General features: G+C 65.6%; 56 protein-coding genes and 1 pseudogene (1 of these 57 only partly in view). 30 read left to right on the top strand and 27 right to left on the bottom strand.

Going from position 1 to position 55989, the window contains the following annotated elements; translation table 11 throughout:
- Positions 1 to 225, bottom strand: partial view of a mandelate racemase/muconate lactonizing enzyme family protein gene (locus EPO41_RS28510; RefSeq protein WP_296332718.1) — the 5' end (the start) only. It extends 894 nt beyond the left edge of the window; 225 of the gene's 1119 nt are visible here — the first part of the coding sequence; its start codon is at positions 223 to 225; its stop codon lies beyond the left edge, outside the window.
- A 330-nt stretch (positions 226 to 555) separates the two neighbouring features.
- Between EPO41_RS28510 and cimA the strand changes: the two genes are divergently transcribed.
- From cimA to EPO41_RS28440, 14 genes are all read left to right on the top strand, one after another.
- A complete protein-coding gene (gene cimA / locus EPO41_RS28505) occupies positions 556 to 2163 on the top strand; it encodes a citramalate synthase (protein ID WP_296332716.1) in 1608 nt (535 codons plus the stop codon).
- Positions 2164 to 2245: 82 nt separating this feature from the next.
- Positions 2246 to 3388: an HlyD family secretion protein gene (locus EPO41_RS28500; protein ID WP_296332713.1), complete on the top strand. Its 1143-nt coding sequence runs from the start codon at positions 2246 to 2248 to the stop codon at positions 3386 to 3388.
- Positions 3389 to 3392: 4 nt separating this feature from the next.
- Entirely contained in the window at positions 3393 to 4901 is a 1509-nt protein-coding gene (locus EPO41_RS28495; RefSeq protein ID WP_296332710.1) for a DHA2 family efflux MFS transporter permease subunit, read from the top strand.
- Positions 4902 to 4919: 18 nt separating this feature from the next.
- On the top strand, positions 4920 to 5684 hold the full coding sequence (locus tag EPO41_RS28490) for an RNA methyltransferase (RefSeq protein WP_296332708.1): 765 nt from the start codon (positions 4920 to 4922) through the stop codon (positions 5682 to 5684).
- A 2-nt stretch (positions 5685 to 5686) separates the two neighbouring features.
- Complete coding sequence (locus EPO41_RS28485; protein ID WP_296332706.1) at positions 5687 to 6109, top strand: OsmC family protein; 423 nt, start codon at positions 5687 to 5689, stop codon at positions 6107 to 6109.
- Between the two features lie 190 nt (positions 6110 to 6299).
- On the top strand, positions 6300 to 6914 hold the full coding sequence (rpsD, locus tag EPO41_RS28480) for a 30S ribosomal protein S4 (RefSeq protein WP_296332703.1): 615 nt from the start codon (positions 6300 to 6302) through the stop codon (positions 6912 to 6914).
- A gap of 146 nt (positions 6915 to 7060) precedes the next feature.
- Entirely contained in the window at positions 7061 to 8302 is a 1242-nt protein-coding gene (locus tag EPO41_RS28475) for an efflux RND transporter periplasmic adaptor subunit (RefSeq protein ID WP_296332700.1), read from the top strand.
- A gap of 22 nt (positions 8303 to 8324) precedes the next feature.
- The gene (locus EPO41_RS28470) at positions 8325 to 11450 is read left to right on the top strand and encodes an efflux RND transporter permease subunit (protein ID WP_296332697.1); all 3126 of its coding nucleotides are present in this window, start codon (positions 8325 to 8327) and stop codon (positions 11448 to 11450) included.
- Between the two features lie 24 nt (positions 11451 to 11474).
- A complete protein-coding gene (locus EPO41_RS28465) occupies positions 11475 to 12656 on the top strand; it encodes an amidase (RefSeq protein WP_296332692.1) in 1182 nt (393 codons plus the stop codon).
- A 22-nt stretch (positions 12657 to 12678) separates the two neighbouring features.
- Entirely contained in the window at positions 12679 to 13224 is a 546-nt protein-coding gene (locus EPO41_RS28460) for a sugar O-acetyltransferase (protein ID WP_296332690.1), read from the top strand.
- A gap of 2 nt (positions 13225 to 13226) precedes the next feature.
- Entirely contained in the window at positions 13227 to 13631 is a 405-nt protein-coding gene (locus EPO41_RS28455; protein WP_296332687.1) for an AtzH-like domain-containing protein, read from the top strand.
- Positions 13632 to 13654: 23 nt separating this feature from the next.
- Complete coding sequence (locus tag EPO41_RS28450; RefSeq protein ID WP_296332686.1) at positions 13655 to 14695, top strand: amidohydrolase family protein; 1041 nt, start codon at positions 13655 to 13657, stop codon at positions 14693 to 14695.
- A gap of 154 nt (positions 14696 to 14849) precedes the next feature.
- Positions 14850 to 16415 carry an ABC transporter substrate-binding protein gene (locus tag EPO41_RS28445; protein ID WP_296332683.1) on the top strand — a complete coding sequence of 522 codons (1566 nt, stop codon included), beginning with the start codon at positions 14850 to 14852 and terminating at the stop codon, positions 16413 to 16415.
- Positions 16416 to 16662: 247 nt separating this feature from the next.
- On the top strand, positions 16663 to 17274 hold the full coding sequence (locus tag EPO41_RS28440) for a 2OG-Fe(II) oxygenase (protein ID WP_296332681.1): 612 nt from the start codon (positions 16663 to 16665) through the stop codon (positions 17272 to 17274).
- Positions 17275 to 17277: 3 nt separating this feature from the next.
- Here the strand turns inward: EPO41_RS28440 and EPO41_RS28435 are convergent, their stop codons facing one another.
- Positions 17278 to 17700, bottom strand: coding sequence for a helix-turn-helix domain-containing protein (locus tag EPO41_RS28435; RefSeq protein WP_296332679.1), 423 nt, complete (start codon positions 17698 to 17700; stop codon positions 17278 to 17280).
- Between the two features lie 145 nt (positions 17701 to 17845).
- Here EPO41_RS28435 and EPO41_RS28430 point away from each other — a divergent pair, with 145 nt between their 5' ends.
- Complete coding sequence (locus EPO41_RS28430) at positions 17846 to 18430, top strand: flavodoxin family protein (protein WP_296332678.1); 585 nt, start codon at positions 17846 to 17848, stop codon at positions 18428 to 18430.
- Between the two features lie 89 nt (positions 18431 to 18519).
- On the opposite strand, the gene EPO41_RS28425 is transcribed toward EPO41_RS28430, so the two are convergent.
- The gene (locus EPO41_RS28425) at positions 18520 to 20103 is read right to left on the bottom strand and encodes an ABC transporter substrate-binding protein (RefSeq protein WP_296332676.1); all 1584 of its coding nucleotides are present in this window, start codon (positions 20101 to 20103) and stop codon (positions 18520 to 18522) included.
- A 177-nt stretch (positions 20104 to 20280) separates the two neighbouring features.
- Positions 20281 to 21810 carry an ABC transporter substrate-binding protein gene (locus EPO41_RS28420; protein WP_296332673.1) on the bottom strand — a complete coding sequence of 510 codons (1530 nt, stop codon included), beginning with the start codon at positions 21808 to 21810 and terminating at the stop codon, positions 20281 to 20283.
- A 131-nt stretch (positions 21811 to 21941) separates the two neighbouring features.
- Between EPO41_RS28420 and EPO41_RS28415 the strand changes: the two genes are divergently transcribed.
- On the top strand, positions 21942 to 22706 hold the full coding sequence (locus EPO41_RS28415; protein ID WP_296332671.1) for a class III extradiol ring-cleavage dioxygenase: 765 nt from the start codon (positions 21942 to 21944) through the stop codon (positions 22704 to 22706).
- 12 nt (positions 22707 to 22718) lie between these two features.
- Here the strand turns inward: EPO41_RS28415 and EPO41_RS28410 are convergent, their stop codons facing one another.
- On the bottom strand, positions 22719 to 26189 hold the full coding sequence (locus tag EPO41_RS28410) for a Calx-beta domain-containing protein (RefSeq protein ID WP_296332669.1): 3471 nt from the start codon (positions 26187 to 26189) through the stop codon (positions 22719 to 22721).
- A 274-nt stretch (positions 26190 to 26463) separates the two neighbouring features.
- Here EPO41_RS28410 and EPO41_RS28405 point away from each other — a divergent pair, with 274 nt between their 5' ends.
- From EPO41_RS28405 to EPO41_RS28390, 4 genes are all read left to right on the top strand, one after another.
- Entirely contained in the window at positions 26464 to 26997 is a 534-nt protein-coding gene (locus tag EPO41_RS28405; RefSeq protein WP_296332667.1) for a sigma-70 family RNA polymerase sigma factor, read from the top strand.
- A gap of 136 nt (positions 26998 to 27133) precedes the next feature.
- A complete protein-coding gene (locus tag EPO41_RS28400) occupies positions 27134 to 28075 on the top strand; it encodes a FecR domain-containing protein (RefSeq protein WP_296332665.1) in 942 nt (313 codons plus the stop codon).
- A 145-nt stretch (positions 28076 to 28220) separates the two neighbouring features.
- Complete coding sequence (locus EPO41_RS28395) at positions 28221 to 30686, top strand: TonB-dependent receptor (protein WP_296332663.1); 2466 nt, start codon at positions 28221 to 28223, stop codon at positions 30684 to 30686.
- Between the two features lie 9 nt (positions 30687 to 30695).
- Complete coding sequence (locus EPO41_RS28390) at positions 30696 to 31949, top strand: PepSY-associated TM helix domain-containing protein (RefSeq protein WP_296332661.1); 1254 nt, start codon at positions 30696 to 30698, stop codon at positions 31947 to 31949.
- 57 nt (positions 31950 to 32006) lie between these two features.
- On the opposite strand, the gene grxD is transcribed toward EPO41_RS28390, so the two are convergent.
- From grxD to purC, 6 genes are all read right to left on the bottom strand, one after another.
- Positions 32007 to 32348: a Grx4 family monothiol glutaredoxin gene (grxD, locus tag EPO41_RS28385; RefSeq protein ID WP_296332659.1), complete on the bottom strand. Its 342-nt coding sequence runs from the start codon at positions 32346 to 32348 to the stop codon at positions 32007 to 32009.
- Positions 32349 to 32403: 55 nt separating this feature from the next.
- On the bottom strand, positions 32404 to 32640 hold the full coding sequence (locus EPO41_RS28380) for a BolA family transcriptional regulator (RefSeq protein ID WP_296332658.1): 237 nt from the start codon (positions 32638 to 32640) through the stop codon (positions 32404 to 32406).
- A gap of 9 nt (positions 32641 to 32649) precedes the next feature.
- Complete coding sequence (purL, locus tag EPO41_RS28375) at positions 32650 to 34878, bottom strand: phosphoribosylformylglycinamidine synthase subunit PurL (protein WP_296332930.1); 2229 nt, start codon at positions 34876 to 34878, stop codon at positions 32650 to 32652.
- A 46-nt stretch (positions 34879 to 34924) separates the two neighbouring features.
- Positions 34925 to 35617 (bottom strand): phosphoribosylformylglycinamidine synthase subunit PurQ, encoded by a 693-nt coding sequence (gene purQ, locus EPO41_RS28370; protein ID WP_296332655.1) that lies wholly within the window; start codon positions 35615 to 35617, stop codon positions 34925 to 34927.
- Positions 35618 to 35726: 109 nt separating this feature from the next.
- On the bottom strand, positions 35727 to 35969 hold the full coding sequence (purS, locus tag EPO41_RS28365) for a phosphoribosylformylglycinamidine synthase subunit PurS (protein ID WP_296332653.1): 243 nt from the start codon (positions 35967 to 35969) through the stop codon (positions 35727 to 35729).
- Positions 35970 to 35978: 9 nt separating this feature from the next.
- Positions 35979 to 36743: a phosphoribosylaminoimidazolesuccinocarboxamide synthase gene (gene purC / locus EPO41_RS28360; RefSeq protein ID WP_296332650.1), complete on the bottom strand. Its 765-nt coding sequence runs from the start codon at positions 36741 to 36743 to the stop codon at positions 35979 to 35981.
- Between the two features lie 140 nt (positions 36744 to 36883).
- Here purC and EPO41_RS28355 point away from each other — a divergent pair, with 140 nt between their 5' ends.
- On the top strand, positions 36884 to 38002 hold the full coding sequence (locus tag EPO41_RS28355; protein ID WP_296332648.1) for a ferritin-like domain-containing protein: 1119 nt from the start codon (positions 36884 to 36886) through the stop codon (positions 38000 to 38002).
- 3 nt (positions 38003 to 38005) lie between these two features.
- Here EPO41_RS28355 and EPO41_RS28350 read toward each other — a convergent pair whose 3' ends face one another.
- The 6 genes and pseudogenes from EPO41_RS28350 to EPO41_RS28325 all read right to left on the bottom strand — a co-directional run.
- Positions 38006 to 38500: an endonuclease domain-containing protein gene (locus EPO41_RS28350; RefSeq protein ID WP_296332645.1), complete on the bottom strand. Its 495-nt coding sequence runs from the start codon at positions 38498 to 38500 to the stop codon at positions 38006 to 38008.
- A 43-nt stretch (positions 38501 to 38543) separates the two neighbouring features.
- Complete coding sequence (locus EPO41_RS28345) at positions 38544 to 39248, bottom strand: methyltransferase domain-containing protein (protein WP_296332642.1); 705 nt, start codon at positions 39246 to 39248, stop codon at positions 38544 to 38546.
- Between the two features lie 6 nt (positions 39249 to 39254).
- Positions 39255 to 40292, bottom strand: coding sequence for a glycosyltransferase family 2 protein (locus EPO41_RS28340; protein WP_296332640.1), 1038 nt, complete (start codon positions 40290 to 40292; stop codon positions 39255 to 39257).
- Positions 40293 to 40312: 20 nt separating this feature from the next.
- Positions 40313 to 40846 carry a carbonic anhydrase gene (locus EPO41_RS28335; RefSeq protein ID WP_296332636.1) on the bottom strand — a complete coding sequence of 178 codons (534 nt, stop codon included), beginning with the start codon at positions 40844 to 40846 and terminating at the stop codon, positions 40313 to 40315.
- The gene (locus EPO41_RS28330) at positions 40843 to 41160 is read right to left on the bottom strand and encodes a hypothetical protein (protein WP_296332943.1); all 318 of its coding nucleotides are present in this window, start codon (positions 41158 to 41160) and stop codon (positions 40843 to 40845) included. Before EPO41_RS28330 ends, EPO41_RS28335 begins: the two co-directional genes overlap by 4 nt.
- 184 nt (positions 41161 to 41344) lie before the next feature.
- Positions 41345 to 41443, bottom strand: a pseudogene (locus EPO41_RS28325) (hypothetical protein); the annotation flags it as partial.
- A 361-nt stretch (positions 41444 to 41804) separates the two neighbouring features.
- Between EPO41_RS28325 and EPO41_RS28320 the strand changes: the two are divergent.
- The 5 genes from EPO41_RS28320 to EPO41_RS28300 all read left to right on the top strand — a co-directional run bounded on the left by EPO41_RS28320 (position 41805) and on the right by EPO41_RS28300 (position 45977).
- Positions 41805 to 42131: a DUF1476 domain-containing protein gene (locus EPO41_RS28320; protein WP_296332633.1), complete on the top strand. Its 327-nt coding sequence runs from the start codon at positions 41805 to 41807 to the stop codon at positions 42129 to 42131.
- 158 nt (positions 42132 to 42289) lie between these two features.
- Positions 42290 to 43342: a TRAP transporter substrate-binding protein gene (locus tag EPO41_RS28315; protein WP_296332631.1), complete on the top strand. Its 1053-nt coding sequence runs from the start codon at positions 42290 to 42292 to the stop codon at positions 43340 to 43342.
- A 6-nt stretch (positions 43343 to 43348) separates the two neighbouring features.
- Complete coding sequence (locus EPO41_RS28310; protein ID WP_296332629.1) at positions 43349 to 43828, top strand: TRAP transporter small permease; 480 nt, start codon at positions 43349 to 43351, stop codon at positions 43826 to 43828.
- A complete protein-coding gene (locus EPO41_RS28305; protein WP_296332626.1) occupies positions 43825 to 45144 on the top strand; it encodes a TRAP transporter large permease in 1320 nt (439 codons plus the stop codon). The genes EPO41_RS28310 and EPO41_RS28305 overlap by 4 nt, the downstream gene beginning before the upstream one ends.
- Before the next feature lie 35 nt (positions 45145 to 45179).
- The gene (locus tag EPO41_RS28300; RefSeq protein WP_296332624.1) at positions 45180 to 45977 is read left to right on the top strand and encodes an HAD-IIB family hydrolase; all 798 of its coding nucleotides are present in this window, start codon (positions 45180 to 45182) and stop codon (positions 45975 to 45977) included.
- Position 45978: 1 nt separating this feature from the next.
- On the opposite strand, the gene EPO41_RS28295 is transcribed toward EPO41_RS28300, so the two are convergent.
- The gene (locus EPO41_RS28295; RefSeq protein WP_296332622.1) at positions 45979 to 46611 is read right to left on the bottom strand and encodes a family 16 glycoside hydrolase; all 633 of its coding nucleotides are present in this window, start codon (positions 46609 to 46611) and stop codon (positions 45979 to 45981) included.
- 102 nt (positions 46612 to 46713) lie between these two features.
- Between EPO41_RS28295 and EPO41_RS28290 the strand changes: the two genes are divergently transcribed.
- Positions 46714 to 47586, top strand: a complete 873-nt coding sequence (locus EPO41_RS28290; RefSeq protein WP_296332619.1) for a fumarylacetoacetate hydrolase family protein — start codon at positions 46714 to 46716, stop codon at positions 47584 to 47586.
- Positions 47587 to 47705: 119 nt separating this feature from the next.
- On the opposite strand, the gene EPO41_RS28285 is transcribed toward EPO41_RS28290, so the two are convergent.
- Positions 47706 to 48338 carry a TetR/AcrR family transcriptional regulator gene (locus EPO41_RS28285; RefSeq protein ID WP_296332617.1) on the bottom strand — a complete coding sequence of 211 codons (633 nt, stop codon included), beginning with the start codon at positions 48336 to 48338 and terminating at the stop codon, positions 47706 to 47708.
- Between the two features lie 13 nt (positions 48339 to 48351).
- Positions 48352 to 49413, bottom strand: coding sequence for an alpha/beta hydrolase (locus EPO41_RS28280; RefSeq protein WP_296332614.1), 1062 nt, complete (start codon positions 49411 to 49413; stop codon positions 48352 to 48354).
- Between the two features lie 66 nt (positions 49414 to 49479).
- Here EPO41_RS28280 and EPO41_RS28275 point away from each other — a divergent pair, with 66 nt between their 5' ends.
- Positions 49480 to 50763: an adenylate/guanylate cyclase domain-containing protein gene (locus EPO41_RS28275; RefSeq protein ID WP_296332612.1), complete on the top strand. Its 1284-nt coding sequence runs from the start codon at positions 49480 to 49482 to the stop codon at positions 50761 to 50763.
- On the top strand, positions 50748 to 51224 hold the full coding sequence (locus EPO41_RS28270) for a gamma-glutamylcyclotransferase family protein (protein ID WP_296332610.1): 477 nt from the start codon (positions 50748 to 50750) through the stop codon (positions 51222 to 51224). Before EPO41_RS28275 ends, EPO41_RS28270 begins: the two co-directional genes overlap by 16 nt.
- A 25-nt stretch (positions 51225 to 51249) precedes the next feature.
- Here EPO41_RS28270 and EPO41_RS28265 read toward each other — a convergent pair whose 3' ends face one another.
- The 5 genes from EPO41_RS28265 to EPO41_RS28245 form a co-directional block, all read right to left on the bottom strand.
- Complete coding sequence (locus EPO41_RS28265; protein WP_296332607.1) at positions 51250 to 51693, bottom strand: VOC family protein; 444 nt, start codon at positions 51691 to 51693, stop codon at positions 51250 to 51252.
- A 43-nt stretch (positions 51694 to 51736) separates the two neighbouring features.
- Complete coding sequence (locus EPO41_RS28260; protein ID WP_296332604.1) at positions 51737 to 52612, bottom strand: transglutaminase-like domain-containing protein; 876 nt, start codon at positions 52610 to 52612, stop codon at positions 51737 to 51739.
- Positions 52609 to 53040 (bottom strand): SRPBCC domain-containing protein, encoded by a 432-nt coding sequence (locus EPO41_RS28255; protein WP_296332602.1) that lies wholly within the window; start codon positions 53038 to 53040, stop codon positions 52609 to 52611. Before EPO41_RS28255 ends, EPO41_RS28260 begins: the two co-directional genes overlap by 4 nt.
- On the bottom strand, positions 52950 to 53369 hold the full coding sequence (locus EPO41_RS28250) for a metalloregulator ArsR/SmtB family transcription factor (RefSeq protein ID WP_296332598.1): 420 nt from the start codon (positions 53367 to 53369) through the stop codon (positions 52950 to 52952). Before EPO41_RS28250 ends, EPO41_RS28255 begins: the two co-directional genes overlap by 91 nt.
- A gap of 62 nt (positions 53370 to 53431) precedes the next feature.
- Positions 53432 to 54172 carry a DUF72 domain-containing protein gene (locus tag EPO41_RS28245; protein WP_296332596.1) on the bottom strand — a complete coding sequence of 247 codons (741 nt, stop codon included), beginning with the start codon at positions 54170 to 54172 and terminating at the stop codon, positions 53432 to 53434.
- A 143-nt stretch (positions 54173 to 54315) separates the two neighbouring features.
- On the opposite strand from EPO41_RS28245, the gene EPO41_RS28240 reads away from it, so the two are divergent.
- Positions 54316 to 54720: a response regulator gene (locus tag EPO41_RS28240; RefSeq protein WP_296332593.1), complete on the top strand. Its 405-nt coding sequence runs from the start codon at positions 54316 to 54318 to the stop codon at positions 54718 to 54720.
- 5 nt (positions 54721 to 54725) lie between these two features.
- Here EPO41_RS28240 and EPO41_RS28235 read toward each other — a convergent pair whose 3' ends face one another.
- Both EPO41_RS28235 and EPO41_RS28230 read right to left on the bottom strand, forming a co-directional pair.
- The gene (locus EPO41_RS28235; RefSeq protein ID WP_296332591.1) at positions 54726 to 55520 is read right to left on the bottom strand and encodes an adenylate/guanylate cyclase domain-containing protein; all 795 of its coding nucleotides are present in this window, start codon (positions 55518 to 55520) and stop codon (positions 54726 to 54728) included.
- A gap of 93 nt (positions 55521 to 55613) precedes the next feature.
- Positions 55614 to 55727 (bottom strand): JAB domain-containing protein, encoded by a 114-nt coding sequence (locus tag EPO41_RS28230; RefSeq protein WP_296332927.1) that lies wholly within the window; start codon positions 55725 to 55727, stop codon positions 55614 to 55616.
- Positions 55728 to 55989: the final 262 nt, after the last annotated feature.

The following is a 55989-nucleotide window of genomic DNA, read 5'->3' as shown; positions in this document are numbered from 1 at the left end:
CACATAGGGCGCGATCAGCTCCTTCATGCAGGCGTCCAGCGTGTGCAGCCCGCCATGCAGCGGCATCAGATAGCTCATCCCGACCAACCCGCCCTGCGTCTCGATCTCCAGCACGAAGATCTCGCGCGGCCCCGGCGCCAGGATGCCCGCGGCGGGCGGCGAGGACCGCCAAGGCACCTGCAGCAGTGTCGTGCGCAATTCGGTGATGGTGGTGGCGGTGGTCATGGCGTCGTTCCTTCCAGACTCAGTCGTCTTTTTACCGAGGTGATCATTGCGGCACATACACGTTTATATTGCCGCTCATGGTACCCGCTGCGGAAAACCGTGCGCGCATTCCATGGATTCCATTTCCGCACGTCGCTTCCAGGCGTGCCCCAACGGTGGCCCCGCAAGGCGTGGTACCGGTTGACCGAGAGCATTTCGAGAGGGCGGGAGGGCAGGAACGGCCGTCGGGCAGGAATTGGGATCATTCCCCGGAACCCTAGCTATTCCTTTGTCGGGTGTCGCGGCAGGCAAGTTAGGCGTATGGTCCCGGCCCTTCGAAAAGGCCGAGTCATGACGTCATCCAACCGAGTCTATCTCTTCGACACCACCCTGCGGGACGGGGCCCAGACGCAGGGCGTCGATTTCACCGTGGCCGACAAGGCCGCGATTGCGCGCGAGCTCGACCGGTTGGGCATCGACTATATTGAAGGCGGCTGGCCGGGAGCCAACCCGACCGACGACCGCTTCTTCGCCGATCCGCCGGAGTTCCAGAACGCCAAGTTCGTGGCCTTCGGCATGACCCGCCGCGCCGGGCGCAGTGCCGCCAACGATCCGGGTCTCGCGTCCATCCTGCAGACCAGGGCGCGCAACGTGTGCATGGTCGGCAAGACCTGGGACTTCCATGTCGACGTGGCCCTCGAGGTCGACCGCGCGGAGTATCTCGAGATGATCTCCGACTCGCTTACCTATGCGAAGACCCGCATGGACGAGACGATGTTCGACGCCGAGCATTTCTTCGACGGCTACAAGGCCAATCCCGACTACGCGATGGCCTGCCTCGCTGCCGCCGACAGAGCGGGCGCGCGCTGGATGGTGCTCTGCGACACCAATGGCGGGACCCTGCCGCACGAGATCGAGCGCATCGTGGGCGAGGTCGTGAAGAAAATCCCGGGCGACCGGCTCGGCATCCATACGCACAACGATACCGAGAACGCCGTCGCCAATACCCTCGCCGCCGTCCGCGCCGGCGTGCGCCAGGTCCAGGGCACGATCAATGGGCTGGGCGAGCGCTGCGGCAATGCCAACATGATCGCGCTGATCCCCAATCTCGTGTTGAAGATGGGCTTCGACACCGGGCTGAAGGACGGGGCGATGCAGCGGCTGACGCATCTGTCGCGCCTGCTCGACGACCGGCTCAACATGCCGACCAACCGCAGCGCGGCTTACGTCGGTACACGCGCCTTCGCCCACAAGGGCGGCCTGCATGTTTCGGCCGTCGAGAAGGATCCCAGGACCTACGAGCATGTCGATCCGGAAGTGGTCGGCAACCAACGCCTCATCGTCATCAGCGACCAGGCCGGCCGCTCCAACATCATGGCGCGCTTCCGCCAGATCGGCCTCGACGTCGATCCCAGGCATCCCGGGGTCGCGCGCCTGCTCGAGATCGTGAAGGACCGCGAATCCGAGGGCTATGCCTATGACGGCGCGGATGCGAGTTTCGAATTGCTGGCGCGGCACGAGCTGCACACGGTGCCGGATTACTTCGCACTGCACAGCTTCCGCGTCCTGGTCGAGCGTCGCGTCAATGCGCGCGGCCAGCTCGTGGCGATGTCCGAAGCCACGGTGAAGCTCGACCTCGCCGGCCGTCGCGCAATGGAGGTGGGCGAGGGCAACGGCCCGGTGAACGCGCTCGATGCTGCGCTGCGAAAGGCGCTCGTGCCGGTCTACCCGGAGCTGGAGGACATGCGGCTGGTCGACTTCAAGGTCCGCATCCTCGATTCGACAGGCGGTACGGCAGCGACCACGAGGGTCATGATCGAGAGTGCGGATGCGAAGGGCCGGCGCTGGAGCACGATCGGCGTGTCACCCAACATCGTCGACGCTTCCTACAATGCGCTCTACGACGCCATCACCTACAAGCTCTTCCGCGATGGTGCCCGCCCGGCCCAGGCTGCCTAGCAGCACCTCCGGCGCAGCCGGCGTAGCTGCCATGCCGCTACTGGCGGTTGACCTCGGGTAGAGCGGGGCAGACCATATAAACGTGCGAGACGGAGAGCATCTGGAAAATCAGGCACCGCCCATCGCGGCGGCTATCCGTCGTCCGCGGCTGGGGGGCCGCGTCCTCGCGCGTGCCTTCATGTGGGCCCTGCCGGCGATCGTGCTGGCCGCCACGCTCTTCATCTGGCTGTCCTCGGGCGGTTCGGTCACGACCGACAACGCCTATGTGAAGGGTGACCGCGCCCAGATCGCGACCCAGCTTTCCGGCCTCATCGTCGACGTGCCGGTGCAGGAGAACGAGAAGGTCTCGCGCGGTCAGCTCCTGTTCCGGCTCGACGACCAGTCGTATCGCCACGCGCTCAGCCGCATCGAAGCCGAGACCGAGACGGTGCGCGCCGAGATCCGCGGCCTGCGCGCGCAGTGGCGCACCAAGCGCGAGGAGATCAAGGCGGCGCTCAGCCAGCAGACCTTCGCGCAGGCCGAGTTCGACCGGCAGTCGGAACTGGCCGAGAAGAAGGTCGCCTCCACCGCCAAGCTCGAGGAGGCTCGCATGGGCCTCGAAGTTGCGCGCCAGCGCATCTCGGCCGCGCAGGAAGATCTGCAGCGCATCGAGGCGGCGCTGGCCGGCGATCCCAAGATACGCGCCGACGATCATCCGAGGGTGCGCCAGATGATGGCGATGCGGGAGGAGGCGTTGCTGCAGCTGCGCCGCACCACGATCGAATCACCGCTCGATGGCATCGTCACCAAGCGCCCGGTGCCGGGCAGCTACGCCACCGCGGGTGTGCCGGTGATGGTGGTGGTGGCCGACAGCGATCTCTGGATCGAGGCCAACTTCAAGGAGACGGAGCTCACGCGCGTGCGGCCGGGCCAGAAGGTGCTGATCCACGTCGACACTTATCCAGAGTCCGAGTGCTGGGGCAGGGTCTCGAGCATCGCCCAGTCGACGGGCGCGGAGTTCGCCGTGCTGCCGCCGCAGAATGCCAGCGGGAACTGGGTCAAGGTCGTGCAGCGCATCCCGGTGCGCTTGTCGGTCGCCTGTCGCGAGGGCGATCCGCCATTGCGCGTCGGCATGAGCACGACCGTAGAGGTCGAAACCGGCCATACGCGGTCGCTCGGCAGCCTGTGGGCTGGTTGGGCCAAGTCGCTTGGACTTTCCAGCGCTTCGGCGTCACCCAAGCCTTAGCGCGATGGCGCCGGCCACCGATCCGGCGGTCCTGCGCCGCCGCAAGCTGATCACCCTCTCGGTGATGGCCGCCACCATCATGCATGCGCTCGACGGCACCATCGCCAACGTGGCGCTGCCGTCGATCCAGGGCTCGCTGTCGGCGACGCAGGAGCAGGTCTCCTGGGTCGTCACTTCCTATATCGTGGCCTCGGCCATCCTGACGCCGCTCGCCGGCTTCTGCGCCATGCGCTTCGGCCTGCGCCGGACGTTGTCCACTTGCGTGATCTGCTTCACCGTCGTGTCGATGATGTGCGGCGCGGCGCAGTCGCTCGAGCAGCTCGTGCTGTTCCGTGCCCTGCAGGGCGGCTTCGGTGCCGCTCTCGTCCCCGTATCGCAGGCCATCATGATGGACACCTACCCGCGCGAAGAGCAGGGCAAGGCGATGGCCATGTGGGGTGTCGGCACCATGGTCGGACCCATCGCCGGGCCGTCGCTGGGCGGCTGGCTGACCGACGAGTTCACCTGGCGATGGGTGTTCTACGTCAACCTGCCGGTCGGCATCCTCTGCGCCGTCGGAATCCTGACCCTGGTGCGCGACAACGTGCACGGCGCGCCGCGGCGCTTCGACCTGCTGGGCTTCACCTTGCTGGCCGTCGCCATCGGCTCGTTCCAGCTCATGCTCGACCGGGGGCATCTGCTCGACTGGTTCGACTCGGTCGAGATCATCGGAGAGACGCTGGTGGCCGGCGTGGCCTTCGCCATGTTCCTGATCCACATGATGACCGACCGCCAGCCGTTCCTGTCGCGCGAGCTGTTCCGCGACCGCAATCTGAAGGTCGGTCTCTGTTTCACCGCCCTGGCCGGCCTCGTGCTGATCGTGACGGCGACCCTGATGCCGCCGTTCCTGCAGCAGCTCATGGGCTATCCGGTGTTCACCACGGGCATCGTGCTGGCGCCGCGCGGCGCGGGCATGATGGTGTCGATGATGCTGGTCGCGCGCCTGATCGGCCGCGTGGACGCGCGGATGCTGATCGGGTTGGGATTCGCGCTGGCCGCGCTCTCGCTCTACGACATGACGTTGTTCAACCTGAATGTCAGCGAGGCGCACATCGTCTGGAACGGTGTGCTGCTGGGCTTCGGGCTGGGCCTGGTCTTCCCGCCGCTCACCGTGCTCACCTTCGCCACCCTGCCGCCGCGGCTGCGCACCGAGGGCGCCGCGGTGAACGCGCTGCTGCGCAACCTGGGCGCCAGCATCGGCATCGCGGTGCTGGTCTCGATGCTGGCCAGCAACACCCAGCAGAATCGCGCCGATATGGTCGAGCGATTCACGCCGTTCCATCCCGGCTGGCCGATGAATCCAGCCGGCGTCAGTCTCGATCCGACGCAGCTTGCGATTTGGGACGGCGAGATCACGCGCCAGGCCGCACTGATCGGCTACCTGAACGACTTCCGCATCATGATGATCTGCTCGTTGGCGCTGATCCCGTTGCTCTTCCTGATGCGGCGCCCGCCCCTTATCGCCGGCCGCTGATCACGCTATTAGGGCGGCATGGGACGCGCATCGAAAGGCCGCGACGTTGCCGCCGTCACGCCGGTGGTCATCCTCGTGCGCCCGCAACTCGGCGAGAACATCGGCATGGCCGCGCGCGCCATGCTGAATTGTGGCCTGTCGACCCTGCGTCTGGTCGCACCGCGTGACGGCTGGCCCAACGAAAGGGCGCAGCGCGCCGCCTCGGGCGCCGACATCGTGCTCGAGAAGGCCGAGGTGTTCGAGACCGTCGCCGAGGCGGTCGCCGACCTCGAGCGGGTGGTCGCCACGACAGCGCGCAATCGCGAGCTGGTTCAGCGCATCCTGACTCCGCGCCAGGCCGCGTCCGAGATGCGCGGCTGGATCGGGCAGGGCGAGGGCGTCGGCATCCTGTTCGGGCCCGAGCGCACCGGCCTCGAGAACGACGACATGGTCCATGCCGACACCGCGCTCTCGATCCCGCTCAATCCGCAATTTTCCTCCCTGAACATGGCACAGGCGGTGCTGCTGGTGGCCTATGAATGGACCACCGCCGGCGACACGACGCCGCCCGTGCGCCTGGCCGACCATGCGGCGCGGCCGGCGACCAAGGAGGAATTGCAGAGTCTGTTCGATCATCTCGAACGCGCGCTCGACCAGTCGGGCTTCCTGCGGAACAAGGACATGCGCCCGTCGATGGTTCTCAATCTCAGGGCACTGCTGCAGCGTGCCGAGATGACCGAGCAGGAGGCCCGCACCTTCCACGGCGTCATCAAGTTCCTGTCGAAGAAGCAGCACGAGGAATAGCCATGTCCAACACCGCCAAGATCACCTGGGTCGACGGGATGCTGATGGTCGCCGAGGGGGGCAGCGGCCACACCATCACCATGGACGGTGCGCCCGACATCGGCGGCCGCAACCTCGCCTCCCGGCCGATGGAAGTGCTGCTGATGGGGATGGGCGGCTGCACCGCCATCGACGTTGTCTCCATGCTGAAAAAGCAGCGTCAGGACATCGAGGGGGTCGAGGTCTCGCTGGTCGCCGAGCGGGCCGAGGACCATCCCAAAGTCTACACCTCGGTGAAGCTGGTTTACACCGTGCGCGGCCGGAAGCTGAACAGGGCGCTGGTCGAGCGGGCGGTCAGCCTGTCGGACGAAAAGTACTGTTCGGCCACCGCCATGGTGAAGAAATCCGCCGCCGTGACCCACGAAATCGTGCTGGTTGAGATCTAAGTCATTGATATTCAAGGCTTAACGCCTGCTTGACTGGCCGGAAACGGCCAGTATGTTCCGCCCTTCTTCCGGAGAACGTGGTTGAGAGCCGTTCGGGCTCTCCTCCCGCCCCGACTTACGTGTCGGAACAAGGCCTATCCGGACAACACGGCGTGCCCGCGAAGCGGGGCGCACAATCACGGAGTGCAGCGTGAGCAAGCGCGCAAATTCGAAGTACAAGATCGACCGCCGCCTCAGGGTGAACCTGTGGGGCCGTCCCAAGAGCCCGCTCAACAAGCGTGAATACGGTCCCGGCCAGCACGGCCAGGGTCGCACCAAGCCGACCGACTACCGCCTCCAGCTGATGGCCAAGCAGCGCCTCAAGGGCTACTACGGTTCGGTCAGCGAGCGCCAGCTGCGCCGCTATTATGCCGAAGCCGTGCGCCGCAAGGGCGACACCGGCGAGAACCTGGTCGAGCTGCTCGAGCGCCGGCTGGACGCGGTGATCTACCGCATGAAGTTCGCCATCACCGTCTTCGCCTCGCGCCAGCTGGTCAGCCACGGCCACGTCAAGGTGAACGGCCGCCGCGTGAACATCGCCTCCTACCAGGTGAAGGACAACGACGTCATCGAGCTGACCTCCAAGGCCAGCCAGATGGAGCGGGTCCTCGAGGCGACGCAGACCGCCGAGCGCGACGTGCCGGAATACGTGACGGTCGACCACAAGGACATGAAGGGCACCTACGTGCGCGGCCCGAAGCTCGCGGACGTGCCGTATCCGGTGCAGATGGAGCCCTCGCTGGTCGTCGAGTACTACAGCCGCTGATCGGCCGACCCTGGAATTGACGAGAAACCCGCCCGATTGTGGCGGGTTTTTTGCATCAAGATTCCGATAGGGACAGTGTTTCCGGCTATCGCCGGCCGGCGGGAGGGCTATAATTCTGCCGGGGTTTGGGGACTGGAGTCTTGGGTATGGGATTCGTCCGTGCGGCGGTCTTCGTTTCGATCGTTGCGATCGGCGGAGCGGCCTACATCTACCGCGATGATGTGATTCGGGAGGTCGGCCCGCATATTGGCATGGGGACCGCCGCCAAGACGGCCGAGGCCCAGGCGAGCCCGGCCGCCGGGGCGCAGCCGCAGGGCCGTCGCGGCCGCCTCAATCCGGGCGGGGCGGTGCCGGTCGTGGTCATGCCGGTCACGCGGGAGGCCATGCCCGTGGTGGTGGATGCGGTCGGTACCGTGCAGTCGATCGCCTCCGTCCAGATCAAGCCTCGGATGGACAGCCAGATCATGAAGGTGAATGTCGAGGAGGGCGCCCTCGTGAAGGAGGGTGATATCCTTTTCGAACTCGACGCACGCACCCTGAAGGCGCAGCTCGGCCAGATCGAGGCGCAGATCCGCAAGGATCAGGCGCAGGTCATGCAGGCCCGGCGCGACCTGCAGCGCAACGAGGAACTCCTGGCGAAGAACGCCGGTACGCAGGTGCAGCGCGACAATGCCAATACCGCCCTGAAGGCCGCCGAAGCACAGCTCGATGCGGACGAGGCGACGAAGGCAAGCGTCCAGACCCTGCTCACCTACACGGAGATCCGGGCGCCGGTCTCGGGCCGCATCGGTTCGATCTCCAGCAAGGCCGGGGCGGTCGTCCGCACCGGCGACAATACGGCCACCAGCACGCTCGCCACGATCAACCAGATCGATCCCATCTATGTCAGCTTCGCCATTCCGCAGATCATCCTGCCGGACCTGCGGGCCGCGATGGCCAAGGGCCCGGTCAAGGTCACGGCCGTCATCGACGACTCAAAGAAGCAATCCGGCGAGATGGCCTTCATCGAGAACACCGTCGACCCGAACACCGGCACGGTGACCGCCAAGGCGCGCATCGGCAACGCCAACGAGCTGTTGTGGCCGGGCCAGTTCGTCAAAGTGGAGATCGTGCTCGGCATCGAATCCGATGCCCTCTCGGTCCCGGCGAGCGCTGTCCAGCTCGGCTCGCAGGGACCGTTCGTGTTCGTCATCAAGGACGGTGTGGCCGAACTCAGGCAGGTCGTCGTCAAGCGCACGCAGGACGGCAGGGCCGTGATCGGCAAGGGCGTCGAGAACGGTGAGCAGGTGGCGGTCGACGGACAGCTCCGGTTGGTCCAGGGAGCATCGGTGACCATCCGGCCGCCGACGGTGGATCCGAACCGGCCTGCGTCGGCACCCCGCGGATAGCCGATCCCAGCGGAGGCAGGACGTGAACATCTCTGAACTTTGCATCCGCCGTCCGGTGATGACCATCCTGCTGATGGCATCGTTCGTCCTCGGCGGAATATTCGCCTACAAGCAGCTTCCGGTCGCCGCTGTCCCGCGCGTCGAGTTCCCGACCATCCAGGTCACGGCGCAGCTGCCCGGCGCCAGCCCCGAAACGATGGCCGCCTCGGTCGCCTCGATCCTCGAGCGCCAGTTCTCGACGATCGCCGGCGTGACCACGATGACCTCGACGTCGTCGCTCGGGAACACCTCGATCGTCCTCCAGTTCGACCTCAACCGGAACATCGACGGCGCCGCCCTCGACGTTCAATCGGCGATCTCCTCGGCCATGCGCAGGCTGCCACCGGAGATGACGACCCCACCCAGCTTCCGCAAGGTCAATCCGGCGGACTGGGCGGTGATGTTCCTCGCGCTCAAGTCGAACCAGGCCCGGCTCTCGGACGTCGACGCCTTCGTCAACCGGGCGATCATGCCGCGCGTGTCGACCCTTCCGGGCGTGGCGCAGGTCCTGATCTTCGGCTCGCAGAAATTCGCCGTCCGCGTCCGCGCCGACCTCGACCAGCTTGCGGTTCGAGGCCTGACCCTGCAGGAGCTGCAGAACGCCGTCGTCAACGCCAACTCGAGCAAGCCGGTCGGATCCATCGCGGACCAGAAGCAGAACGCCATTCTCGAAGCCACGGGTCCGATCAGCAAGGCCGCCGACTACATGCCGGTGATCGTCACCTGGCAGAACGGCGCGCCGGTGCGCATTTCCGACGTGGCGACGGCCATCGACAGCGTCGAGAACGACAAGGTCGCGAGCTGGCTCGACGGCACGCGTGCCATCGTGATGGGCGTCTATCGCCAGCCCGATGCCAACACGGTCGAGGTGGTCGATCGGGTGAAGGCGATCATCCCGCAGATCCAGGCCGAGCTGCCGGCGGGGGTCGAGATCCACCTGCTCGCCGACCGGTCGAAGCCGATCCGCGAGGCCATTGACGACGTCGAGTTCACCCTGGCGCTTGCCGCGATCCTGGTCATCATCGCGATCTATTTCTTCCTGCGCAGTTTCCGCGCGACCATGATCCCGGCGGTCGCGCTGCCGATTTCGGTCATCGGCACCTTCGCCGGCATGTATCTCTGCGGCCACTCGATCGACAACATATCCCTGCTGGCGCTGACCCTGGCCGTCGGCTTCGTGGTCGACGACGCGATCGTCATGCTGGAGAACATCGTCCGTCACATCGAGGCGGGCGAGAAGCCGATGGAGGCCGCGCTCAAGGGCTCCAGGGAGGTCGGCTTCACGATCATCTCCATGACCCTGTCGCTGGTCGCGGTGTTCATCCCCGTGCTGTTCATGGGTGGCGTCGTTGGCCGCATGTTCAACGAGTTCGGCCTTGTCATCGCCTTCGCCATCCTGATCTCGGGCGTCGTGTCGCTGACCCTGACGCCGATGCTCTGCTCGCGCTGGCTGAAGCCGATCGACCATCATGAGAAGCACAATGCGCTCCTGCGCAGTTTCGAGTGGGGCTTCACGAAGCTCACCAGTGGTTATGGCTGGGCGCTGCGACGCACGGTCCGCTATCCGCGGCTGGTGCTCGTGATCACTCTCGGCACCTTCGTTGTGACGGCGATGCTCTTCCAGGCGATCCCGAAGGGCTTCTTCCCATCGGAGGATATCGGCCAGATCCAGGGCTCCACGATCGGGCCGGACGACGCCTCCTTCGACGCGATGGTCGCACGCCAGTCGGCCTTGGCCGAAGTCATCCGACGGGATCCAGACGTGGCCTCGGTCATGTCGACCGTCGGCGGCGGCAATGCGGCAGCCACGGTGAACTCCGGACGCATCTTCATCATGCTGCGGGACAAGCCGGAGCGCACGGACACCGCTCAGCAGGTCATCGCGCGACTTCGTCGGGCGACGGCCGCCGTGCCGGGCATCAACGTGTATTTCCAGGCCGCCCAGTCGATCAACATTTCCACGACGCAGAGCCGCGCCCAATACCAGTTCGGCATGCGTTCGAGCGATCTCAACCTGCTGCGCGAGTACGGCCCCCTGATGGAAGCGAGGATGCGCCGCATTCCCTCGATCCTCGACGTGAACTCCGATCTGCAGGTGCGGGCTCGTTCGGCAATGATCGACATCGACCGCGACATCGCCTCAAGGCTCGGCGTGTCGGTCGACCAGATCCGGCTTCTCCTCTACTCGGCTTTCGGCACGCGACAGGTGTCGACCATCTACGCATCGGACGACACCTACCAGGTGATCCTCGAAGCCGATCCGAAGTATGGCGATGCCGGCGACATCCTGCGGCGGCTACAGGTGCGCACGCCGAACGGCGGCCTCGTGCCGCTGGATACGTTGGCCAAGCGCATCGACAAGCCGACGTCGCTGACCGTGAACCACATCGCCCAGCTACCGTCCGTCATGATCTCCTTCAACCTCGCGCCGGGGGTGGCGCTGGGCGACGCGGTGCGCGACATCCAGGCGGCGGCGACGGAGATCGGCCTGCCGGCCACCATCACGACCAGCTTCGAGGGTAGCGCCCAGGTCTTCCAGCAGGCGGTCGCAAATCAGGGCCTGCTGCTGTTTGCGGCGGTGCTGGTGATCTACATCATCCTGGGAATCCTCTACGAGAGCTTCATCCATCCGCTGACGATCCTGTCGGGTCTGCCGTCGGCCGGCATCGGCGCGCTGGCCACTCTGATGCTGTTCGGCATGGACCTGTCGGTCATCGCCCTGATCGGCGTGGTGATGCTGATCGGCATCGTGAAGAAGAACGCCATCATGATGGTCGACTTCGCGATCGAGCGGCGCGGGCAGGGGGCCAATGCGGAGACGGCGATCGTCGAGGCCGCGTTGCTGCGCTTCCGTCCGATCATGATGACCACCGTCTGCGCTCTGCTCGGCGCCTTGCCCATCGCCGTGGGCCACGGCGCCGGCGCCGAACTGCGCCAGCCATTGGGCATTACCGTGGTCGGAGGCCTGATGGTGTCGCAGCTCCTGACCCTGTTCATCACGCCCGTCGTCTACATGTGGTTCGACAAGCTCACCGGGATGAAGTTTAGCCCCGGCTGGGCTAGACGTTGGCGGACCAAAGGTCAGCTCCCGGCCGCGCCGGCTGAATAGGCTTCCGATGGCGAGTAGCGTTCCATGACTGACGAGATCGGTGCCTTCGTTCCCGGCCCGCGCGTTCATATCGAGGGCCGTGCCGGCGGTCCGCTGTCGGGCCTCACCTTCGCGGCCAAGGACCTGTTCGCGGTGGCGGGCGTGCCGACCGGTGGCGGCAATCATGACTGGCCCACGGGGCGTCCCATTCCGGACAAGCATGCCTGGGCGGTGCAGACCCTGCTCGATGCCGGCGCCACCCTGATCGGCAAGACCATCACCGACGAGGTCTCGCTCGGCATCCTGGGCGAGAACGCGTTCGACGGCACACCGAAGAATGTGCGCGCGCCCGGTCGCGTGCCGGGCGGCTCGTCCTCAGGCTCGGCGGCTGCGGTTGCTGCGGGTATTTGCGACACGGCGCTGGGTACCGACACCGGCGGCTCGGTGCGCGTGCCGTCGAGCTTCTGCGGCCTCTATGGCATCCGTCCGACCCACGGCAGGATCGACGTTACGGGCATGCTGCCGCAGGCGCCGACTTCAGACACGACCGGCTGGTTCGCACGCGACGCTGAGACCTTCGCGAAAGTCTGCGCCGTGATGCTGGGCGAGGAAATCCCTGCCAAGCTGCCCTCGAAACTCATCGTCGCCGTCGATGCCTTCGGCTTCGCCGATGCGGACACCTCCGAGGCGCTGCAGCCCATGGTGAAGATGCTCGCGGCGCTGATCGGTTCGAGTCGCGAGGAGATCATGGCGCCGCAGGGCCTGTCGGTGTGGGCGCGCGCGCAGCGCAGCCTGCAGCCGGTCGAGGCCTACGCGACCTTCAAAAGCTGGCTCGACGAGCGCAATCCGCGATTTTCTTTTTCGGTTGCCAAGGCGCTGGTCACCGGCTCGATGATCCCGGAGAGCGACCGGGTCTGGGCCAACCTGATGCGCCAGGAAGTGCGCGGGCGCATGAAGTATTTACTGCCCGAAGGCACGATCCTCTGCCTGCCGACCACACCGTTTCCGGCGCCGAAGGTCGGCCTGCCGCTGTCGGTCCTCGACCAGCTGCGCGACCGCATCACCTGCCTCTGCGCCCAGGGCGGCCTGGCGGGCTTTCCGCAGGTCAATCTTCCCGGTGCCATGACGGTTGACGGTCTGCCCGTCGGCCTGTCCATCATCGGTCCGCGCGGCAGCGATGCGACCCTCGTGGCCGTGGCGCGCGCGATGGAGAAGGCGGCGGCCTGATCAATTCGCCGCGGAGGGTTTCGTGGCGAGCGAAAAGCAGAAGATGCTGGCGGGCGAACTCTACAGGGCGACCGGCGAGGAGCTTGCCGCCGACGCGCGGCGCGTCGCGGAGTGGATGGACCGCTACAACGGCTCTATTGCCGCCACGCAGCAGAACTATCCCGCCCTGCTGCGCGAGATCATGGCGTCGGTGGGTGAGGGTACCTACATTCGGCCGCCCTTCCACTGCGACTATGGCTACAACATCAGCCTCGGCGCGGGCGTGTTCCTCAATTTCAACTGCGTGATCCTCGACGTGGTGAAGGTCGCGATCGGCGACCGCACGCAGATCGGGCCGGGCGTGCAGATCCTGACGGCCGACCATCCGCGAGATCCCGCGCAGCGCCGCGCAGGCCTCGAGTTCGGCCGGCCCATCGTCATCGGTGCCGATGTCTGGATCGGCGGCGGCGCGATCATTCTGCCTGGCGTCAGCATCGGCGACGGGGCGATCGTCGGCGCGGGCGCGGTCGTCACTCGCGATGTGCCGGCGGGCGTTACTATCGTGGGAAATCCAGCAAAAGTGAGGTGAGCGTGACGGATCTGACGCCGAACATTCCCGAGGTCGTGGCCGAGGTGCGCGAGCTGTTCGAACGCTACGAACAGGCGCTGATCGACAAGAACGTGGAGGTGCTCGACGCCACCTTCTGGAACAGCCCGCACACGATCCGTCTCGCCAACCACGAACACGGCTACGGGTTCGATCGCATCCACGCCTTTCGCGTCGCCCGTCCGCCGGGGGCGGGCACGAAGGAGAAGCGGCTGCGGCTCGACATCGTCACGCTGGGCCGCGACATCGCGACGGTTTCGCTGGTCTACAAGGTGCGCGGCAGGGAGATGACCGGCCGGCAGACGCAGACCTGGGTGCGCTTTCCCGACGTCGGCTGGAAGGTCGTCCATGCCCACGTCTCGATGATCGCCGAAGAGCCGATCCACTAACAAGATCGACAATGGAGGAAACGATGGCCCAACCCGCCGAAAGCCTTGGCAACGTGATGAATCCCGACCCCGCCTGGGTCGCCAAGGTGAGCGAACCCGCGCTCGAGCCCGACCTGCCTATCGTCGATCCGCATCATCATCTCTGGCAGCGTGCCGACAACGACTACCTGTTCCACGATCTGCTGGCCGATACCAGGACCGGTCACAACATCGTCGGCACCGTGTTTGTCGATTGCCACTCCATGTATCGCAAGGACGGACCCGCCGAGCTGCGCTGCATCGGCGAAACCGAATTCGCCAACGGCGTGGCGGCGATGAGTGCGTCGGGCCTCTATGGGAACCTGCGCGCCTGCGCCGGCATCGTCGGCCATGTCGACCTGCGCCTCGGCGAGAAGGCGGGCGACGTGTTCGACGCCCAGATCGCCGCCGGCAACGGCCGTTTCAAGGGCATCCGCCACCAGACCGGCTGGGACGCCGATCCGGGCATCCGCAACTCGCGCAACGATCCGGCGCCCGAGCAGACCCGCGATCTCACCTGGCGCGAGGGCTTCCGCGAGCTGGCGAAGCGCGACCTGACCTTTGATGCCTGGCTGTACCATCCGCAGCTTTCCGAGATCGCCGAATTGGCCGATGCCTTCCCGGGCACGCATATCGTCCTCGACCATGTCGGTGGACCGCTCGGCTATGCCGGTTATGCCGGTCGTCACGACGAGGTGCGGGCGACCTGGAAGAGGTCGATGGCCGAGCTGGCGAAGCGCCCGAACATCGTGGTGAAGCTGGGCGGCCTCGGCATGGCGATGGGCTTCTTCGATTTCTACCGCCGCCCGATGCCGCCGGGATCGCCGGAGCTCGCCGAGGCGTTCAGGCCCTGGATCGAAACCTGCATCGAACTGTTCGGCGTCGGCCGCTGCATGTACGAGAGCAACTTCCCGGTCGACAAGATCACTTCGGGCTACGGCGTGCTGTGGAATGCCTTCAAGCGGATCTCGACGGGGGCGTCGGCGGCAGAAAAGCAGGCCTTGTTCTCCGGCACGGCCACACGGGTCTACAGGCTCGCGCTCTGACTTTCGCGGCGCTCTTGCAAGAACCGTGTCAGGAATCATCCGGCGCGTTCCGCCGGCTGATGATTCTTTTTCCTCCAGCGGGCCTTATCGCACTGACATAGGCTGTGAACTCGCCCTAGAATTTTCGCCCTCGCGTTGTTCATGGGGCCTCTTCATGCGTCGTTTCCTACTATCTGCCGTCGCGGCACTTGCCACCGTGGCTGCCATGCCGATCGCGTCGGCACAAACCCTGAAAGTGGTGATGCACTCCGACGTGAAGGTGCTCGATCCGATCTGGAGCGGCGCCTATATCACGCGCAATCACGGCTACATGCTCTACGACGTGCTCTTCGCCATGGACGAGAAGTTCCAGGTGAAGCCGCAGATGGTCGACACATGGACCACGACCGACGATGGGCTCGTCTGGACCTTCAAGCTGCGCGACGGGCTGGAATGGCATGACGGCCAACCGGTGACGGCCGAGGATTGCGTCGCCTCCCTCAAGCGTTGGTCGGCGCGCGACGCGATGGGCCAGAAGATGGCTCAGGCGCTGAAGGAATATAAGGTCGTCGATCCCAAGACCTTCCAGATCGTGCTGAAGGAGAAGTTCGGGGCGGTGATCGAGTCACTGGGCAAGCCCTCGGTGGTCGTGCCGTTCATGATGCCCAAGCGCATCGCCGAGACCGATCCGTTCAAGCAGATCGAGGAGTACATCGGCTCCGGCCCCTTCGTGTTCAAGAAGGACGAGTGGAAGCCCGGCGAGAAGCTCGTCTATACCAAGTTCGCCAAGTACAAGCCGCGCTCCGAGCCGATGTCGGGACTGTCCGGCGGCAAGGTCGTGAGCGTCGACCGGGTCGAGTGGGTCTGGATTCCCGATGCCGAGACCCAGGTCAATGCGCTGCTGACCGGCGAGATCGACATGCTCGAAGGCGTCTCCGCCGACCATCTGCCGCTGGTCGAGAAGGACAAGGGCATCCGCGTCATCAAGGGACGCGTCTCCAACCAGTATGCCTTCCGGCCCAACTGGCTGCTGCCGCCCTTCAACAATGAGAAGATCCGCCAGGCCGCCGCGCTGGCCCTCAACCAGGAGGACTTCCTGCAGGCCAATATCGGCGACAAGCGCTTCTACCAGACCTGCAAGGCGATGTTCACCTGTGGCTCGCCGCTGGCGACCGACGCGGGCATGGCTGGACTGATCGAGGGCAATGCCGCCAAGGCGAAGGCGCTGTTGGCGGAGGCCGGCTACGACGGCACGCCCGTCACCCTGCTGGCGCCGAGCGACCTCGGCGTCATCAAGCAACTGGGCCCCGTCGCCAAGTCGCTGCTGGAGAAGGCGGGCTTCAAGGTCGACATGGTGTCGCTGGACTGGCAGAGCGTGATCGTGCGACTGGCCAAGAAGGTGCCGGTCTCGGAGGGCGGCTGGAATGCCTTCTCCACGAGCTGGTCCCAGGTCGACATCCTCGATCCGCTGATGACGCCTTTCCTGATCGCGAGCTGCGACAAGGCCCGCTCGGGCTGGCCCTGTGACGAGGAATTGGAGAAGCTGCGTGACAAGTACGTGCAGGCGACCACGGAAGCCGAAAAGAAAGCCGCCGCCACGGCCGTGCAGGAGCGCGCCATCAAGGTGGTGACCCACGTGCCGCTCGGCGAATGGTTCGGCGTCGGCGCCGTGCGCTCGAACATCGGCACGCTCAACCCGCCGCCGCCGGTGACCGTCTTCTGGGGCGTGACGAAGAAGTAGGGGCGATACCCTCGATTCGTGGGCATCGGACCGGCTCCGGTTGATATCTTGGATGAACTCTGGGCGGGGCCAATCTGCTCGGGTTTCACATTAATGACGGGGACTAGTGGCTCATCCACTACTCCCTGCTTAACGCCCTTTTCTGATGTTTTGCTTGAACATCCTCGGGCTATGCTTAACTGGCGCTCGGTTTAGCGTTCCAAAACAATGTCTTGCCAGCAACCGCTAACGCGCCGAAAGCTGGCGGATGTCGGAACCGTCCTTCCTCGGCGGGCGGTTTCCGCCCCACCGGATCCTCGCAGGCTGGCTGGGCGGGGCGGGCTCGGCGCGATTGCTGGCCTATGCGCTCGCCGCCGAGGCGCGGTTCATACCGACACGCCTGGCCCATGAGGGCACGGGCCGTCTCGAAGCGCACACCCGTCAGTCCACCGTCCTGAAAAATCTCGGTGCCTTCGCAACGCCGCTGCGCCGCAAGGCGCTGGCCCTGCAGGCGGAGCTGGAGACGGATTTCGAAATGACCCACACCCCGCCCAACAGCACGCAGATGGAAATGGTGGCGCATGGCGACGGCGCCTTCTACCGGCCGCACACTGACACCTTCACCGGCGACCAGTACATGCCGGGCGGCCGGAGGCGGCTCACCATGGTCTACTACTTCCACCGCGAGCCGCGTCGCTTCACGGGTGGGCGTCTCCGGATCTTCGACCTTGGCGGCGGCGAGACGATCGACGTCGAGCCGGAGCACGACAGCCTGCTCGTCTTCCCCTCGACGGCACGTCACGAGGTTGAGCGCGTCTCCTGTCCCGATGGCGCCTTTGGCGACGGCCGCTTCGCTGTGAACATCTGGCTGTGCGGCTGACCGTTACTCCGCCGCCTGCAGCACCGCCGCCTTCTCGGGGACTTTTGGCTCGATCGGGCGGCCGTTGCGCTTGGCGGCGTCCTCGGCCTCCCAGCGGATGGCGATCGCGGCCAGCCGGTCCATCACCTCGTCCAGCTCCCCGCCGCGCTTGGTGAGGGAATAGGTGACCTTGGGCGGGATGGTGGCCTCATAGTCGCGCTTCACCAGTGCCGCCCCCTCGAGTGTGCGCAAACGCTCGGTCAGCATCTTGGCCGAGATCCCGGAAACCCGACGCTTCAGCTCGCCGAAGCGCTGCGGCCCGTGTGTGCGCAGATTGTAGAGGATGTAGGTCGTCCACGGCCCCATCAGCATGCGCAGGATGAAGTCCATGGGACAACTGACGCTTTCCTTGGCCTTGGTGGGGGTGACCGGGGTCAGGGTGTTCATGGAAAAACCTTCAGGTTACGATTTGGTACCTACTGGTGAATATATAGCGACCTCCCTAACTCTTTCCAGTCACTTTGTGAAAGCAACTGGGCTGAAGAAACTAAATGGATATTTCTTCAGTCAAATCAAAGGATTGGAAGCCAACATGAGCAATGTCGCCATCGTCTATCACTCTGGCTACGGCCATACACAGGCTCTCGCCGAGGCCGTCGCCAAGGGCGTCCGGTCGGTTCCAGGTATCGATGTCAGCCTGATCCCGGTCGCCGAGGCGGAGTCCCGTGCCGCCGAACTCGACGCCGCCGATGCCATCGTCTTCGGCAGCCCGACCTACATGGGCGGTGTGTCGGCCGACTTCGCAAAGTTCAAGGACTGGACGTCGAGCCGCTGGATGGAAGGCAAGTGGCGCAACAAGCTCGCCGCCGGCTTCACCGTCTCCGCGTCCTGGAACGGCGACAAGCACAACACGCTCTACCAGCTGCTCACCCTCGCGGTTCAGCACGGCATGGTGTGGGTGGGTCTCGGCCTGCCGCCGGGCAACAACCACTCGAAGGGCTCGAGTGCCGACCTCAACCGCGTGGGCGCGTCGATCGGCGCGATGGCGCAGGCCAATGCCGACCAGGGCGTGGAGGGAATCGGCGCCAGCGACTTCAAGACCTTCGAGGCGCTGGGCCGCCGGGTCGCCGAAGCCACCCGGCGGTGGCGCGAGGTGCCGATCGCCGAGGCGGCTTAATGGTCCGTGTCATCCCGAGCCAGGCGAGGGATCCTTCCGGCTCGGAAAGATTCCTCGCAAGGGCTCGGGATGGCACGCCTGGAGGCGTGTCACTTCTTGCTGATGTTCCACATCACCGGCACGGGGCCGGGCAGCCAGCCGCTGATCCGGTCCTTGCGGTAGGCGCCGAACGCCTTGTACTGGCCGAGCACGATGTAGGTCGCCTGGTCCATCACCCGGTCGGAGACAGCCATGGCGATCTCCTTCCGCTTGGCCGGGTCGACTTCCCTGGCGTAGGACGTGCGAAGCTTCTCCATCTCGGGGTCGCACGGCCAGCCGAACCAAGCCTTCTCGCAGCCGCCGCTGGTGAAGGAATTGCCGGCCGGGCTCTCGGTACCGACCGTGACCGTGGTCGTGTAGAAGATGTTCCAGCCGCCCTGGGCCGGCGGATCCTTCTTGGCGCGGCGCGTCACGACCGTCTGCCAGTCCATCGACTGCAGGTCGACCTTGAAGCCGACCTTCTCCAGCGCCTGCTTGCCGACCGGCGGAAGCTGATTCGAGGAGAGCAGGTCGGTCGCATGCATCATGACGATCGGCGTGCCGTCATAGCCGCTCTCCTTCAGGAGCTGGCGCGCCTTCTCGAGGTCGGGTTTGATCAGCAGGTTGCCGTAGCTCTTCTCGTAGGGCGAGCCGCACACCAGCGGCGCGTTGCAGACCCGGTAGATCTCGGGGTCGCCCACTTGGGCGCGCAGGAAATCCTCCTGGGCGATCGCATACATCGCCGCCTGCCGGGCCTTCAGGTTGTTGAACGGCGGGTGGAGGTGGTTGAAGCGCATGATGATCTGGCTGCCCTGCGCGTTCCAGCCGTAGAGTTCGATGTTCTTGTCGGCCTTGAGCAGCGGGAAGAGATCGGGCACCGGAATCTCGATGAGGTCGATCTCGCCCTGGACCAGGGCATTGACCGCCGTACTCGGGTCGGAGATCGCCAGCCATTCGAGGCGATCGATCTTCACCACCTTGCCGCCGGCCAGCATCGAAGGCGGCTCGGCGCGCGGCTTGTACTTGGTGTTCTTGAGGTAGACGACCTTCTCGCCAGGCTTCCATTCATCCTTCTTGAAGATGAACGGGCCGGAGCCGGTGTAGTCGTCGATCTGCTTGAACGGGTCGGTCTCGGCGACCCTCTTGGGCATCATGAAGGGCACGGTGGAGGACGGCTTGCCCAGCGCGTCGAGGACGAGGCCGAACGGCTCCTTCAGGACGATCTGGAAGGTCTTGGCATCGATGGCCTTCATCGTGCCGACCGCCTTCATCATCTCCTGGCCGAGGGCGTCGCGGGCGCCCCAGCGCTTGATCGAGGCGACGCAGTCCTCGGCGGTGACGGGCTGGCCATCATGCCATGCCAGGCCGTCACGCAGCGTGAAGGTCCAGGTCAGCTTGTCGGCCGAGACTTCGTACTTGTCCACCATCTGCGGCTGGATGCGCGCTTCGGCATCCTGGGCGAACAGCGTGTCGTAGATCATGTAGCCGTGGTTTCGGGTGATGAAGGCGGTCGTCCAGATCGGGTCCAGGACCTTCAGATCGGAATGGGCGACCATCTTCAGGGTCTGCGCCGAGGCCGGCGCCGCGAGTGCCGCCGCTGCCGTCGACAAGGCCAGACAGGCTGCGACCTGTCGCAATCTCCGCATGATTTCCATGTTTCGTCCTCCCGTTTCCATCCCCAACTTCACACAGGCTGCCACGAGCCGGAGGAGGAATAAAGCAGTGTCGATGCCAAAGGCGTCTCGCCCGGCGCCCGTCCCTTGCAAAAGAGAAGGGGGCCTTCGCCGGCTTGGCGAAGGCCCCCCGATACCGTGATGGTCGATGCTATGCGGTTACTTCTTGCTGATGTTCCAGAGCACCGGGACGGGGCCGGCGAGCCAGCCGCTCAGGCGGTCCTTGCGGTAGGCGCCGAAGGCCTTGTACTGGCCGACCGGAGCGTAGAAGCCCTGGTCCATCAGGCGGTCGGAGATGGCGTAGCCCAGTTCCTTGCGCTTGGCCGGGTCGCTTTCCTTGATGAAAGCGGCACGCAGGACTTCGATCTCGGGATCGCATGGCCAGCCGAACCAAGCCTTCTCGCAGGTACCGGCGGCGTAGGCGTTGACGCCGGGATTGTCGAGGTCGAGGGTGATGTTGGTGGTGAAGAAGATGTTCCAGCCGCCCTGCGCCGGCGCTTCCTTGCGCGCGCGGCGGGCCACGACGGTCTGCCAGTCCATCGCCAGCAGGTCGATCTTGAAGCCGGCCTTCTCGAGCTGCTGCTTTGCGACGGCCTGCACCTGGTTGGACGACTGCAGGTCGGTCTGCTGCAGCATCGCGACGGGCGTGCCGTCATAGCCGCTCTCCTTCAGGAGCCGACGCGCCTTCTCGAGGTCGGGCTTGATCAGCAGGTCGCCATATTCCTTGCCGTAGGCCGTGCCGCAGACGAAGGGCGCATTGCAGACCTTGTAGATCTCGGGATCTCCGACCTGGGCGCGCAGCATGTCTTCCTGGGCCAGCGCCCACATCGCGGCCTGGCGCGCCTTCACGTTGTTGAAGGGCGGGTGCAGCGTGTTGAATCGCATGATGATCTGGCTGCCGAGCGCGTTCCAGCCGAACAAAGCGATGTTCTTGTCGGCCTTGAGCATGGGGAAGAGGTCAGGCACCGGCGATTCGATCAGGTCGATCTCGCCCGCCAGCAGGGCGTTCACCGCCGTGCTGGGATCCGGGATGGCCAGCCATTCGACCCTGTCGACCTTGGCGACCTTGCCGCCGGCCAGCATCGAGGGCGGTTCGTTACGCGGCTTGTACTTGGTGTTCTTGACGTAGACGATCTTCTCGCCGGGCTTCCATTCCTCCTTCTTGAAGATGAAGGGGCCGGAGCCGGTATAGTCCTCGATCTGCTTGTTCGGATCGGTCTCGGCGACCCGCTTGGGCATCATGAACGGCACGTTCGACGAGGGCTTGCCGAGCGCGTCGAGGACCAGGCCGAACGGCTCCTTCAGCTCGATGGCGAAGGTCTTGGCGTCGACCGCCTTGATGTCCTTGGCGGCCTTCAGCAGCAGCTGGCCGAAGCCGTCGCGGGCGCCCCAGCGCTTGATGGAGGCGATGCAGTCCTCGGAGGTGACGGGCGTGCCGTCGCTCCATTCGAGGCCGTCCCGCAGGGTGATCGTCCAGGTGAGCTTGTCGTCGGAGACGGTGTACTTCTCCGCCATCTGCGGCTGGATCTTGAGGTCGGCGTCCTTGGCGAACAGGACATCGTAGATCATGTAACCATGGTTGCGGGTGATCAGCGCCGTGGTCCAGATCGGATCGAGGATCTTGATGTCGGCATGCGACACCATTCTCAGCGTCGTCTCGGCCGCCGCCGGGACCGATACCGTGGCCATCGCGGCCGCCAATCCGAGTGATGCCGCCAAGGCGACCCGTCTACGCAAACTCAACATCAAACTACCCTTCTCATGATAAACTCGAACCTGTTCGCATACAGGCTGGCAGGCGGTACCGGAGGAATAAAGATATGTCGATGCCGACCATCTTCGTGTCCCACGGAGCACCGACGCTCATCCTGAGCGACGCGCCCGCACGCGCCTTCCTGGCGGGCCTCGGCCAGCAAATTCCGCGCCCGACGGCCATTGTCGCTGTATCGGCGCATTGGGACACGGACGTGCCTGTCGTCTCGGTGGCCCGCAAGCCCGATACAATCCATGATTTCTACGGATTCCCGGAGGCGCTGTACCAGTTGCGATATGCCGCGCCCGGTGCGCCGAAGCTCGCAGAGACGGTAGCGAAGCTCACAGGCGCCGCGCACGATCATCATCGCGGTCTCGATCATGGCGCCTGGGTGCCGGCCATGCTGGGCTGGCCCGAAGCCGATATCCCGATCTTCCAGCTCTCGGTGCAGCCCGCGCTCAGCCCCGCGCATCACATTGCCCTCGGCCGCAAGTTGGCGCCGCTGCGCGAGGAGGGTGTGTTGGTCATGGGCAGCGGCAGCGCGATCCACAATCTGCGCGCCCTAGTCCGAAGCGAGGATGCCTCGGAGCCCGAGCCCTGGGCGCAGGCCTTCGACGACTGGCTGGCCGACACGGTGGAGAAGGGCGACGGGGCGGCGCTCGCGGACTACCGCGCCCGCGCCCCCTACGCCCGCGAGGCTCATCCGACGGACGAGCACTTCCTGCCGCTGCATGTCGCGTATGGAGCGGCCGGCGAAGGTGCGCGGGGTCGGGCGCTCCATCGCAGCTTCACGCTGGGGAACCTGTCGATGGCCGCCTACGCGTTCGGGTAAGGGCGCCCCGCCTCAAATCATCAGATCGTAGTCGTGCGCCGCGCGCGCGGCGTCCAAAGCCGTGGTCCATTCCGAGACGGCACTGGCGTCCTTCGCGGCGATATTGGCCAGGGAGAGTTCCGCGAGCGACACGTCGGTCAGCTTGTAGGTCTGGTTGTTGCCCTCGACGGTGATGACCGTCGAGCCGTTCACCTCGGCGATGGAGAAATTGTCCTTGGTCATCCAGCTGAAGTCGAGCGTGTCGAGGGCGGTGTCGAAATCGATCGCCTTGTTGGTGCCCCAGGCCCAGGTGATCGCGAACGTATCGGCCTTTCCATTGCCCACGTGGCCCTGGTCCGGCGCGCGATCGTCGTTGACGATGGTGCCGACGGCGGTCGCATCGGCAAGGGTGGCGCCGCTGGCATTGGAAAGCGTGACCGCGAAGGTCTCGTTCCCCTCGAACACGGTGTCACCGCTGATATCGACATGCACCGTCTTCGAGGTTTCGCCCGCCGCGAAGGTGAGGGTTCCGTTGGTAGCCACATAATCCGAGCCGGCGGTCGCAGTGCCGTTGGCGGTGGAATAGGCCACCGTCACGGGGCCCGTGCCGGCCTTGTCGAGCGTCACGGTGAACATGAAGTGGGCGTGCTCGCCATTGCCCTCGGCGACCGCGAGGTCGGCGATGGAGAGGGCCGGCAGTACCGCAGCATCGTCGTCGACGATGGTGCCGATGGCGGTGCCGTCGGCGATCGTGGCGCCGGCGGAGTTGGAGAGCTTGACCGTGAAGGTCTCGTTGCCCTCGGCAAGCAGGTCGCCCGCGATGTCCACATGGACCATCTTGGTGGTCTCGCCGGCGGCGAAGGTGACGGTGCCGCTGGAGGCGACATAGTCCTCACCGGCCGTGGCCGTGCCGTGGGCGGTGGAATAGGCCACTGTCACCGGGCCGTCGGCGGCCTTGTCGAGCGTCACCACGAACATGAAATGGGCGTGGTCGCCATTGCCTTCCGTCACCGAGAGGTCGGCGATGGAGAGCGCGGGAAGCGCACCGTCATCGTTCCCGGTCACGCCATCGGTCGCCCCGGATGCCCCCGTCACCGTGCCCCCGCCGGCAATGGGCAGGTTGAAGTCGACGATCTGGATGTTTGATGCCTGGCCCATGCCGATCTTGCCGGGCAGGTCGTCCTCGCGGACCTGGGTGAAGGTGAACTCGAAATTGGCCGGGGAGAGGTCGGCCCGTATGACGCCGAGCAGGATGAGCTTCTGGCCCGTGCTGAGATCCGCGATGACCACGCCTTCGGTGCTGTCGCTCATCGAGAGGTTTTCGCGGCTGCCGTAGAATTTGAAGCTCACCACGTCGGTCGAGGGATCGAAGGCAACCCGGTCCACCTGTCCGACTTCATGGGAGCGCATGTAGACGGTGTCGGCCGCGAGCACCGGTCCGTTCTCCCAGGCGAGCGCGCCGCTCAGCGCCTCGCGCAAATGATTGTTGTCGATGAACCCGAAATTCTCCACCGAGAGGTCGGCGAGCCGGACGCCCTGCACGATCACCGTCTCGCCGCTCCAGGGGCTCATGAAGCCGAAGCCCTGGGGCGTGTCGATGATGATGAAGGAATGGATGTTGGCGTTGCCGAGGTCGATCCTGTCCACCGACGGATTGAAGCCGACGATGTCGGCGCCGCTCACGGAGCTGATGAGATAGACCTTGCCGGAACCGTTGCCCGGATCCTGCACCGTGTCGTCATCGGTGATCTGCCCCACAGCCGTGGCGTCGGCGATGGTTGCGCCCGTGGCGTTGGAAAGCGTGAGCGAGAAGGTCTCATTCGCCTCCACGACGGTGTCGCCGTTGACGACCACGTGCACCATCTTCGAGGTTTCGCCGGCCGCGAAGGTCAGTGTTCCGGCGAGTGCGGCATAGTCTGAGCCCGCGGCGGCCGTGCCGCTGGTGGTGGCGTAGTTCACCGTGACGGGGCCGGTCGCGGCCTTGTCGAGCGTGACGATGAACATCAGCTCGGCGCTGCCCGAATCCCCCTCGCGCATGGAGACGTCGCCCACCGAGAGCGCGGGCAACGTGGCCGCCGCATCGTCGTTGGTCAGGGTGCCGGTTGCCGAGCCGTCGGCGATGGTCGCGCCGGAGGCACTGGCGAGATGGACGGTGATGGCCTCATTGCCCTCCACCGCCGTATCGCCCTTGACCGTCACCTGGATGGTCTTAGACGTTTCCCCCGCCACGAAGGTGAGGGTGCCGCTGGCGGCAACATAGTCGCTGCCGGCCGTGGCGGTGCCGTCGGCCGTCGAATAGGCGACCGTGACCGGGCCGGCTGCCGCCGCGGACAGGGTCACGGTGAAGGTCATGAGCCTGGTGCCGGAGTCGCCTTCCTGTAGCGACACGTCGGCGATGGACAGGCTGGGCATCGCCGGCTCTGCCGAGTCGAGGGCCGCGTCCCATTCCTGGACCGCGCCCGCGTCCTTCGCGCGGATATTGTCCATGCTGAGCTCGGCGAGCGTCACGCCGTCGAGCCTGTAGGTCTGGTTGTTGCCGGTGATGGTGATGATCACCGAGCCGCCCACCTCGGCGATGGAGAAATTGTCCTTCTGGAACCAGCCGAAATCGAGCACGTCGACGTCCGGGTCGAAGGCGAGGACCGTATTGGTGCCCCACATCCAGCTGATGGTGGTCACGGTGGCCACGCCGTCGCCACCTGTCCCTCCGCCAGTGGAGCCACCAGTGGACCCACCCGTGGAGCCGCCGTCCGCCTGGGTGCCGTCCCAGCCTGCATAGTCGGCGACGGCGCCATCATTGTTGAAATCGTCGTGCCAGAGCTCCTCGGCGAAGGCGAGTGTCTTGCCCCTCTCATGGGCGGCGATGAGGGTCGAAAAGCTCGGCGTGTCGTAGGCGCCGAACTGCTGGATGTATTTGAGGATAGAGGTGCCGTATTCGTCGGCCGAGGCGCTGCCGTTGTTGAGAAGGTCCAGCGTGCCCCAGGCCCCGCGCAGATGGGCGGCAGCGAGGATGCCGGTCAGGGTGAGCGTGACGGTGACGCTCTGCCCGTTGGTGTCCACATAGGTGCGCTGGGTGCCGATCAGCGCGTCGAGGCTGGTGCCCTTGGCCTCGAGTCCGCTCTCGATGACGTTGAGGTTGTAACCGAAGGCATCGAGGATGATGGCTTCCTGGATGTCGGTCTTGAGCGTGTCGAAGCTGTCGACGCCGTTCTTGCCGGTGAAATTGCCGGTCCACAGGTTGCCGGTATTGTCCAGATAGTAGCCGAGGTCGATGAGCAGCGGCTCGCCGAACTGATAGCCGACGAAGCCCAGCGAATTCACGGAGGTGTACTGCATGTCACGCCAGGAGAGTTCGCCGGCCTGATAGGCGTTCCAGTTGTCGTCGCCCACCCAGCTCCGGATCTGGGCCTCGGTGATCTGTCCCGAGAGATAGCGATCGTAGTCGACGCCCGATTCGAACGCCCGCAGCGCGTCCAGAAACTCCGTGAACGTCCCGTTCGACATGACTCGCCCCTCCGACTCCAACTCAGGTACCGATCTCGCGATATCCGTATGTGGTACTCTGATACCATAACCGTTCGATGTCGCACCCGTCCAAGGGCCGCAATCAAGCTGTGATATCCTAGTGACTCATTGGAGCGCGCTACTTGAGTAGCGCGTTCCAAAGAAAAACGGGGGCGCCTGAGCACTCCGTTTCGACAAGACCAGAACTGGGCTCTCACTCACGATCCATTGATCTTCCTCACCATCTCCGATATCAGATTGCGAACCATTCGCATTGCCAAGGTATCTGGTGCAGCCGGCGGAGACGCTCGCCCTCTACAGGGAAAATCGCGACGAGCTGCTGAACTATGCGGCGCGGATTGTGCGCGACCGGGCGAGCGCCGAGGACATCGTCCAGGAGGCCTGGCTCAAATTCTCCGACCGGCTCCAGCAGGATGGCGAAGTCGGCCAGCCTCTGGGTTACCTCTATGCGATCGTCCGGAACCTGGCGCTGAACCTCGTCCGGCGCACGGCCAAGCAGGGCAAGGTCGTTGTTGCGGTGCCGGAGGTCGAGAACGTCGTCTACGACGTGCCCTCGGCTGAGCAGGTCCTCCATTACAAGGACGAACTCAGAGTCATGGCCGAGGCCATTGCCGAGTTGCCCGAACGCACGCAGACCGCCTTTCGCCTCTACAAGATCGAGGGCAGGCCGTTGCGCGAGATCGCGGCGCAGCTCGACATCTCGGTGCCGCGAGCCCACCAGCTCGTGAAGGAAGCGGGCCTGCACGCGGCGCGGCGCGTGCTGGGCGACGAGCGCCCATCGAAATAAATTTCTCCATCGCCTTAAACCGGCAGCGCGTCCTTGATCTATCAAAGGGGGAGCGCGTCTTGCGATCCCGCCGCGTGAACCCAGGACATTCTTGAGCCGAGTGGAAACCCCAGAGCAGACGCCCCGAGAGCAGGCCATGGACTGGCTGCTGCGGCTGGAAGCCCATCCGGATGACCGCTCCGTCCGGACGGAATTCGAGGCGTGGCTTGGCCGTCCGGCGAATGAGGCCGCGTTCGACGAGATGAAGCGCGTCTGGGCGCGGCTCGACGCTCTCGCGACTCCGGTCGACGAACCGGAGGCCAAAGCCTTGCCCCCGCTGCCGGCCATCGCCGCGGTCCCATCTGCGCGCCCGAGCCTGCTGCGCCGGTCGCTGGCGCTGGCGGCCGTTGCGCTGATCGCTTGCGCCGCCGCGCTGTCCTGGCCGGCGCTGCGCCTGCAGCTCGAGGCCGATCATCTCACCGGCACGGCCGAGACGCGCACCTTGCGGCTCGAGGATGGCAGCCTGGCGATGCTCGATGCCCAGAGCGCGGTCTCCGTCAATTTCACGGCTGGCCAGCGCGAGATCGTGCTGCTGGAGGGCAGCGCCTTCTTCGAGGTCGTGCCGTCGACCGAGCGTCCCTTTGTCGTGCGCGCGGCCGATGTCTCGGTGACGGTGGTGGGCACCGCCTTCGCCGTGCAGACCAACTCGCGGCAGGTCGCGGTGTCGGTGCAGTCCGGCATCGTGCGGGTGGCCAGTGCCGTGGGCGCCCCGCCGGCCACGCTGACGCGCGGCGAGCGTCTCACCATCGATCGGGCGACCCGGCACGATGTGCGGAGCGAGGTGGCGCCAGAGGATGTCGCGGCGTGGCGCGACGGCCGCCTGATCGTGCACGACATGCCGCTGCGGGCGGTGGCCGACGAACTCGGCCGCTACCAGAGCGGCGTGATCGTCTTCGAGGATTCGGCAATGGCGGACCGTCGGGTCAACGGCGTGTTCAACCTGCGGCGTCCCGTCGAGGCGCTGACGGCGGCCGTGGATACGCAGAGCGGCAGGATCCGTTTGGTGACGCCGTACTTCATGCTGATCTCGGGCAAATAGGCGCCTCGCATCCGCCTGAACTTTTTTGTGTCTTTCGCCTTAATCGGTGGCTCGCCGCTTTGTCGTGAAAGTTAGAGGCGGTCGCATCGTCCGCCTCGTGGTCCTCCGTGAACCCGCCGGCACGGAGCCGGGGGAGTGTCGAAGCGTGAGCCAGTCGAAGCGTAGGGTATCCGGCAAGGTCGTTCTGTTGACGGCGCTGATGGGCAGCGCCGCCCTCGTTGCCGCCAAGGCGCAGGATGCGCTCGCTCAGGCAGTCGTCGACGATCAGCAGCAGGCGCAGGCTGGCGCCGCGCCCGTCGACTTCAACATTCCCGCGCAGCCGCTGGCGCAGGCCCTGACGCAGTTCGGCCGGCAGTCCGGTCTTCAGGTGGCGGTCGATGCCGCCGCCGTCGCGGGCAAGTCGAGTGGCGGCGTGTACGGCATGATGAGCGCCCAAAGCGCGCTGCAGCAGGTTCTCGCTGGAACTGGCATCACCTACCGCTTCACCTCGCCGACCGCGGTCAGCGTCGTCGGGCCCGCACCTGGCGCCTCGGGCGCCCTGCAACTCGATCCCGTCCAGGTGCAAGGCAATCTCGCTCCCTCGCAGGCTGAGATTGGAAATCTGCCGCCGCCTTTTGCCGGCGGTCAAGTCGCGCGAGGCGGTCGGGTCGGCGTTCTCGGAAACCGAGACTACATGGACACACCGTTCAGCAGCACGGTCTATACCGAGAGAACGATCCAGAATCAGCAGGCGCTGACCCTGACTGAGGTGGTCGCCGTCGATCCGACCATACGCAGCATCTATCCGCAGGGATCGCTGGACGATCGCCTCATCATCCGTGGTTTCCAGGTCTTCGTCCGCGACATGGGAATGAACGGGCTCTATGGCATAAATCCCGAGCCCTCGATCGGCATGGTCGGCATCGAGCGGGTCGAGGTTTTCCGAGGACCTACAGCCATGCTGAACGGCATGGCCGCCAACGGTGCCATCGGCGGTACGATCAACTTCGTCACAAAGCGTGCGCCCGACGAAGGGATCTATCAAGCGACGGCCCGCTACATGTCGAATTTGCAGTTCGGCGGGGCGCTCGACGTCGGCAAGCGCTTCGGTCCGAACAAGGAGTTAGGCCTTCGCGCCAATGCGGCTTACAGCGGCGGCAACACGTCGGTCTCGAATAATACCGACGATCTCCTCCAACTGACGCTCGGTGCCGACTATCGCAGTGAGAACACGCGCATGGACGCCGACTTCGGCTATCAGAAGCGCATCATCAACGGGCCTCGCCTTGGTACTTTCCTCGCCGCGGGCGTCAACGTGCCACCGGCGCCGAACGCCCAGAACAACTACAACCAGCCCTGGGAATTCTTCAGTTTCGGCGATCTCTACGGCATGGTCCGCCTGGAGCATGATTTCAGCCGGAACTTCACGGGCTACATCAAAGCCGGTGGACGCAATTCCACCCGTGATTCGCTCACCACCATTTCGACGCTGTTGAACACCCAGGGCGGCATGAGCGGATCGTCGATCCGGACGCTCGCTTTCCTGGACACGTTCTCGGCCGATGTTGGCGTACGCGGCAAGTTCGAGACGGGATCGATCCGTCATGAGGCGGCGGCCAATGTGACTTACCAGAAGGAACTCAGCGGCTTTCGCAACACGGCGGGCTTCGCGCCAGCCTTTGCAAACAACATTTACACGCCCCAGGTCGTCGCCGCCCCGAACGTTCCGGGCGCCGCGCTTACGCCGCCGGCGCCGACGTCGGACACCGTCATGACGAGCGTCGGGCTGGTCGACAGTCTTTTCATGCTGGATGACCGCGTGCAGATCATCGCCGGCATCCGGAACCAGCGTATCCAGCTTTCGAACTTCAGCCCCATCACCGGTCTCGTCACGCCAGCAACGCCGGGTTCGGATCAGGGAGCGGTTACACCGACCGTGAGCATGGTAATCAGGCCCTGGAAGGAGTTCGCACTCTACGGCAACTATATCGAAGCGCTTGAGCGCGGGCCGATCGCCGGTGCCGGCACCTTGAATGCAGGTCAAGCCTTCGCGCCTTTCGTGTCCCGGCAGTTCGAAGTCGGTGCGAAGCTTGATCTTGGCAATTTCGGGGCAACTCTCAGCGCCTTCCAGATCACGCGGCCCAGCTCCTTCACCTCGGCAGGTACATTCACCGTGGATGGCCAGCAGCGAAACAGCGGCATCGAGTTCATCGTCTTCGGCGAGCCCTTGCCCGGGTTCAAGCCGCTGGGGGGCTTCACCGTGCTCGATCCGGTCCTGACCAATACAGCCGGTGGGCTGAACAATGGAAAAACCGCGCCCGGTGCCGCCCGGTTCCAGGCGAACCTCGGCTTCGACTGGGATATGCCATTTCTCAAGGGGGTCGGTGTTTCGGCGCGGATCCTCTATACGGGGCAAGCCTACATCGATCCCGCGAACACACAGGTCGCACCGGCTTGGGCACGCGTCGATCTCGGCGCGAGTTACACCTTCGAACGGCCGGACGGCAAGCCGCTGACGTTGCGCGCCAATGCCATCAACGTAGGCAATGCCAACTACTGGATGGCGACGAACGGCTTCATGACCGAAGGCCTTCCGAGAACGTTCATGCTGTCGCTGACGGCGGATTTCTGAGTCGGCGCGGTGAGGCTTGCCTGGACGATCCTTCATCGCTGGATTGGTCTCGGGATTGCGGGCTTTCTTTTCGTCTCAGGTCTAACCGGTGCGGTCATCTCCTGGGATCACGAGCTGGACGAATTGCTCAATCCGCATCTGACGGAGGCAAGAGTTGCGGGGGTGGCGCTGCCGCCCCTGGACCTAGTCGAGAGGGTCGAAGCCCGCGACCCGCGCCTCCGCGTGGCGTCGTTTCCCTTTGCGGTCGAGCCCGGTGAGGCGATGCCCATATCGGTTCGGCCGACCGTCGATCCGGCGACGGGCAAGCTCCATGAACTGGGATTCAATCAGGTGTTCCTGGATCCCGCGACGGGCGAACAGCTCGGCGCGCGTGAGTGGGGTGCCGCATGGCCGATCAACCGGGAGACCTTCGTCTCCTTCCTCTACAAGTTGCACTACAGCCTTCACTTGCCCGAGATATGGGGCGTCGACCTGTGGGGGCGCTGGTTGCTGGGCGCGGTCGCCATCGTCTGGACGATCGATTGCTTCGTCGGATTCTATCTCACGTTGCCGACACGTCGCTCCGCCAGGCACGGACGAAGCTGGTGGTTGCGGTGGAAGCCGGCGTGGCAGATCAAGGTTTCGGGTAGCCGATACCGTGTCGCCTTCGACATACATCGTGCTTTCGGCCTGTGGCTCTGGGCGATGCTGTTGACGATCGCGTTCACGGGGTTCTCGCTCAATCTTTATCGCGAGATCTTCTATCCGCTGATGTCCTTGGTCTCGCAGGTCACGCCCAATATCTTCTCGCAACAGCCGCCGGCTGGACGGCACCAGCCGATCGAGCCCGCGATGGGCTATCGCGAGATCGTCGAACGCGCTCGCTCAGAGGTGGCACGAAGAGGGTGGTCCGAGCCGATGGGCAGCGCCTTCTACACGCCGGGGTTCGGCATCTATGGCGTCCGATTCCATCGGACCGGTGCCGATCGCGGAGCGGCCGGAGTCGGGCCCGCGATCCTTTATTTCGATGGCAGGACCGGCGCGTCGCTCGGTGCGCGCCAGCCTTGGACTGGGACAGCGGCCGACATCTTCCTGCAGGCGCAGTTTCCATTGCACTCGGGGCGCATTCTCGGCTTGTCGGGCCGCGTCCTGATCTCGGTGATGGGCTTGGTCGTCGCCGCGCTGTCGGTCACGGGCGTGGTTATCTGGTATCGCAAGCGGCGCGCGAGGCTCGCGGTGCGGCGCGGCCGAGCCGAGAGAGCGAATCTCGCACCCGCCGAATGAAAAACGGGGGCGCCTGAGCACCCCCGTTTCTACGAGATCACAACTGTATGGAGTGTGTTACGCGGCTTCCGCCAGCGCCACGCCCTTTTCCTTGAAGACCTGCTCGAGTTCACCCGTCTCGAACATCTCGCGGATGATGTCGCAGCCGCCGATGAACTCGCCCTTCACGTAGAGCTGGGGGATCGTCGGCCACTGGCTGAATTCCTTGATGCCCTGGCGAAGTTCCGGATCGACGAGGATGTTGATGCCATGGAACTTCACGCCGAGCTGGCTCAGCACGTCGACCACCGCGGCCGAGAAGCCGCACTGGGGAAACACGGGCGTGCCCTTCATGAACAGCAGAACGTCGTTCTTGCCGATCTCGTCGCGGATACGCTCGAACACCTGGGGTTCGCTCATGATCGATCTCCGTGGGGCGCCTTCGGGGCGCGGGGGTTGCCTGAATATAGGGCGTTCAGGGTCGCTGCGCCATGGTGGTCAGCTTGAGGGCGTGGAGAACGCCCCCCATGCGGCCGCCCAGCGCGCCATAGACCATCTGGTGCTGCTGGATCTTCGATTTGCCGGCAAAAGCGGCCGAAATGACCGTTGCTGCATAGTGATCGCCGTCGCCGGCGAGGTCCTGGATCTCGACCTCGGCGTCCGGGATACCGTCCTTGATGAGGCGAATGATGTCGTCTGCTTGCATGGGCATGAGAAATCCTCAGGCGGCGCTGTTCATGTAACCGGGCAGCCAGTCCTCGTGGGCATTGCGCAGCTCCTGGAGCGGCACGCTGAGCAACCCGTCGACCGTGATGTTCGGCCCGCCGGAATAGCCCAGCAGGACGGCCGGGACGCCTGCCTTTTGTGCGGCCTCGACGAGGGCGCCGCCATCGTCGGTGGCGATCAGGTAGCGACCCTGGTCCTCGCCGTAGAGATAGGCGTGCGGGGCGGCGATGCCCTGGGGGAGCTTGATGCAGGCGCCGGTGCCGCCAGAGAGGCACATTTCTGCGAGCGCCACGAGCAGGCCGCCGTCGGAGAGGTCGTGGCAGGCATGGACGCGGCGACCGACGATCTGGCCGCGCACGAAGTCGCCGTTGCGACGCTCGACGGCGAGATCGACCGGCGGCGGCGCCCCTTCCTCGCGGCCGTGCAACTCGCGGAGATAGATCGACTGGCCGAGCCAGCCCTTCGTCTCGCCGATCAACACAAGGGCGAGGCCCGACTGGTCGAGGCGCGAACCCGCCGAGGTCGCAATGTCGTCGATCACGCCCACCGCGCCGATGGTCGGGGTCGGCAGGATCGGCCGGCCCTCGGTCTCGTTGTAGAGCGAGACGTTGCCCGACACGACGGGGAAGTCGAGAGCGGTGCAGGCCTCGGCCATGCCCATGATGGCGCCGGCGAACTGGCCCATGATCTCGGGCTTCTGCGGGTTGCCGAAGTTCATGTTGTCGGTCACGGCGAGCGGCCGGGCGCCGACGGCGGTGATGTTGCGCCATGCTTCAGCCACGGCCTGGCGGCCGCCGGTCTCGGGATGGGCCTGCACGTAGCGCGGCGTGCAGTCCGACGTCATGGCGAGACCCTTATGGCCGGCGCTCTTGGTGCCCTGGGGCGCGGCGGGCACGCGCACCAGCGCGGCGTCACCGCCCTGCGGCCGGATCGCCGTGTTGCCCATGATGAGATGGTCGTACTGGTGCCAGATCCACGCCTTGCTCGCGAGATCGGGGCAGCTCATCAGGGTGAGCAGCGAGGCCTTCCAGTCTTCCGGCGCCGGCACCTTGGCGGCATCCAGCTCGGCCGGCAGCGGCGTCAGGGTCCACGGCCGCTCGTACATCGGCGCTTCGGTGACCAGCGGCGGGATCGGGATGTTGCCCACCACGTCGCCGTGCCAGGTCAGCACCATGCGCTCGGTATCGGTGAGATGGCCGATCACGGCGAAGTCGAGTTCCCACTTCTCGAAGATCTTGCGCGCCTCGTCCTCGCGGCCGGGCTTCAGCACCATGAGCATGCGCTCCTGGCTCTCCGACAGCATCAGCTCGTAGGGATTCATGCCGGTCTCGCGCATCGGCACCTTGTCGAGCTCCATGACCAGGCCGAGCCCGCCCTTGGCCGCCATCTCGAAGGAGGAGGACGTGAGGCCGGCCGCGCCCATGTCCTGGATGGCGATGATGGCGTCGGTCGCCATCAGCTCGAGGCAGGCCTCCAGCAGAAGCTTCTCGACGAAGGGGTCGCCGACCTGCACCGTCGGGCGCTTGCTCTCGCTGTCCTCGTTGAACTCGGTCGAGGACATGGTGGCGCCGTGGATGCCGTCGCGGCCGGTCCTGGAGCCGACATAGACCATCGGATTGCCGATGCCGGCGGCGGCCGCATAGAAGATCTTGTCGGTCGCGGCGACGCCCACGGTCATGGCGTTGACCAGGATGTTGCCGTTGTAGGCGGCATGGAAATTGGTCTCGCCGCCCACGGTGGGAATGCCCATGCAGTTGCCGTAGCCTGCGATGCCGGCCACCACGCCGGACACGAGGTGCCGCGTCTTGGCGTTCTCCGGATCGCCGAAGCGCAGCGCGTTGAGGTTGGCCACCGGCCGCGCGCCCATCGTGAAGACGTCGCGCAGGATGCCGCCGACGCCCGTCGCCGCGCCCTGATAGGGCTCGATGTAGGAAGGATGGTTGTGGCTCTCCATCTTGAAGATGGCGGCCTGGCCGTCGCCGATGTCGATGACGCCGGCATTCTCGCCCGGCCCCTGGATGACCCACGGCGCCTTGGTCGGCAGCTTCTTCAGCCACACTTTCGAGGACTTGTAGGAGCAGTGCTCGCTCCACATCGCCGAGAAGATGCCGAGCTCCACCATCGTGGGCGTGCGCCCCATGATCTTGAGCAGGCGCTCGTACTCGTCCGGCGCCAGACCGTGCTCGGCCACGATCTGCGGGGTGATCGCCGGCTCGTTCGGCAGCTTGACGGGCGGGTTCTTTTCCGGGGCAACGGTCACGACGCGTCTCTCACGAAAGGGCTTCCACCATGCCCTCGAACAGGGCCTTGCCATCGGTGCCGCCGAACATCGGCTCCACCGCGTTCTCGGGATGGGGCATCAGCCCCAGCACCGTCTTGGTGTCGTTGAAGACGCCGGCGATGTTGCTGCTCGAGCCGTTGGGATTGCCGCGCCCGTCGACGATCGAGCCGTCGGGCCCGCAGTAGCGGAAGGCGATCTGGCCACGATCCTCGAGCCGCTTCATCGTGTCGGCATCGGCGAAATAGTTGCCCTCGGCATGGGCGACCGGCACCTTGATCACCTGGCCCGCCTGGTAGCGGTTGGTGAACAGGCTCTGGCTGGTCTCGACCCGGAGATGGACGTCGGCGCAGACGAACTTGAGGTGCGAGTTGCGCATCAGCGTGCCCGGCAGGAGGCCGGCCTCGGTCACGATCTGGAAGCCGTTGCAGATGCCGAGAACCGGCACGCCCTGGGCGGCGCGCTTCTTGACCTCGGCCATCACCGGCGACTGCGCGGCCATCGCGCCGCAGCGCAGATAGTCGCCGTAGGAGAACCCGCCCGGCACCACGATGAGGTCGACCTTCTCGAAGTCGCCGTCGCCGTGCCACACCATCTGCGGCCGGCGTCCGGTGACCAGCTCGATCGCCTGCGCCACGTCGCCTTCGCGATTGGAGCCGGGGAAGACGAGGACTGCGGCTTTCATTTCATGATCTTCCGCTGGCGGCGCGCCACTCCGTGGCGCGTCGTTGTTGATGAAGACGAAGATCGCGCCACTGGAGTGGCGCGCCCCCAGCCAAGACGCGACGTGATCATCAGCCCACCAGTTCGATCGAGTAGTTCTCGATCACCATGTTGGCGAGAAGCTTCCTGCACATCTCCTCGACGCGGGCCTTGGCCTTCGCCTTGTCGGTCTCGGCGAGTTCGAGTTCGATGAACTTGCCCTGGCGCACGTCGCCGACCTCGGGGAAGCCCAGCCGGTTGAGCGAATGTCCGATGGCCTTGCCCTGGGGGTCGAGCACGCCGTTCTTGAGGGTCACGTGGACTCTGGCTTTCATGTCGCCTCTTTACTGCAGCGTGGTGGGGCCGCGCACGTCGCCCGGTCCCTGGTCGATGAGGATGCCGAGGCGCCGCGCCACTTCCTGGTAGGCTTCCTCGACCTTGCCGAGGTCGCGGCGGAACCGGTCCTTGTCCATCTTCTCGTTGGTCCTGAGGTCCCACAGCCGGCACGAATCGGGGCTGATCTCGTCGGCCAGCACGATCCGGACCATGTCGTCCTCGTAGAGGCGGCCGAACTCGATCTTGAAGTCGATCAGCTTGATGCCGCAGCCGAGGAACAGGCCGAACAGGAAGTCGTTCACGCGCAAGGTCAGCGCCACGATGTCGTCGAGGTCCTGCGGTGTCGCCCAGCCAAAGGCGGTGATGTGCTCCTCGGTGACCATCGGGTCGCCCAGCGTATCGTTCTTGTAGAAGAACTCCATGATCGAACGGGGGAGCTGCGTGCCTTCCTCGACGCCGAAGCGCTTGGCGAAGGAGCCGGCCGCGACGTTGCGGACCACCACCTCCAGCGGGATGATCTCGACCTGCCGGATGAGCTGCTCGCGCATGTTCAGGCGGCGGATGAAATGCGTGGGCACCCCGATCTCGCCAAGCTTGGTCATCAGGAACTCGGAGATGCGGTTGTTGATCACCCCCTTGCCGGTGATCACCCCCTTTTTCTGGTTGTTGAACGCGGTCGCGTCGTCCTTGAAGTACTGGACGATCGTCCCGGGTTCGGGTCCCTCGAACAAGGTCTTGGCCTTGCCCTCGTAGATGCGGCGACGGCGGGACATGTCTCACTCCTGCGCGGGCGATGCGGATCGCCCGCCGTTCGGGCGGAATATGGCGGAAACGCCATGCTCCGGTATTGGGGAAAAATCCATTGAAAAAGGTGACGGGGTCGTCATATTGACCGTGGAACAGGAGGCCTCACATGGCCCAGCAAATCACTTACGACAAGGCCTATGACACGGTCGGGCGCGAGGATTTTCCGGCGATGCTGGAAGTGCCCCGTTATGGGCGCCGGACGGACGCCTTCGACGGCATCATTTCGGCCACCCACGACCATTTCTGGGACCCGTTCGACAAGAGCTATATCGACTTCGACCAGCCGTTCGACATGTCGACGACGTCCATCATGCCGCTGGATACGGTAGTCGAGCTGAAAAGCGCGGTGGCGGACCGGCTGGACGAGGGCCAGAGGATCGGGCTCGGCAACGACGTCATGCACTGGTCGATCTCCAACCTGCTGCACGGGGAGCAGGGCGCGCTCTCCCTGTCGGCCAGCCTGTGCCACATCCTGCTCGACCCCGGTGCCCAGGAGTACGCCGCCAACCAGGCCCGCGAGGAGGCCCGGCATGTTGCAGGGTTCACGCGCTATATCGGCCGCCGCTGGGGAGCCCCCCTGCCGGTGGGCAAGACCATCGCGACCGTTCTCACCGATTTGGTGACGACGGAGGAGGTCTACAAGAAGATCGTCGGCATGCAGATGCTGATCGAAGGCATCGCCATGGGTTCCTTCGCGACGCTCAATGCCAAGACCAACGACCCGGTCCTGCGCCGGCTGGTCCAGCTGGTGATGAGCGACGAGGCCTTCCACCACCGCTTCGGCCGCATCTGGGCGTCACGCACGATAGGACATCTGAGCGAGGAGGAGCACAGGAAGGTCGAGGACTGGGCGGCGCAGATTTTCCAGACACTGCTGTTCAACCTGATCAACGCCGAGCAGAAGCAGGTCATCTACGCCAAGTACGGGCTCGACTGGCAGTGGGTGCGCGACGCGATGAAGGAGGTCTTCACCGACGAGGACCGCCGCGCCAACCTGAAGGAAAGCACCAATATCTTCCGCGTCCTGATCAAGACGCTCCTGCACGCCGGGATCATCACCTCCCGCACCGCGCCGCTCTACGGCGTCTGGGTCGACATGAAGGAGCTGGAGGCCGAAGGCGACGGCATCCCCGGCGACATCGTCGCCGAGGAAATGATGGTGACGCTCCGCGAGATCAACGCCAAGCGAAAGCGCATCGTCTCGAAGGATGTGGTGGCAGGCTGACCTTCATATTCCTCTCCCCCGATAGGGGGGGAGGCTAGGTGAGGGGGTGGGGCACCGCTCCTTCAACGCAGCTTCGATCGCGATCCAGATACCCTCCGGACTTTCGAAGACTTCGACTGCCCAGAATCGCAAGACACGCCAGCCCTCGAGTTCCATGAACGCAGTGCGACGCGCGTCACGTTCCTGCTGAAATGCGTAGTGTTCGCCGTCGATCTCGACGACCAGCTTTGCCGAGAGGCAGGCGAAGTCCGCGAAGTAGTGGCCGATCGGATGCTGCCGCCGAAACTTGATGCCGGCCAGCCGGCGATCGCGAAGCAATTCCCAGCAAATCTTTTCGGGCTTGGTGCTGTCCCTTCTGAACTCGCGTGCGGTCGTAGTTCTCCGATTATTCATATCGGATATTAACGCGATGGTTGTGCCGATTTTAAGGCTCGTGCGTAACCCCCTCACCCAACCTCTCCCCCTATCGGGGGAGAGGAGTCTGAAATTCACGCTCATGTTCCTCGCCGCCGATAGAGGGAGAGGTTAGGTGAGGGGGTGACTACGGCTTCCGCGCCAGCACGAAGCAGGAGAGGCCGGCGAGGCGGTTCAGGGGGAAGAGCGGGAGTTCGGTGGCGCAGATTGCGGTGAGGATGCCGTTGGTGACGGCGCCCTGTTTCTTCAGGCTGCTGCGTGGCTCGGTGGTGTTGCGATCGGCGAGGCGGACCGCCGCCGCCAGGGGAAACACGAAGCCGAAATAGTAGCTGCCGCGCACGATCTCGAGGCCCGCGTCGCGCAGCGCGGCCTCGATCTCGGGCAGGCGGTAGCGGCGCTTGTGCTCGAGGAAGACGTCGTGGCCGCTCCACAGGAAGGCGAAGGCCGGCACGGTCACCAGGAAATGGGCGCCCGCCGGCACCTTGTCGGCATAGTAACGGACCAGCCCGCGGTCGTCGTCGACATGCTCCAGCACGTCCATCATCAGCACGAGGTCGCAGTCGGTCGGGCCGGTGTCGCGGCGATAGCGCACCGGCTTGCCGGCGACGCTGTCGTCGCGGTCCGACGCATAGCCGATGTCGACGCAGAGCGCGCTTTCGGCCGGCGTTCGCTCGAGCAGATGGCGCGAGAAGAAGCCCGAGCCGGCGCCGACGTCGAGCAGCCGCATCGGGGCCAGCGAGCCGACGGCGCGGCGCAGAGCGGCGGCCTTGGAGCGGTAGTACCAGTGGCTGCCGATGTCGGCGCCCAGGATGTCTTCTTCCTTGAGGTCCATCGACGGTCAGGTCACCGGCGGCTTCGGCGGGGTATCTTCATAGATGCCTTCGACGACATAGATCGGGCGGCCCTTCACCTCGACGAACAGGCGGCCGAGATATTCGCCGATAATGCCCAGCGACAGGAGCTGGATGGCGCCCATCAGCAGGATGGCGATCAGCAGCGAGGCGTAGCCCGGTGTGTCCACGCCGAAGATCAGCACGCGGGTGACGATGAACAGCGCGTAGAGCACGGCCACCGTGGCGATCACCAGGCCGACATAGAACCAGGCGCGCAGCGGCGCGGTCGAGAAGCTCACCACGCCGTCGATGGCGAAGTTCCAGAGCCGCCAGAAGTTGAACTTGCTCGTGCCGGCCGCGCGCTCGGGCCGCTCGTAGGGCACGCCGACCGAGTTGAAGCCGACCCAGGCGAACAGGCCCTTCATGAAGCGGTTGCGCTCGGGAAGCTGACGCAGCACCTCGACGGCGCGGCGGTCGACCAGGCGGAAGTCCCCGACATTGGGCGGAATGCGCACCGGCGACATTGAATTGAACACCCGGTAGAACCAGCCCGCCGAGACCCGCTTGGCCCGCGTGTCGGTGTGGCGCGCGGTACGGATGCCGTAGACGATGTCGTAGCCTTCCCGCCACCGCGCGATGAACGAGCCGATCAGCTCGGGCGGATCCTGCAGGTCGATGTCCATGGGAATCAGGACGTCGCCACGTGCATGGTCGATGCCGGCGGTGAGAGCGGCCTCCTTGCCGAAGTTGCGCGACAGGTTGACGATGCGGAGACGCCGGTCGGCGCGGCCGCGATGGAACAGGCGCGCGAAGGTGTCGTCGCGCGAGCCGTCGTTCACGAAGACGATCTCGAACCGGACGCCGTCGCGCTCGAGCAGGGGCACCACGGTGGCGAGGAAGAGGTCGATCGTCTCCTCCTCGTTGAACACCGGCACGACCAGGGACAGGAGAGGATCGGCCGGGCGCCGCGCCCGCTGGGCGGCAAGCTGGTGTTCCAGCGCGGCGTCCTTGTCGATCACGAAGGGGAGGGATTGCTCGGGCACGAGGGGCGCGGGGACGTTGGCTAGGCCACCGTCTCGACGGTGCCGTTGAGGTCCATGATCCCCAGCTCGACGACGAGCTGCGGTTGGCGCTTCTTGGCCTGGTCGCGGAAGGCGCGCAGGGCCTGGCTCAGCATTTCGGTCTCGTAGGCCTTGTCGGTCTTGAGTCGATCGCCGTAGGCGACGGCGGCCGCGCCGCAGTCGCGATGGGCCATGCCGATCAGGCGCTTCACGTTGTGGAGCTGGCAGGAGATGTCGAGGTTCGCTTCCCAGGCGGCCCGCCATTCCTGGAAGACCGGCGCCACCGCCGCGACTGGGCCGCCGGCGATGTTGAACTGGCTGTAGTTGTTCTGCCAGCCGCGAGAGGTCATGTACTTCCAGGTGTCGGTGGTGAATCGTGGGTCGATGCACTTCATCAGCATCGCCTCGTAGCCCTCGTCGAGGGCCAGCGCCGGGCCAGTGGCGGTGACCGCGGCCGCACCCAGACCCAGTCCGATCAGGTTACGCCTCGAAAGGGCGGCGATGCAGCCGCAACCGGCATGGTGCTTGTGGGTCATCGGAAGGTCGCCTTGCCCTGTTGTGCGAGACCGCCGTTGGGATCGGCGATCCATGTCGTGATCGAGCCGTCCTGTTCGCGGCGGCCGTGTACGCCGAGTGACGCCCCGCCGAACACCGGCGACAGGGCACGGAACTCGAAACTGCGGACCACCTTACCCGGGTTGGAGCGGCGCGCCAGTTCGATCTGCAGCATGCCCATCAGGGGGCCGTGCACGATCAGCCCGGGATAGCCTTCGACGCCCGTCACATAGGGCTGGTCGTAGTGGATGCGGTGTCCGTTGAAGGTGAGGGCGGAGAAGCGGAACAGCAGCACCGGGTCGGCCAGGATCGTCCGGGTCCAGGTCGCGTCGGCCGGCGCCGGCCGGGGGCGGCTTGGGCGCTTCCCCCGGCTTGGCCGCCTCGCGATAGACGATGTCGTGCTCCTCGACGAAGGACATGCCTCGGGGGCCTGAAATCGTGTGCTGCACGGTGACGAAGACCATCGAACCGGTCGAGCCCGACTTGGGCTCCACCGACTTGATCTCGGAGAGCCGCCCAATGGTCTCGCCGACGCGGATCGGCTCGCCGTCGAAGGAGAAGCGGCTTCCCGCCCACATGCGTCGCGGCAACGGCACCGGGGGCAGGAAGTCGCCGCGCTCGGCATGGCCGTCTGGGCCGATCTTCGACTGTGGCGCGGCCTCGAGGAAATAGAGCCAGTGCCAGAGCGGCGGCAGCGGGTCGCCGTTCCTGGGGTCAGGATCGTCCTTCTCGTCGAAGGTCGCGGACAGGGCGCGGACCGGGAAGGGGGCCGCAAGGTCCTCCATGGATTGCGTCCGGCCGATCCAATCCTTGAGCTTTTCCAGAGACATGGCGCGTTTTCCTCCCTGCGGGGCGTGACATTGCCACTGCGAACGCGGGGTGGAAAGACGCTGTCGCCGCCGCTATATAGCGGCCCGACATGCCCAACCGGAGCGGCCGATGACCACGTTCGACGATCGCGAGAAAGCCTTCGAAGCGCAGTACGAGCACGATGAGCAGCTGAAGTTCAAGGTCAACGCCCGCCGCAACAAGCTGCTGGGCCTGTGGGCCGCCGGCCTGCTGGGCAAGGCGGGCGCCGATGCCGAGGCCTATGCCAAGGAAGTCGTGATGGCCGATTTCGAGAAGCCGGGCGATTCCGACGTCATGCACAAGCTGATGAGCGACCTCGCCGCCGCCGGCAAGCCGATGGAGGAACACTCGATCCGCAAGCAGTCGGAGCGCCTGTCCGAAGAGGCCAAGAAGCAAATCATGTCGGAAGCCCGCTAAGGGGCTTCGAACTGCATGATCCTCTCCCCCGGTAGGGGAGAGGCCAGGGGAGGGGCACGCACACCGCCTGCAACCTGCTCGCCCAACCTCGCCCCCTATCGGGGGAGAGGAGTCTGATTTAGGGTACCTCCCATAAGAAAAGTCTTAGGGAGGCATCAATGCCGATCAATCGTCGCAAGATGTTTGCGTATGCCGGCGCCGCCGTGGCGGCGCCCGCGTTGCTGCGCGAAGGTCATGCACAGGCCGCCGAGGTCAACCTCAAGCTGCACCATTTCCTGCCGGCCGCGTCGAACATCCACCAGAAATTCCTGACCCCGCTGGTGCGCAAGATCGAGGCCGAGTCCAACGGCCGCATCAAGATCACCATCTTCCCTGCGATGCAGCTGGGGGGCGCGCCGCCGCAGCTCTACGACCAGGCCCGCGATGGCGTGGCCGACATCGTCTGGACCCTGCCGGGCAACACCCCGGGCCGCTTCCCCGCCAGCGAGGCGATGGAGCTGCCCTTCGTCGCCGACAAGCTCGGAATCGTGAACGCAAAGGCGTTCCAGGAATATGCCGACACCTACCTCAAGGACGAATTCAAGGAGGTTCACCTCATCTGTGCCTGGGCGCACGATGCCGGGGTGATCCATGCCAACAGGCAGGTGAAGGCGATGGAGGACCTCAAGGGTCTGAAGTTGCGCTTCCCCACGCGGCAGGCCGGCGAGGCGCTGAAGGCGCTGGGCGCCAGCCCGATCGGCATGCCGATCCCACAGGTGCCCGAGAGCCTCGCGCAGAAGGTGATCGACGGCTGCGTCGTGCCTTGGGAGGTCGTTCCGGCGATCAAGGTGCAGGAGCTGCTGAAATACCATACCGGCATCCCGGGTTCGCCGACCCTGTACACTGCGACCTTCGTGCTCGCGATGAACAAGGGTAGCTACGACAAGGTGCCGGCCGATCTGAAGAAGGTGCTCGACGCCAACTCGGGCATGCCGGCCGCGACCATGGCCGGCAAGACCTGGGACGATGCCGGCGCCGCGGTGCTCGAAATGGTCTCCAAGCGCAGCGGCAATGTCATCAGCGAGATCTCGGTCGACGAGGCCGGCCGCTGGCGCAAGACCACGCAGCCGGTGATCGACGCCTGGATCGCGTCGGTGAAGGACCGCAACCTCGACGGCGCCAAGCTCGTGGAGGCAGTCCGCACGCTCGTGCAGAAGTACAAGGTTTCCTGAGCCCGCATGGGCTGGATACGGCTCGCCGAACGGCTGGGCGCGGCGCTTGCCCTGGCAGGCGCCGCACTATCGCTGTTCATCGCCGGTCTCGTGACCGCGAGTGTCGGCCTGCGCTGGGCGACCTCCAGCGGCCTGCCGGGCGACTTCGAGATGGTGCAGATGGCGATCGCGCTCGCGATCTTCTCCTTCCTGCCCTACACGCAGCTGCGGCGCGGCAACATGCTGGTCGACACGTTCACGATACGCCTGCCGCCGCGCGCGGTCGCGGCGATCGATGCCTTCTGGGACCTGGTGTACGCCGCGGTCGCTTCGCTGCTGGGATGGCGACTGGCCGTCGGTGCAGCCGACGCCATCAATTCGCAGACCTCGACGATGGTGCTGGGCCTGCCGGTGGGCTGGGCGATCATGGCCTGCGCGGCGATGGCGGGTCTGCTGGCGCTGGCGTCGCTGGTCACCGCCGCCGGCCGTTTCGGGACTGAATCGTGACCGGTACGACGGTTGCCGTCCTGGGCTTCGCGGTCATGCTTCTGCTGATGGCGATGCGCATGCCGATCGGCCTGTCGCTGCTGTTCGTGGGCGGCACGGGCTACGCCTGGCTGGGCGGCTGGCCGACCTTCCTGAACTACATCAAGGCGACGCCCTACCACGACTTCTCCAATTACACGCTCTCGGTCATCCCCCTCTTCATCCTGATGGGGGCGCTGGCCGAGAAGTCGGGCCTTTCGACGGCCCTGTTTCGCGCCGCCTCGAGCCTGGTCGGCCACCGGCCCGGCGGGTTGGCGATGGGACTGATCGGCGCGTGCACGGCCTTCGGCGCGATCTGCGGATCGTCGGTTGCCACCACCGCCACCTTCGCGCGCGCCTCGCTGCCGGAGTTCGAGCGCTATCGCTACGATGCGGGCTTCGCGACCGGCGTCGTCGCCGTGGGCGGCACGCTGGGCATCCTGATCCCGCCGTCGGTGATCCTGGTCGTCTACGGCATCTCGACCGAGCAGAACATCGCCAAGCTCTTCATGGCGGCCTTCGTGCCGGGCTTCATGGCCGCGATCCTCTACTGCCTGGTGATCGCGCTGGTCGTGCGGCGCCGGCCGGAGCTGGGACCGGCCCTGCCGCGCGTGCCGCTGGACCGGCAGCTGCGCGACGTTGCCGCCGTCTGGCCCGCTATCCTCGTGGCGCTGGTGGTGCTCGGCGGCATCTACGGCGGCATCTTCTCGCCCACGGAAGGTGCGGCGGTCGGCGTCATCGCCATGCTGGCCGTGTCGGTTCTGGTGGGGGGCATGCGGTGGGCCGGGCTGAAGGCCTCGCTGCTTCAGACCGCCGAGACAGCGGGGATGATCTTCCTGATCCTGCTGGGCGCCGACGTGTTCAACGCCTTCCTCGCGCTGTCGCAGCTTCCCGTCGCCGCGGCCGAATGGATCGGCAATTCGGGCTTCACGTCCTACGGCGTCATGGCGCTGATCCTGTTGTTCTACATCCTGCTGGGCGCGGTCATGGATGAGCTGGCCATGATCCTCCTCACGCTTCCCATCTTCTTTCCGATCGTCCAGGCGCTCGACTTCGGCATGCCGGCCGACGACGTGGCGATCTGGTTCGGTGTCCTGGTGCTGATCGTGGTCGGTATCGGCCTCACCGCGCCGCCGATCGGCCTCAACGTCTTCGTGGTCTCCGCCATCGCCCGCCAGGTGGCGCTGACGCGGATCTACCGCGCCGTCCTGCCCTTCATCGCCGCCGACATCCTGAGGCTCGGCCTCGTGATGGCCTTCCCCGCGCTTGCGCTTGCGACGGTCCGGCTGCTGGCGTGAAGCCGAAGGCTTCGGACACTGCTAGAAGACGCCCCATGGAATCACTCGAGAACTGCCCCCGTAAAACCCTCGCCGCCGTACGCGGCGTGCTGACCGACATCGACGACACCGTCTCCACCGACGGGACGCTGACGGCCGAGGCCTATGGCGCGTTGCAGGCGCTGAAGCGGGCCGGTCTCCTGGTCGTGCCGGTCACCGGGCGGCCCGCCGGCTGGTGCGATCACATCGCCCGGTTCTGGCCAGTCGATGCCGTGGTCGGCGAGAACGGCGCCTTCTGGATGTGGCACGACCGCGATCAGAAACGCCTTCGCACACGCTTCATCCAGTCCGAGGCCGAGCGCGCCGAAGGCCGCCGCCGGCTGGAACGGGTGCGGACGGAGGTGCTGCAGGAAGTGCCGGGCGCCGGCATCGCCTCCGATCAACCCTATCGGCTGGCCGACCTCGCCGTCGATTTCTGCGAGGACGTGCCGCCGCTGCCGCCGGCCGACATCAAGCGCATCGTGGCGATCTTCGAGCGAAACGGCGCCAAGGCCAAGGTGAGCTCGATCCACGTCAACGGCTGGTTCGGCGACTACGACAAGCTCACGACCAGCCGCACGATGATGCAGGAGCTGTTCGGGGTCGACCTGGTGGCCGACAAGGCGGCTTATGTGTTCTCGGGCGACTCGCCCAACGACGCGCCGATGTTCGGCTACTTCCCCAACGCCGTGGGCGTGGCCAACGTCGTGGACTTCGCCGACCTGCTGGAACATCGGCCGCGCTGGGTCACCAAGGCCCGTTCGGGCATGGGCTTCGTCGAGCTGGCGAAGGCGCTTCTGGCGGCGCGCGGCTAGCTCAGCGCGCGGGCGGGGGGCCGATCAGCAGGGAGCCGTAGTGGGTGACGCTGTCGCCCTGGCTCCACACGCCGACCGGTCCGGGCTGCATCAGCGTGCGGTCGGTGACGTCGAACAGCTTCTTGCCGTCGAGCGCCACTTCGAAGCGGTCGCCGGCGGCGATCACCCGCAGCGAATGCCATTGGCCCAGCGTCACCGGCGCCTCCTTCATAGCGAGCTGGCTTCGCTTGCCCTTGTCCATGCGGTAGAGGCGGACCGAGTTGTCGCGGGCGTTGGCGCGCACGACGTAATAGTCGTTGGCGCTCTGGGCACGGAACATGAAGCCCGCCACCTGGTCGCGCGATCCCGAGATCGGCTTGAAGCGCAGGGTGGCGTCGAAGTCGCGGCCCGATGCCGGCTCGGAAATGCAGAGCGGGAAGCGCTGGTCGGTCGCATCGGGCTCGCTCTCGACCAGCGCCCAGCCGTCCGGCCCGTCGGGGTCGGCGACGGCGCGCCAGTCGGCCGGTCGGCCGATGCCGGTCTTGCCCTGGGTGCAGCCGACCCGGCCGTCCGGCGTGGTGAGCGGCACGACGAGCTGCGCCGAGGCGGGCAGGGCGATGAAGAGGAGCGGAAGAGCGAGAAGGAGGAAACGCATCGCCGGAGACTAGCAAAAAAAGCGGCAAGCTTGACCGCAGATGCGGGAGGGAGGAGTTTACGCGCGGCCGTACTTCGGACGAATTCTTCAAGGGGGAAATTCATGCGTCTTTGCACCATCCTGAGCGGCGGCAAGCCGGCCGTCGGCGTCAAACTGGGCGACGGCAAGATCGTCGATCTCAGCAAGCAGATGCCGCGCGGGCCGAAGTCGGTCGTCGAGATCCTGTCGGGCGGCAAGAAGCTCCAGCAGGCGGTGCTTAAGGCCTGCGCCAAGCCCAAGGCCGGCGCCACCGTTTCGGAGAAGTCGGCCAAGTACCTGACGCCGATCCCGGCGCCCGGCAAGATCCTCTGCATCGGTCTCAACTACCGCAAGCATGCCGAGGAGACCGGCAGCCCGATCCCGCAGTACCCGGTGGTGTTCACGCGCTTCAACAACACGCTGGTGCCGCACAACGGCAAGATGCTGGCGACGACGCACTCCAAGGAATTCGACTGGGAGGCCGAACTCACCATCGTAATCGGCAAGAAGTGCCGAAACGTGCCGAAGGAGAAGGCGCTGTCGGTGATCGCGGGCTATGCCTGCTTCAACGACGGCTCGATCCGCGACTGGCAGCGCAAGTCGGGTGGCCAGTTCACCCTGGGCAAGAACTTCGACGGCACCGGCGGCTTCGGCCCCGACATCGTGACGCCGGACGAGCTGCCCAAGGGCGCCGCGCCGCTGCGCATCATGACCCGCGTCAACGGCGTCACCATGCAGGACAGCAGCACCGACGACCTGATCTTCGACGTGCCGACCCTGGTGCACGAGCTCAGCAAGTGCATGACCCTCGATCCGGGCGACATCATCATCACCGGCACGCCCTCGGGCGTGGCGATGGCCCGCAAGCCGCAGCCCTGGCTGAAGCCGGGCGATGTCTGCGAGGTCGAGATCGAGGGCATCGGCACCCTGCGCAACACCATCGCCCAGGGCGCCTGAGTTAAGTCCATAAAGGTCAACGGCGGCTCCGGAAGGGGCCGCCGTTTTCATTGGAGCGCGCCACTCCAGTGGCGCTCAAGATCATGATGCGCCACTGGAGTGGCGCGCTCCAATGAAGGTCAGCGGCGCGGGAGCTTGTCGAGGCCACCCAGCATGAGATGCGTTGCGAACTCCGCGGCGGCGGCCGGATCGACGGGATCGCGGGCGACCATGACCATGGAGATTTCGAAGGCGATGCCGGACATCGAGGCGCCGAGATAGGACACGTCGACGTTGGGCAGGATGCCCTGCGCGATGGCGGTGCGGATGTCGTCGTTGAGCGCCTTCGCCAGCGCGCGCACGTCGGGCTTGTCGAGAAGCGTGCGCACGGCGGTGAAGCTCGACCGTGCCAGCGCCAGCAGCTCGGGATCCTCGGCGAGGAAGTTGAAATAGGCGGCATAGTGCTGCCGCACGAACTCCTCGGCCGTCGTGGCGCGGCCGCGGCCGTCGCGATGGCGCTGCAGCAGAACGCTGGTCAGCTCGCCGACCACCGCTTCGAAGATCTCGTCCTTGTCCTTGAAGTAGTTGTAGAAGGTGCCCGAGGCGAGATCGGTGCGGCGCACGATGTCGCGGACGCTGGCCGCGCCATAGCCCATCTCGGCGAACACGGCGCGCGCGGCCTTGATCAGCGCGGTGCGGTTCTCTGCCTTGTTCTGCTCCCGGCGTCCGCCGCGTTCGCTGCGATGCTCCACTGATGCCGCACGGTCGTTCATGCCTGATGTTCCCTCAACGTCCCAGCTGTGCGAGCTCGTGGCGCAGGCCGGCGACCATGTCGTCCATCGCCCGAGCCGCGGCATGCACCGCACCCCGCATGCCGACGAAGCCATGGATCAGGGTCTCGAACTCGCGATGGATGGTCTTGACGCCGGAGGCCTGCAGGCGCTCGGCATAGGCGCGGCCCTCGTCGCGCAACGGATCGAAGCCGGCGGTGAAGACCAGCGCCGGCGCCAGTCCGCCGAGATCCTCGCCGCGCAGCGGCGAGGCACGGGGATCGGCGATTTCGCCGTCGGCGTCGAGATAGTGCATGCGGAACCACCTCATGTCCGCCTCGGTGAGCAGGAAGCCGTCGCCGCAGCTTCGATGGGAAGGGGTGTCGCCCGCCATGTCGGTGGCGGGATAGATCAGCCACTGCAGGCAAGGCGGGTGCGGCTCGTGTCGCACTGTCTGTGCGACCACGGCGGCGAGCGTCCCGCCGGCCGAATCGCCCGCCACGACGATGCGATCGGGGTCGAGGCCGAGCGACAGGGCCTCGCCCGCCACCCACCGATAGGCGGCGAGCGCATCGTCGACCGCCGCGGGGAACTTATGCTCCGGGGCCAGCCGGTAATCGACCGAGACGACGGCGCAGCCCGAGCGTGCGCAGAAATAGCGGCAGGCGAGATCGTAGCCTTCGAGGCTGCCGATGACCCAGCCGCCGCCATGGAAATAGACGATGGTCGGCAGCAGGCGCGCCACGGTGCCGGCCGGCCGGTAGATGCGGATGCGCATCGGGCCGGCGGGACCGGGCAGGGTGCGGTCGAGGATGGAACTGACCGGCGCGGGGTGGCCGCCCAGCATCTTCATGAAGGCGTCGTAGTCCTCGCGCGCCTCGACGACGCTCATCGTATGCGCGGCGGGCTGGCCGCTGAAGGCGAGCAGCTTCAGGAACCACTGGATGCGGCCGTCCAGGGTGCGCCCGTCGACCGCTACCGGCGGCCCGGCCAGGATGTTCACCCAGGAAATCGGCATGCGCAGTGCCAGGTTGGCGACCTTGCCCTGGATCTCCCGCGCGATCTCCTTCATCGACATGGTTCAGTACCTAGCACCGCCCCGGCCCGTTGTGGAGCCCGCCGCCTCTGGCTAGTTTGGCGCGCGATGGCTGCCGCGGCGCCCGACTTCTTCTCAGACGCGCTCCGCCGCGAGATCATTCGCAGCGAGCAGCGGCGCATGCGCGCGCTCGCCATCATCCTGGCCGTCCTGCTCGCCCTTTCGCTGACGGTCGCCAACGTCTTCGTGGACTATACCTCCCGCATGTTCGAGCGAGACGTGCCGGGCTGGCTCCCGTTGGTCGGCATCGGCCCGTTCCTGCTCTACGAATTGGTTTCGTTGACCATCCTGCGCTACCGGGCGGCGCGCGACCTTGATTTCCTGCGGGTGACGCGCTTCGCCAATGCGCTGATCGAGACCTCTCTGCCGGCGTCGATCATCATCACGCTGAGCCACTACATGGACCCGGTGCTGGTGTTCAGCTTCTGGCCGCCGCTGCTCTATTTCCTGTTCATCCTCCTTTCGACCCTGCGGCTCGATTTCTGGCTGTCGGTCTGGACGGGCACCGTCGCCGCCCTGCAGCAGATCGTGCTGGTCCTGTGGCTGGTGCCACTCGAGCCGTGGGGCAACATCCCGCAGGAAACACTGCTGTTCCATTTCAGCCGTACCCTCGTCCTGTTCGCTTCCGGGCTGGTGGCAGGCTTCGTGGCGAACAGCCTTCGCACCCAGTTCGAGATGTCGGTGCGGGCGGTGGCGGCGCGTGATCGCGTCACCAACCTGTTCGGTCAGCACGTCTCGCCTGCCGTCGTCGACCGCCTGCTGGCGGCGCGCACGGATCCCCCGAGCGAGATGCGCACCGTGTGCGTGCTGTTCCTCGACATTCGCGGCTTCACGGCGATGACCCGCCGGCGCAGTGCCGAGGAGACGGTGGCGCTGCTCAACGCCTTCTTCGCCGAGATGATCGAGGTGGTGGACCGCAACAACGGCATCATCAACAAGTTCCTGGGCGACGGGTTCATGGCGGTGTTCGGGGCGCCGCTCGACGACCCTGCGGCAGCGCGCAATGCTCTCGCGGCGGCGCAGGCTATGATCGCGACAGTCGAGGGGTGGAACCGCACGCATCCCGGCTGGGCACTCCGGATCGGCATCGGTATCCATCTGGGGGAGGCCGTGACGGGCACGGTGGGCTCTCCGCAGCGCAAGGAGTACACGGTAATCGGAGATACGGTGAACCTCGCGGCGCGGCTGGAGCAGCTCACCAAGGATGTCGGCGCCCGGCTGCTGGTCTCGCAGTCGGTGCACGACGCGACCCCGTGCAACGGCGCCGTCGATCTCGGTCCCGTGGCGATCCGCGGTTACGACGAGAAGGTGCGCGTATGGCGGATGGCCTGACCTGGTACTTCGCCTACGGCTCCAACATGGACCCCGTGCGGCTGTTCGATCAGAGGTTGGCGCCGCGGGGCGTGCCGCGCGGCGAGCGCATTGCGGGCCGGCTCGACGGCTGGCGGCTCGCCTTCGACAAGCCCGCGCGCCTCCTGAAGGGGGCGGCGGCGGCCAACATCGTGCCGGCGGAGAACGGTGTCGTGCACGGGACGCTGAATGCCCTGCCCGACGCGGGATTTGCCGTGCTCGACATTTACGAAGGCGTCGCCGACCGTCATTACGAGCGCCGTACCCTTCGCGTGGTGCGCGGCGACACCGGTGCGGCGGTCGAGGCCATCGTCTACGTCGCCCTGACGCAGGGTGAAGGCCTCAAGCCGCCGCGGGCATATCTCGAGTGCCTGCTTGCCGGCCGCGACCTCCTGCCACCGGACTACTGGGAGCAGCTGGCCGCCACGCTGACGTTCGACTAGGCCTCGAGCTTCGTCGTCCGGTCCGTCAGGCCGGGACCTTCTGCTTCTCGGCGGTGACCTTGTTGGCCATCGGGTCGTAGCCCTGGAGTTCCGCCACGTCTTCCTCGTGCCAGAAGTTCAGCTCGATCATGACGCCGTCGGGATCGTGCACGAAGACCTGCTGCAGCGGGCGCGCCGGCACCTTCTTCACCTCGAAGGGCAGGCCGTCCTTCTTGATCTGGTCGAGCGTGCCACGGATGTCGGCGCAGTTGATGGCGACATGGTCGATGGCGCCGCTGCCCTGGTCGGCACGGCCGGTCTCCGACACGAGATGAAGGATCGCCTTGTCGCCGGCGTACATCCAGGCGCCGGGGAAGGGGAAGGGCGGACGGTCGCCGTTGGTCAGGCCGACATAGCGCTCGTAGAAGCGCACGGTGGCCTCGAGGTCGGTGCAGTAGATGTTGTAATGGTCGAGCGAGAGAGCAGGCATGCATGCCTCCTTGGGTTCTGGAAGCTCCGGTCGGGACACCAGCTTAGGCCGAATGGGCGAACGGGGAAACCGCTTCCGGGCGGCGGAGGACGGCGTTGAATACGGTCGGGGGCACGGCTATGCGCGGGTCCCGGTACACCGCCCGCAACTCTTCCAGGTGCCTGTCGGGAGCGTGCGTGAGGCGGGCCAGCCGGTCGATGAAGGCGAGGTCGATCCCGGCATCGGCAGGGGTCATGCCGCCCCACACGTCCCACGGAAGCATTTCGCGGTTGTTGAGGGCCGCTGCATCGCGAATGACGTTGCCGGCGATGAACCAGAGGCCGGCCATGTCCAGGACTCCGAAGGACTGCGGATCGGCGTGGCCGTCGCGGCAGAGCCGCCAGGCATCGCCGGCGACGAGGAACCTGTCGCGTGGCACGTCCAGCGTGTCGAAGTCGATACCGAACAGGGCGCGTTGCCGGTCGTCGATCTGGGCATCGGCCAGGATCCAGCGCCGCTGCGCCTCGTCGAAATACTCCGCCACCCAGTGATCCATGAACTTGCCCTTCGCGAAGTAGGCGCCGAAACCGCAGCGCGCCCGGGCTGCGATTCCCTTGCTCCTGAGCATCGCGACGAGCAGCAGCGTGTAGTGGCGGCAGCAGCCCGCGAAACGCTCGCCGGGCAGGCGGGCCTGCGACAATGGCCGCGGATCGTGGACGGCGATCCGTTCCAGAATCGCTTCGGCGCTGCGCACATGGGGTTCGCACCGCTGACGCTCCGAGAGCGCGACGCCGTAGACATCCGGCATATGCTCGTGGATGAGCAGGCCCTGCAGGACCTTCGCGAGCCCGGCGACATCGTCGGGCAACGCGGCGAACTGCAACGCCCAGATGCCGGCATCGCTCAGCGCGACAGGTGCGCGAAAGGGGCCGAGGCTCATGCGAACAGTTCCTCCAGCTTGTCGAGCGCCCTGCCCCAGCCGCCGCGATGGCCGTCGCGGGCCTTCTCGTCGAAGAACTGCTCGTGGGTCAGGGTGAGGAGGGTGCCGTCCTTGTCCGGCTTCAGGTCGATCGTGACCTGCGACTCGCGCTCCGGCGTGCTCTGCCAGGCCCAGGAGAAGACGAGCTTCGTCGGCGGCGCGATCTCGCGATAGACGCCGCTCACGCTGTGATGCTCGTCGTCGGGCGTCCAGAACTGGACACGGAAGCGTCCGCCAACCCGGAGATCGGTCTCGGCAATGGGGGAGCGCTGGTGGCCCATGACGCCCCACCAGCGGATCATTTTTTCGGGCTGCGTCCAGGCTTCGTAGACTTTCTCGGGCGGCGCGTTGAGGTGGCGCTTGAGGGCGAGGCTGGGTCTGCTGGCCATTTTTCTTCCTCCAGGAAGGCGGCGAGACGGTCGAGCTGCTGGGTCCAGTAGCGCTGGTAGTGGGCGAGCCAGTTCATCGCCTGCTCCATCGGCTCCGCCTTGAGCTGGCAGGTGACGGTGCGGCCGGACTTCGACCGCACGATCAAGCCGGCGTCGGAGAGCACGTCGAGGTGCTTCATGATGGCCGGCAGCGAGACCGGGAAGGGGCGCGCCAGCTCGCTGACGGTGACGGCTTCTTCCGCATCGAGGCGGGCCAGCAGCGCGCGTCTTGTCGGATCGGCGAGAGCGGCGAAGGTCCGGTCGAGGGGCGTGCTTTGATTGTTAACCATAGAGTTAACAGTTAGGCGGGGGCCCCGTCCGAGTCAAGTATCGCCGGTCACTCCACCGGCAATCAGCCGACCTTCTTGATCAGCGCCTGTGCGGCAGCCGGGTTGCGGACCTTGGCCCCGGAGATGAAGTAGACGAAAGCGTCGCCCTTCTTCGCCCAGGTCTTGGCGCGCTTGGCCCACTTGTCGATGTCGGCGGGCTTGTATCCGGTCTTCACCTTTTCCTCTGACTGCATCAGGCGGGCATAGGTGAAGTCGGCGGTCGGCTCGTCGATCTCGGGAAAGTCCTTGTCGTGGGCATAGACGATCGCGGCCTTGTACCTGGCGGCAAGATCGTAGAAGCGCTCGTCCTTGAAGCTGTCGTGCCGCACCTCCAGGGCATGGCGCAGCGGCAGGCTGCCGACCTCGCGCGGCAGCAGCTTCAGGAAGGCCTCGAAATCCTCCGGATCGAACTTCTTGGTTCCCATGAACTGCCAGTTGATCGGCCCCAGCCGGTCCTTGAGCTCGACCAACCCCTGCGACACGAAGCGCTGCACGGATTCGCCCGCGTCCGCCAGCACGCGCCGGTTGGTGCAGAAGCGCGAGGCCTTGACCGCGAACACGAAGCCGTCCGGCGTCTCTTCCCGCCACTTCGCCCAGCTCGCCGGCTTGAAGCTGGAATAGTAGGTGCCGTTGATCTCGATCGAGGTGAGCTGGCGGCTGGCATATTCCAGCTCCCGCTTCTGCGTCAGGTCGTCGGGATAGAAGACGCCGCGCCATGGCTCGAAGGTCCAGCCGCCCACGCCGACAAGGATTTTTCCACTCATGCGGGGAGTATAGCGCGAAAAAAGCTGAACTGTTCCGGAATGCGGTTGGGTGCGGTGAACCAAAGGGCGCCTGCCTGCGTATCGCCTGCCTGCGTATTGACTGTGCGGCCGTGGGAAGCCGTGCTTACCGATCGGGGTGGGTGGTGGCCGATAACAGCAAGGCAGGCGCGTCTGGCCTGTCGATTCTCGTCGTGGAAAGTGATCCGGCGGCTCGAAGCGTTCTCGTGGATCATCTGCGTCGGCACGGTTTCGGGATCGTCGAATCGGAGCATGGCGGACCCGCGATCCGGGCCGCTTCCGCCGAGCCGTTCGATTATCTGGTGGTCGATATAGACTGGGTGGGGGTAAGCGATGGCGCGGCCCTGGCTCGATGGACGAGGCGCAACCGGCCGCAGGCAAAGGTTGTCCTGACCTCCAGGACTCTGTTGCACTTGTTCCCCGCGGGCAGCACCATGGCCGGGCTGCCGCTCATCAGGAAGCCGTTCAGCCAGGAAGACCTGTATCGGTTCCTCGCACCCGTGGCGGTAATGGAACCCCCGGGATCTTGACGTCGCTATCCATCGACCCGGTAGAGCCGCCAACGCTTCGGCACGCCCTTGAGCTGGTGGATGCCGCGGTCCTTGAACCGGATCTCGGACTCCGAAATCAGATCCCTGACTGCGCTCGAGACCAGGACTTCGCCCGCACGTGCCTTGGCGGCGAGGCGCGAGCCGATGTGGAGCGCGAGTCCGACCACGTCGGGCCCGCTCACCTTGTATTCGCCGACATGCAGCCCCGCCCTGATTTCCAGTCCCAAGGTCCGCACGGCCTCGCGGATGGCGGTGGCGCATCGCACCGCCGGCGCCGGCGCGGCAAAAGTTGCGAGCACGCCATCCCCGGTCGTCACGACTTCCTTGCCGCGCAAGGTCTTCAGCTCCTTGCGGACGGTGGCGTAGTAGTGGTTCATGACCTGCGTCCAGCGCGCATCGCCCAGCCGCGCGGCCTTCTCCGTGGATTGCACGATATCGACGATCAGGATCGCGGCGAGTGTCTGCTTGGGTTCGGCGACGCGGCTGGCCGGCCGTCGCCTGATCGGAATACCGGAGGCCAGCGGCTCGTAGTCATGGCTGCGCCGACGTGAGATGGCGTTCCTCACGTAGTCGGTTGCGGCCTGCACGGAGCCGCAGCGGATTTCCTTCTCGCGCGGCGGGACTGTCCAATGGACCTTTCGTCCATCGCCCACGCCCTGAACCTCGACCGCGCCCCATTTCAGGAAAACAGTCGAGCCGACCCGGCGAATCCACCATGCCTTCGACGTGTAGCCGGACACGTTCGATCGATGGACCCCTATGCGCAGGAACTTGGACATGTGAGCGCGGCGCGGCCATTTCCGGAGAACAACGTGAAGAATGTGGTCAAGCGTTCTTGCCTTGGCAACATGGTTCCGCCGCCGGATCGCTCGCTAGTCCAACAGTCCCAAACTCCGGAAGCTCGCGTGCCCTTTGCGGCCGATGACGAGGTGGTCGTGGATGGTGATCCCCAGCGCCTCGGCCGCCGTCTTGATTTCGCGCGTCATCTCGATGTCGTCGCGCGACGGCTTGGGATCGCCTGATGGGTGATTGTGAACGAGGGTTCCATGAGGCATATGACATTGATTTTCAAGGAAGCTCGCCAGCATCGATGAGTCAGTGGGGTATGGAACGGGGATCGGTAGTGTGTGATCCAACGTGATCTGCATTCTCGATAACACACAGGCATGCCTGTGAACTGCGCAGCACGTTCGATACACGACGTTCATGTAGCGAGCTCGACAGCTTCGGGTACTGTTGTCGTAGCTC

The sequence above is a fragment of the Reyranella sp. genome (genome assembly GCF_004297265.1).
Classification (GTDB): Bacteria; Pseudomonadota; Alphaproteobacteria; order Reyranellales; family Reyranellaceae; genus Reyranella.
The sequence above is the reverse complement of the archived record's forward strand: the minus strand, read 5'-3'. Positions and strand labels throughout refer to the sequence as shown.

Bases quoted from the DNA above. Each gene is read 5' to 3' on its own strand.
- cimA (WP_296332716.1), top strand. From the start codon at position 556: ATGACGTCATCCAACCGAGTCTATCTCTTCGACACCACCCTGCGGGAC.
- EPO41_RS28495 (WP_296332710.1), top strand. From the start codon at position 3,393: ATGGCGCCGGCCACCGATCCGGCGGTCCTGCGCCGCCGCAAGCTGATC.
- EPO41_RS28490 (WP_296332708.1), top strand. From the start codon at position 4,920: ATGGGACGCGCATCGAAAGGCCGCGACGTTGCCGCCGTCACGCCGGTG.
- EPO41_RS28485 (WP_296332706.1), top strand. From the start codon at position 5,687: ATGTCCAACACCGCCAAGATCACCTGGGTCGACGGGATGCTGATGGTC.
- EPO41_RS28475 (WP_296332700.1), top strand. From the start codon at position 7,061: ATGGGATTCGTCCGTGCGGCGGTCTTCGTTTCGATCGTTGCGATCGGC.
- EPO41_RS28465 (WP_296332692.1), top strand. From the start codon at position 11,475: ATGACTGACGAGATCGGTGCCTTCGTTCCCGGCCCGCGCGTTCATATC.
- EPO41_RS28450 (WP_296332686.1), top strand. From the start codon at position 13,655: ATGGCCCAACCCGCCGAAAGCCTTGGCAACGTGATGAATCCCGACCCC.
- EPO41_RS28445 (WP_296332683.1), top strand. From the start codon at position 14,850: ATGCGTCGTTTCCTACTATCTGCCGTCGCGGCACTTGCCACCGTGGCT.
- EPO41_RS28440 (WP_296332681.1), top strand. From the start codon at position 16,663: ATGTCGGAACCGTCCTTCCTCGGCGGGCGGTTTCCGCCCCACCGGATC.
- EPO41_RS28435 (WP_296332679.1), bottom strand. From the start codon at position 17,700: ATGAACACCCTGACCCCGGTCACCCCCACCAAGGCCAAGGAAAGCGTC.
- EPO41_RS28430 (WP_296332678.1), top strand. From the start codon at position 17,846: ATGAGCAATGTCGCCATCGTCTATCACTCTGGCTACGGCCATACACAG.
- EPO41_RS28425 (WP_296332676.1), bottom strand. From the start codon at position 20,103: ATGGAAATCATGCGGAGATTGCGACAGGTCGCAGCCTGTCTGGCCTTG.
- EPO41_RS28420 (WP_296332673.1), bottom strand. From the start codon at position 21,810: ATGGCCACGGTATCGGTCCCGGCGGCGGCCGAGACGACGCTGAGAATG.
- EPO41_RS28415 (WP_296332671.1), top strand. From the start codon at position 21,942: ATGTCGATGCCGACCATCTTCGTGTCCCACGGAGCACCGACGCTCATC.
- EPO41_RS28410 (WP_296332669.1), bottom strand. From the start codon at position 26,189: ATGTCGAACGGGACGTTCACGGAGTTTCTGGACGCGCTGCGGGCGTTC.
- EPO41_RS28400 (WP_296332665.1), top strand. From the start codon at position 27,134: ATGGACTGGCTGCTGCGGCTGGAAGCCCATCCGGATGACCGCTCCGTC.
- grxD (WP_296332659.1), bottom strand. From the start codon at position 32,348: ATGAGCGAACCCCAGGTGTTCGAGCGTATCCGCGACGAGATCGGCAAG.
- EPO41_RS28380 (WP_296332658.1), bottom strand. From the start codon at position 32,640: ATGCCCATGCAAGCAGACGACATCATTCGCCTCATCAAGGACGGTATC.
- purQ (WP_296332655.1), bottom strand. From the start codon at position 35,617: ATGAAAGCCGCAGTCCTCGTCTTCCCCGGCTCCAATCGCGAAGGCGAC.
- purS (WP_296332653.1), bottom strand. From the start codon at position 35,969: ATGAAAGCCAGAGTCCACGTGACCCTCAAGAACGGCGTGCTCGACCCC.
- purC (WP_296332650.1), bottom strand. From the start codon at position 36,743: ATGTCCCGCCGTCGCCGCATCTACGAGGGCAAGGCCAAGACCTTGTTC.
- EPO41_RS28355 (WP_296332648.1), top strand. From the start codon at position 36,884: ATGGCCCAGCAAATCACTTACGACAAGGCCTATGACACGGTCGGGCGC.
- EPO41_RS28350 (WP_296332645.1), bottom strand. From the start codon at position 38,500: ATGAGCGTGAATTTCAGACTCCTCTCCCCCGATAGGGGGAGAGGTTGG.
- EPO41_RS28345 (WP_296332642.1), bottom strand. From the start codon at position 39,248: ATGGACCTCAAGGAAGAAGACATCCTGGGCGCCGACATCGGCAGCCAC.
- EPO41_RS28335 (WP_296332636.1), bottom strand. From the start codon at position 40,846: ATGACCCACAAGCACCATGCCGGTTGCGGCTGCATCGCCGCCCTTTCG.
- EPO41_RS28320 (WP_296332633.1), top strand. From the start codon at position 41,805: ATGACCACGTTCGACGATCGCGAGAAAGCCTTCGAAGCGCAGTACGAG.
- EPO41_RS28315 (WP_296332631.1), top strand. From the start codon at position 42,290: ATGCCGATCAATCGTCGCAAGATGTTTGCGTATGCCGGCGCCGCCGTG.
- EPO41_RS28310 (WP_296332629.1), top strand. From the start codon at position 43,349: ATGGGCTGGATACGGCTCGCCGAACGGCTGGGCGCGGCGCTTGCCCTG.
- EPO41_RS28300 (WP_296332624.1), top strand. From the start codon at position 45,180: ATGGAATCACTCGAGAACTGCCCCCGTAAAACCCTCGCCGCCGTACGC.
- EPO41_RS28295 (WP_296332622.1), bottom strand. From the start codon at position 46,611: ATGCGTTTCCTCCTTCTCGCTCTTCCGCTCCTCTTCATCGCCCTGCCC.
- EPO41_RS28290 (WP_296332619.1), top strand. From the start codon at position 46,714: ATGCGTCTTTGCACCATCCTGAGCGGCGGCAAGCCGGCCGTCGGCGTC.
- EPO41_RS28285 (WP_296332617.1), bottom strand. From the start codon at position 48,338: ATGAACGACCGTGCGGCATCAGTGGAGCATCGCAGCGAACGCGGCGGA.
- EPO41_RS28280 (WP_296332614.1), bottom strand. From the start codon at position 49,413: ATGTCGATGAAGGAGATCGCGCGGGAGATCCAGGGCAAGGTCGCCAAC.
- EPO41_RS28275 (WP_296332612.1), top strand. From the start codon at position 49,480: ATGGCTGCCGCGGCGCCCGACTTCTTCTCAGACGCGCTCCGCCGCGAG.
- EPO41_RS28270 (WP_296332610.1), top strand. From the start codon at position 50,748: ATGGCGGATGGCCTGACCTGGTACTTCGCCTACGGCTCCAACATGGAC.
- EPO41_RS28265 (WP_296332607.1), bottom strand. From the start codon at position 51,693: ATGCCTGCTCTCTCGCTCGACCATTACAACATCTACTGCACCGACCTC.
- EPO41_RS28260 (WP_296332604.1), bottom strand. From the start codon at position 52,612: ATGAGCCTCGGCCCCTTTCGCGCACCTGTCGCGCTGAGCGATGCCGGC.
- EPO41_RS28255 (WP_296332602.1), bottom strand. From the start codon at position 53,040: ATGGCCAGCAGACCCAGCCTCGCCCTCAAGCGCCACCTCAACGCGCCG.
- EPO41_RS28250 (WP_296332598.1), bottom strand. From the start codon at position 53,369: ATGGTTAACAATCAAAGCACGCCCCTCGACCGGACCTTCGCCGCTCTC.
- EPO41_RS28245 (WP_296332596.1), bottom strand. From the start codon at position 54,172: ATGAGTGGAAAAATCCTTGTCGGCGTGGGCGGCTGGACCTTCGAGCCA.
- EPO41_RS28235 (WP_296332591.1), bottom strand. From the start codon at position 55,520: ATGTCCAAGTTCCTGCGCATAGGGGTCCATCGATCGAACGTGTCCGGC.
- EPO41_RS28230 (WP_296332927.1), bottom strand. From the start codon at position 55,727: ATGACGCGCGAAATCAAGACGGCGGCCGAGGCGCTGGGGATCACCATC.